The sequence below is a fragment of the Pseudomonas allii genome (genome assembly GCF_055380095.1).
The window spans coordinates 3,436,213-3,490,999 of record NZ_AP039450.1 but is presented as its reverse complement, the minus strand read 5'-3'; the positions used below and the strand labels follow the sequence as shown (position 1 = coordinate 3,490,999).

At 61.3% G+C, this 54,787-nt stretch carries 58 protein-coding genes and 2 tRNA genes (1 of these 60 cut by a window edge); 28 read left to right on the top strand and 32 right to left on the bottom strand.

The genetic code is table 11. From position 1 onward, the window contains the following. On the bottom strand, positions 1-3,059 hold the 5' portion of the coding sequence (locus tag ACZ445_RS15640) for a membrane-targeted effector domain-containing toxin (RefSeq protein ID WP_058426711.1). It extends 460 nt beyond the left edge of the window; the window shows 3,059 of its 3,519 coding nt (coding positions 1-3,059); it begins with the start codon at positions 3,057-3,059; its stop codon lies beyond the left edge, outside the window. A gap of 337 nt (positions 3,060-3,396) precedes the next feature. Between ACZ445_RS15640 and ACZ445_RS15635 the strand changes: the two genes are divergently transcribed. Continuing rightward, the gene (locus ACZ445_RS15635) at positions 3,397-3,585 is read left to right on the top strand and encodes a hypothetical protein (protein ID WP_010210250.1); all 189 of its coding nucleotides are present in this window, start codon (positions 3,397-3,399) and stop codon (positions 3,583-3,585) included. A gap of 6 nt (positions 3,586-3,591) precedes the next feature. Here ACZ445_RS15635 and ACZ445_RS15630 read toward each other — a convergent pair whose 3' ends face one another. Further along, positions 3,592-3,972 (bottom strand): hypothetical protein, encoded by a 381-nt coding sequence (locus tag ACZ445_RS15630; protein WP_058426710.1) that lies wholly within the window; start codon positions 3,970-3,972, stop codon positions 3,592-3,594. 236 nt (positions 3,973-4,208) lie between these two features. On the opposite strand from ACZ445_RS15630, the gene pvdQ reads away from it, so the two are divergent. Together pvdQ and ACZ445_RS15620 are read left to right on the top strand one after the other, a co-directional pair. Then, positions 4,209-6,494 (top strand): bifunctional acylase PvdQ, encoded by a 2,286-nt coding sequence (gene pvdQ, locus ACZ445_RS15625; RefSeq protein WP_464703661.1) that lies wholly within the window; start codon positions 4,209-4,211, stop codon positions 6,492-6,494. A 212-nt stretch (positions 6,495-6,706) separates the two neighbouring features. Further along, positions 6,707-6,780 (top strand) — tRNA-Cys (locus tag ACZ445_RS15620). A gap of 146 nt (positions 6,781-6,926) precedes the next feature. Here ACZ445_RS15620 and ACZ445_RS15615 read toward each other — a convergent pair. The 5 genes from ACZ445_RS15615 to ACZ445_RS15595 all read right to left on the bottom strand — a co-directional run bounded on the left by ACZ445_RS15615 (position 6,927) and on the right by ACZ445_RS15595 (position 11,941). Continuing rightward, on the bottom strand, positions 6,927-7,304 hold the full coding sequence (locus tag ACZ445_RS15615; protein WP_179028784.1) for a DUF1090 family protein: 378 nt from the start codon (positions 7,302-7,304) through the stop codon (positions 6,927-6,929). Between the two features lie 197 nt (positions 7,305-7,501). Further along, a complete protein-coding gene (locus tag ACZ445_RS15610) occupies positions 7,502-7,756 on the bottom strand; it encodes a hypothetical protein (protein ID WP_078048589.1) in 255 nt (84 codons plus the stop codon). Positions 7,757-7,855: 99 nt separating this feature from the next. Next, positions 7,856-9,274, bottom strand: a complete 1,419-nt coding sequence (locus ACZ445_RS15605) for an efflux transporter outer membrane subunit (protein WP_464707231.1) — start codon at positions 9,272-9,274, stop codon at positions 7,856-7,858. Continuing rightward, positions 9,271-10,839 carry a DHA2 family efflux MFS transporter permease subunit gene (locus tag ACZ445_RS15600; RefSeq protein WP_081049331.1) on the bottom strand — a complete coding sequence of 523 codons (1,569 nt, stop codon included), beginning with the start codon at positions 10,837-10,839 and terminating at the stop codon, positions 9,271-9,273. The genes ACZ445_RS15605 and ACZ445_RS15600 overlap by 4 nt, the downstream gene beginning before the upstream one ends. Continuing rightward, the gene (locus ACZ445_RS15595; RefSeq protein WP_464707230.1) at positions 10,832-11,941 is read right to left on the bottom strand and encodes an HlyD family secretion protein; all 1,110 of its coding nucleotides are present in this window, start codon (positions 11,939-11,941) and stop codon (positions 10,832-10,834) included. Before ACZ445_RS15595 ends, ACZ445_RS15600 begins: the two co-directional genes overlap by 8 nt. A 99-nt stretch (positions 11,942-12,040) precedes the next feature. Between ACZ445_RS15595 and ACZ445_RS15590 the strand changes: the two genes are divergently transcribed. Then, positions 12,041-12,754, top strand: a complete 714-nt coding sequence (locus ACZ445_RS15590) for a CerR family C-terminal domain-containing protein (RefSeq protein WP_058426702.1) — start codon at positions 12,041-12,043, stop codon at positions 12,752-12,754. Positions 12,755-12,768: 14 nt separating this feature from the next. Here the strand turns inward: ACZ445_RS15590 and ACZ445_RS15585 are convergent, their stop codons facing one another. The 3 genes from ACZ445_RS15585 to gcvA form a co-directional block, all read right to left on the bottom strand. After that, the gene (locus ACZ445_RS15585) at positions 12,769-13,530 is read right to left on the bottom strand and encodes an SDR family oxidoreductase (protein WP_464707229.1); all 762 of its coding nucleotides are present in this window, start codon (positions 13,528-13,530) and stop codon (positions 12,769-12,771) included. Positions 13,531-13,559: 29 nt separating this feature from the next. Beyond that, entirely contained in the window at positions 13,560-14,387 is an 828-nt protein-coding gene (locus tag ACZ445_RS15580) for an EamA family transporter (protein ID WP_464707228.1), read from the bottom strand. A gap of 68 nt (positions 14,388-14,455) precedes the next feature. After that, positions 14,456-15,367 carry a transcriptional regulator GcvA gene (gene gcvA / locus ACZ445_RS15575; protein WP_464707227.1) on the bottom strand — a complete coding sequence of 304 codons (912 nt, stop codon included), beginning with the start codon at positions 15,365-15,367 and terminating at the stop codon, positions 14,456-14,458. A gap of 207 nt (positions 15,368-15,574) precedes the next feature. Here gcvA and ACZ445_RS15570 point away from each other — a divergent pair, with 207 nt between their 5' ends. From ACZ445_RS15570 to ACZ445_RS15550, 5 genes are all read left to right on the top strand, one after another. Further along, positions 15,575-16,039 (top strand): hypothetical protein, encoded by a 465-nt coding sequence (locus tag ACZ445_RS15570; RefSeq protein WP_092243825.1) that lies wholly within the window; start codon positions 15,575-15,577, stop codon positions 16,037-16,039. A gap of 125 nt (positions 16,040-16,164) precedes the next feature. Then, on the top strand, positions 16,165-16,329 hold the full coding sequence (locus ACZ445_RS15565; protein WP_464707226.1) for a hypothetical protein: 165 nt from the start codon (positions 16,165-16,167) through the stop codon (positions 16,327-16,329). 269 nt (positions 16,330-16,598) lie between these two features. Next, the gene (locus ACZ445_RS15560) at positions 16,599-17,207 is read left to right on the top strand and encodes a LysE family translocator (protein ID WP_058426697.1); all 609 of its coding nucleotides are present in this window, start codon (positions 16,599-16,601) and stop codon (positions 17,205-17,207) included. Positions 17,208-17,521: 314 nt separating this feature from the next. Then, positions 17,522-18,529, top strand: coding sequence for a GlxA family transcriptional regulator (locus tag ACZ445_RS15555; protein ID WP_464707225.1), 1,008 nt, complete (start codon positions 17,522-17,524; stop codon positions 18,527-18,529). A 36-nt stretch (positions 18,530-18,565) separates the two neighbouring features. Beyond that, positions 18,566-19,480 (top strand): ADP-ribosylglycohydrolase family protein, encoded by a 915-nt coding sequence (locus ACZ445_RS15550; RefSeq protein WP_058427823.1) that lies wholly within the window; start codon positions 18,566-18,568, stop codon positions 19,478-19,480. 216 nt (positions 19,481-19,696) lie between these two features. On the opposite strand, the gene ACZ445_RS15545 is transcribed toward ACZ445_RS15550, so the two are convergent. The 5 genes from ACZ445_RS15545 to ACZ445_RS15525 are packed head-to-tail and all read right to left on the bottom strand — an operon-like array spanning position 19,697 to position 26,112. Further along, the gene (locus ACZ445_RS15545; RefSeq protein ID WP_464707224.1) at positions 19,697-20,935 is read right to left on the bottom strand and encodes an NAD(P)/FAD-dependent oxidoreductase; all 1,239 of its coding nucleotides are present in this window, start codon (positions 20,933-20,935) and stop codon (positions 19,697-19,699) included. A 3-nt stretch (positions 20,936-20,938) separates the two neighbouring features. After that, positions 20,939-22,510, bottom strand: coding sequence for an aldehyde dehydrogenase (NADP(+)) (locus ACZ445_RS15540; protein WP_179028775.1), 1,572 nt, complete (start codon positions 22,508-22,510; stop codon positions 20,939-20,941). A 60-nt stretch (positions 22,511-22,570) separates the two neighbouring features. After that, positions 22,571-23,518 carry a dihydrodipicolinate synthase family protein gene (locus ACZ445_RS15535; RefSeq protein ID WP_464707223.1) on the bottom strand — a complete coding sequence of 316 codons (948 nt, stop codon included), beginning with the start codon at positions 23,516-23,518 and terminating at the stop codon, positions 22,571-22,573. A 33-nt stretch (positions 23,519-23,551) separates the two neighbouring features. Next, positions 23,552-24,478 carry a 4-hydroxyproline epimerase gene (locus ACZ445_RS15530; RefSeq protein WP_464707222.1) on the bottom strand — a complete coding sequence of 309 codons (927 nt, stop codon included), beginning with the start codon at positions 24,476-24,478 and terminating at the stop codon, positions 23,552-23,554. A gap of 14 nt (positions 24,479-24,492) precedes the next feature. Further along, a complete protein-coding gene (locus ACZ445_RS15525) occupies positions 24,493-26,112 on the bottom strand; it encodes an APC family permease (RefSeq protein WP_058427828.1) in 1,620 nt (539 codons plus the stop codon). Positions 26,113-26,299: 187 nt separating this feature from the next. Between ACZ445_RS15525 and ACZ445_RS15520 the strand changes: the two genes are divergently transcribed. Continuing rightward, positions 26,300-27,097, top strand: a complete 798-nt coding sequence (locus ACZ445_RS15520; protein ID WP_179028773.1) for an AraC family transcriptional regulator — start codon at positions 26,300-26,302, stop codon at positions 27,095-27,097. Here ACZ445_RS15520 and ACZ445_RS15515 read toward each other — a convergent pair. Further along, positions 27,094-27,846, bottom strand: a complete 753-nt coding sequence (locus ACZ445_RS15515) for an SDR family NAD(P)-dependent oxidoreductase (protein WP_464707221.1) — start codon at positions 27,844-27,846, stop codon at positions 27,094-27,096. The two genes, ACZ445_RS15520 and ACZ445_RS15515, sit on opposite strands and share 4 nt — an antisense overlap. Before the next feature lie 159 nt (positions 27,847-28,005). On the opposite strand from ACZ445_RS15515, the gene ACZ445_RS15510 reads away from it, so the two are divergent. Both ACZ445_RS15510 and treS read left to right on the top strand, forming a co-directional pair. Then, positions 28,006-28,929 (top strand): helix-turn-helix domain-containing protein, encoded by a 924-nt coding sequence (locus ACZ445_RS15510; protein WP_464707220.1) that lies wholly within the window; start codon positions 28,006-28,008, stop codon positions 28,927-28,929. 126 nt (positions 28,930-29,055) lie between these two features. After that, positions 29,056-31,119: a maltose alpha-D-glucosyltransferase gene (gene treS / locus ACZ445_RS15505; protein ID WP_464707219.1), complete on the top strand. Its 2,064-nt coding sequence runs from the start codon at positions 29,056-29,058 to the stop codon at positions 31,117-31,119. Positions 31,120-31,144: 25 nt separating this feature from the next. Here treS and ppk2 read toward each other — a convergent pair whose 3' ends face one another. Further along, complete coding sequence (gene ppk2, locus ACZ445_RS15500; RefSeq protein ID WP_058427833.1) at positions 31,145-32,062, bottom strand: polyphosphate kinase 2; 918 nt, start codon at positions 32,060-32,062, stop codon at positions 31,145-31,147. 186 nt (positions 32,063-32,248) lie between these two features. On the opposite strand from ppk2, the gene pstS reads away from it, so the two are divergent. From pstS to ACZ445_RS15470, 6 genes are all read left to right on the top strand, one after another. Beyond that, on the top strand, positions 32,249-33,277 hold the full coding sequence (gene pstS / locus ACZ445_RS15495) for a phosphate ABC transporter substrate-binding protein PstS (protein ID WP_058427834.1): 1,029 nt from the start codon (positions 32,249-32,251) through the stop codon (positions 33,275-33,277). A gap of 74 nt (positions 33,278-33,351) precedes the next feature. Next, positions 33,352-34,317: a phosphate ABC transporter permease subunit PstC gene (gene pstC / locus ACZ445_RS15490; protein WP_058427835.1), complete on the top strand. Its 966-nt coding sequence runs from the start codon at positions 33,352-33,354 to the stop codon at positions 34,315-34,317. Continuing rightward, a complete protein-coding gene (gene pstA, locus ACZ445_RS15485) occupies positions 34,317-35,210 on the top strand; it encodes a phosphate ABC transporter permease PstA (RefSeq protein ID WP_058427836.1) in 894 nt (297 codons plus the stop codon). Before pstC ends, pstA begins: the two co-directional genes overlap by 1 nt. A gap of 76 nt (positions 35,211-35,286) precedes the next feature. Then, positions 35,287-36,048, top strand: coding sequence for a phosphate ABC transporter ATP-binding protein PstB (gene pstB, locus ACZ445_RS15480; RefSeq protein ID WP_217649954.1), 762 nt, complete (start codon positions 35,287-35,289; stop codon positions 36,046-36,048). 30 nt (positions 36,049-36,078) lie between these two features. After that, positions 36,079-36,777, top strand: coding sequence for a hypothetical protein (locus ACZ445_RS15475; protein ID WP_058427838.1), 699 nt, complete (start codon positions 36,079-36,081; stop codon positions 36,775-36,777). Continuing rightward, on the top strand, positions 36,777-37,367 hold the full coding sequence (locus tag ACZ445_RS15470; RefSeq protein ID WP_058427839.1) for a hypothetical protein: 591 nt from the start codon (positions 36,777-36,779) through the stop codon (positions 37,365-37,367). The genes ACZ445_RS15475 and ACZ445_RS15470 overlap by 1 nt, the downstream gene beginning before the upstream one ends. A gap of 58 nt (positions 37,368-37,425) precedes the next feature. On the opposite strand, the gene ACZ445_RS15465 is transcribed toward ACZ445_RS15470, so the two are convergent. Beyond that, entirely contained in the window at positions 37,426-38,031 is a 606-nt protein-coding gene (locus ACZ445_RS15465) for a cysteine hydrolase family protein (protein WP_310863030.1), read from the bottom strand. A gap of 229 nt (positions 38,032-38,260) precedes the next feature. Between ACZ445_RS15465 and ACZ445_RS15460 the strand changes: the two genes are divergently transcribed. Further along, complete coding sequence (locus ACZ445_RS15460) at positions 38,261-38,590, top strand: hypothetical protein (protein ID WP_058427841.1); 330 nt, start codon at positions 38,261-38,263, stop codon at positions 38,588-38,590. Here the strand turns inward: ACZ445_RS15460 and ACZ445_RS15455 are convergent, their stop codons facing one another. Both ACZ445_RS15455 and ACZ445_RS15450 read right to left on the bottom strand, forming a co-directional pair. Then, a complete protein-coding gene (locus ACZ445_RS15455; protein ID WP_179028767.1) occupies positions 38,591-38,788 on the bottom strand; it encodes a hypothetical protein in 198 nt (65 codons plus the stop codon). Between the two features lie 102 nt (positions 38,789-38,890). Beyond that, on the bottom strand, positions 38,891-39,217 hold the full coding sequence (locus ACZ445_RS15450; RefSeq protein WP_058427843.1) for a DUF2388 domain-containing protein: 327 nt from the start codon (positions 39,215-39,217) through the stop codon (positions 38,891-38,893). A gap of 211 nt (positions 39,218-39,428) precedes the next feature. On the opposite strand from ACZ445_RS15450, the gene ACZ445_RS15445 reads away from it, so the two are divergent. After that, positions 39,429-39,515 (top strand) — tRNA-Leu (locus ACZ445_RS15445). 95 nt (positions 39,516-39,610) lie between these two features. Here ACZ445_RS15445 and ACZ445_RS15440 read toward each other — a convergent pair. Beyond that, positions 39,611-39,892, bottom strand: coding sequence for a hypothetical protein (locus ACZ445_RS15440; protein ID WP_179028765.1), 282 nt, complete (start codon positions 39,890-39,892; stop codon positions 39,611-39,613). Between the two features lie 195 nt (positions 39,893-40,087). Here ACZ445_RS15440 and ACZ445_RS15435 point away from each other — a divergent pair, with 195 nt between their 5' ends. After that, positions 40,088-40,561 carry a GFA family protein gene (locus tag ACZ445_RS15435; protein ID WP_058427845.1) on the top strand — a complete coding sequence of 158 codons (474 nt, stop codon included), beginning with the start codon at positions 40,088-40,090 and terminating at the stop codon, positions 40,559-40,561. Here the strand turns inward: ACZ445_RS15435 and ACZ445_RS15430 are convergent. Continuing rightward, positions 40,533-41,060: a DinB family protein gene (locus ACZ445_RS15430; RefSeq protein ID WP_310863031.1), complete on the bottom strand. Its 528-nt coding sequence runs from the start codon at positions 41,058-41,060 to the stop codon at positions 40,533-40,535. The two genes, ACZ445_RS15435 and ACZ445_RS15430, sit on opposite strands and share 29 nt — an antisense overlap. A 125-nt stretch (positions 41,061-41,185) precedes the next feature. On the opposite strand from ACZ445_RS15430, the gene ACZ445_RS15425 reads away from it, so the two are divergent. Beyond that, complete coding sequence (locus ACZ445_RS15425) at positions 41,186-41,878, top strand: tellurite resistance TerB family protein (protein WP_179028763.1); 693 nt, start codon at positions 41,186-41,188, stop codon at positions 41,876-41,878. On the opposite strand, the gene ACZ445_RS15420 is transcribed toward ACZ445_RS15425, so the two are convergent. The 4 genes from ACZ445_RS15420 to ACZ445_RS15405 form a co-directional block, all read right to left on the bottom strand. Next, positions 41,875-42,696 (bottom strand): hypothetical protein, encoded by an 822-nt coding sequence (locus tag ACZ445_RS15420; protein ID WP_464707218.1) that lies wholly within the window; start codon positions 42,694-42,696, stop codon positions 41,875-41,877. The genes ACZ445_RS15425 and ACZ445_RS15420 overlap by 4 nt on opposite strands. An 18-nt stretch (positions 42,697-42,714) precedes the next feature. After that, on the bottom strand, positions 42,715-43,062 hold the full coding sequence (locus ACZ445_RS15415; protein WP_025999705.1) for a DUF2493 domain-containing protein: 348 nt from the start codon (positions 43,060-43,062) through the stop codon (positions 42,715-42,717). A gap of 65 nt (positions 43,063-43,127) precedes the next feature. Next, the gene (mgtA, locus tag ACZ445_RS15410; RefSeq protein ID WP_464707217.1) at positions 43,128-45,842 is read right to left on the bottom strand and encodes a magnesium-translocating P-type ATPase; all 2,715 of its coding nucleotides are present in this window, start codon (positions 45,840-45,842) and stop codon (positions 43,128-43,130) included. A 236-nt stretch (positions 45,843-46,078) separates the two neighbouring features. Further along, on the bottom strand, positions 46,079-46,372 hold the full coding sequence (locus tag ACZ445_RS15405; RefSeq protein WP_071495534.1) for a hypothetical protein: 294 nt from the start codon (positions 46,370-46,372) through the stop codon (positions 46,079-46,081). Between the two features lie 440 nt (positions 46,373-46,812). On the opposite strand from ACZ445_RS15405, the gene ACZ445_RS15400 reads away from it, so the two are divergent. Further along, positions 46,813-47,079, top strand: coding sequence for a metal-sensing transcriptional repressor (locus tag ACZ445_RS15400; protein WP_464707215.1), 267 nt, complete (start codon positions 46,813-46,815; stop codon positions 47,077-47,079). Positions 47,080-47,100: 21 nt separating this feature from the next. Beyond that, on the top strand, positions 47,101-48,408 hold the full coding sequence (locus tag ACZ445_RS15395; protein ID WP_464707214.1) for an MFS transporter: 1,308 nt from the start codon (positions 47,101-47,103) through the stop codon (positions 48,406-48,408). On the opposite strand, the gene ACZ445_RS15390 is transcribed toward ACZ445_RS15395, so the two are convergent. The 6 genes from ACZ445_RS15390 to ACZ445_RS15365 form a co-directional block, all read right to left on the bottom strand. Then, positions 48,409-49,020, bottom strand: coding sequence for a LysE family transporter (locus ACZ445_RS15390; protein ID WP_058427853.1), 612 nt, complete (start codon positions 49,018-49,020; stop codon positions 48,409-48,411). Between the two features lie 75 nt (positions 49,021-49,095). Next, positions 49,096-49,887 carry a helix-turn-helix transcriptional regulator gene (locus ACZ445_RS15385; RefSeq protein WP_058427854.1) on the bottom strand — a complete coding sequence of 264 codons (792 nt, stop codon included), beginning with the start codon at positions 49,885-49,887 and terminating at the stop codon, positions 49,096-49,098. 49 nt (positions 49,888-49,936) lie between these two features. Further along, the gene (arsH, locus tag ACZ445_RS15380; RefSeq protein ID WP_058427855.1) at positions 49,937-50,623 is read right to left on the bottom strand and encodes an arsenical resistance protein ArsH; all 687 of its coding nucleotides are present in this window, start codon (positions 50,621-50,623) and stop codon (positions 49,937-49,939) included. 11 nt (positions 50,624-50,634) lie between these two features. Continuing rightward, on the bottom strand, positions 50,635-51,105 hold the full coding sequence (locus ACZ445_RS15375) for an arsenate reductase ArsC (RefSeq protein WP_058427856.1): 471 nt from the start codon (positions 51,103-51,105) through the stop codon (positions 50,635-50,637). A 13-nt stretch (positions 51,106-51,118) separates the two neighbouring features. Next, positions 51,119-52,402 carry an arsenic transporter gene (locus ACZ445_RS15370; protein ID WP_464707212.1) on the bottom strand — a complete coding sequence of 428 codons (1,284 nt, stop codon included), beginning with the start codon at positions 52,400-52,402 and terminating at the stop codon, positions 51,119-51,121. Positions 52,403-52,421: 19 nt separating this feature from the next. Beyond that, positions 52,422-52,778, bottom strand: coding sequence for a metalloregulator ArsR/SmtB family transcription factor (locus ACZ445_RS15365; RefSeq protein WP_058427858.1), 357 nt, complete (start codon positions 52,776-52,778; stop codon positions 52,422-52,424). Between the two features lie 177 nt (positions 52,779-52,955). Between ACZ445_RS15365 and ACZ445_RS15360 the strand changes: the two genes are divergently transcribed. From ACZ445_RS15360 to ACZ445_RS15345, 4 genes are all read left to right on the top strand, one after another. Continuing rightward, a complete protein-coding gene (locus ACZ445_RS15360) occupies positions 52,956-53,171 on the top strand; it encodes a hypothetical protein (protein WP_025856028.1) in 216 nt (71 codons plus the stop codon). A gap of 71 nt (positions 53,172-53,242) precedes the next feature. Next, positions 53,243-53,938 (top strand): AzlC family ABC transporter permease, encoded by a 696-nt coding sequence (locus ACZ445_RS15355; RefSeq protein WP_464707211.1) that lies wholly within the window; start codon positions 53,243-53,245, stop codon positions 53,936-53,938. Further along, a complete protein-coding gene (locus tag ACZ445_RS15350) occupies positions 53,935-54,246 on the top strand; it encodes an AzlD domain-containing protein (protein WP_058427860.1) in 312 nt (103 codons plus the stop codon). Before ACZ445_RS15355 ends, ACZ445_RS15350 begins: the two co-directional genes overlap by 4 nt. 177 nt (positions 54,247-54,423) lie before the next feature. Continuing rightward, positions 54,424-54,777, top strand: a complete 354-nt coding sequence (locus ACZ445_RS15345; RefSeq protein WP_058427861.1) for a hypothetical protein — start codon at positions 54,424-54,426, stop codon at positions 54,775-54,777. Positions 54,778-54,787 lie beyond the last annotated feature (10 nt).

Genomic DNA, 54,787 nt, shown 5'->3' with positions numbered 1-54,787 from the left:
TCGTGCAGGCCGTGCGGCATATCGATAAGCGCTTCGAAATACACTTTCTTAACGCCTTGGTCCTTTAACGTTTCCACGTTATCGAAAAGCACCTTGAAACTGGCCATCTGTTTATGCGACTCCCCCAAGACGATGCCATTAGAGGTCTTGAACGCCGCTTCAAGCAGTTCTGGCGCGCTGATGGGTTCAGGCACTGATGGGATAACAGGGCGCGGCGGTAGCCCTGTCTGGGCCAGGGCGTCATAGGAGGCGTTCATTTCTTCGTTGAACTTGTTCAGTGTGGCTGCCTTGGTATCCGGCTTGAAATGGTCAGGCTCCAACTTGCCTTTCAAGCTTTCAACGTAGTCGCCCTCGGGGAGTGGTTTCCTGATGCGAACCGGACGAGCGTCAGTATTCAAGGGGTTGTATCGATGGCGACTGCTGGATTGCCTGGGGGAGTGTGTTTTTGGAGAGGCAGGGCTCAAGGTTTCCAGCGCGTTGAAACTCTTCAATGGAGGGCCGTAAGGCCTCCTTGTGACCGGGTCATAGGCATACCGTTGGCCATTATGAATGACGCTGCTGGTCTCCAGGGTTTGCTCCCCAACCTTCAAGGCTCCCCAGGTGACATCACCGTAAGGCGGGGGAGTCAAGCCTGCTGCGATCCTGGCTTTGGTCATGCCTTTGCTGGCGAGGCGGGTGCCTCCCAGCAACAAATCGCCTGCCCCATTCAATGGGTTGAACTCACTGATAACGGTAGTCCCGACGATTTTCGAGCATTGCAACGCCTTCTTGGTCATGCAGATGGCCTTGGAACTGACCTTGGCCACTTTCGCTGCGGCCCCTGCACCGGCAGTGACAAAACTGAAGACGTCCATGAACAGGTCTATAGCGCCATCGGTGTAATTGCCCTCCTGAAAGTTGCGAATGGCTGATCTGAAGGGAATCAAATCCAGGAAAAAGTTGGTCAAGGCCCATTCGGCATCCATCTGCTTGTCGAAGCTGGTGGCGCCCTTGGCCTGCTTGATCACGTCACGACTATCAATCTGAAGGTGTTTCACAAAGGTATCTGCAATAGCCTGGGTTCGCGCGCTTGTGAAGGTGGAGGGGGTAGGCAGCGGTGATCCGGCTTTTGTGTTCTGGTTGAAGTCGGCGTTCGCAACGGGTGTGAATTTGTTGATTGGATAGACCCGATTGGCATCGCGCTCACGCTCGCGGGTCAGCACGCTATTACTGACCGCAGTGATGGCGTGTTTGCTCAGGTCCAGCTCATACGTGGTGGTGCCATTCGCACCTGTGGCCTTGACGTAGAGCTTTTCATTTTTTTGCTCGAGGGTTCTGTCGGTAAACCCGAGGCCCAGGCGGTAGGTATCGAGCTGATAGAACTCAAGCTTCCCGTACTCGAAGTTCTGCCTGTCCGCCAGTGGCAACTTGGCGATCATATGTTTGATCGCCACACCAATGCCTTTTTTCTTGTCGCTGATGGCCTGGGTCAGTTGGCTGTTGAATTCGGCATTGACTCCCAGGTCGAGCGACTTGTTTTTCAGCGCGGCATTGATGCGCGGGTCTTGGCTCACCCATTCGTAGTTGTGCAGCCCACTCATTGCGATGTCCAACAGCGACATCATGCCGGCAGGGGCCCGATTCGGGTCGTAGAGCGGCTGGATGGAAGGTTGCTTGGTGTCATGGACCTTCAGCAGCCTTTCTTCGAACGGAACATTTTCGCCAAACCGCTCCTTGAGGCGGGCGAGGGCGATATCCCGGCGGCTGGGCATTTCGGATTGAATCAGGCTGGCGGCTTCTATCTTCTCAGTGGCCTGTTGATTGAACGCATTTCTAGCCACCTCGATGTCGGCGTCGTTGTAACGACCGGCCTGCTCCGGAGAAAGAATGCCATTGACCAACCCCCATACCCGCAGGGCAGCGATCTGCGCGCGTTGGGTGGCCTGAGGATTGCCAAGGGCGGCAGTTTCACCTTCGGTCATGACCTGTTTGAAGGTCATGTTTTGCACTTTTCCCGGTGTCTGGGCGTTTATCGCTGCTGCGTAGATGTAAGCGCTGACCCAGGTAGCGTCGCCGTACACCACCGTGCTGGGCATGTCTTTAACCGAAAGTTCGAGCGCTTTTCCTGGCAGCAAGACGTGTGCAGCCACCTTGGCCATCTCGGGGGAGATACCTTTGGACACGCTCATGTGGGTGTAAAAAGAGTCCCGGAGCATCGACAAAGGCTTGCCCCAATGGGCTTTGGCGAACCAATCAAAACCAGCCACTTTATTGGGGGCGGGCTCGGTCAAGTATTCCGGGTCCAACTGCAGGATAATTGCCGCCATGAGGTAGTCGTTGGCGCTTTCGGGGGTGTCAACGCCATTCATTTTCTGCTGCAGAGCTTTGCCCATCAATTGCCCCTGGGCAGAACCGATCAGGGTTTCCAGGGCTCGGGTGGGATCATTCAGGATGCCCTCGGGGAGTGGTGCCTGATAGCGCAAAAACTCCAATACCCCCCCCTTGGTTTGCATGACCAAGGGCTTGTCCCCGAGATGATGTTCGTGGCTCATGGCAATCAAACGCAGGCGCCGTTGATCATCTGTGCTCAAGGGGATCGGCCAGCTCAAGGCCCCACCAAAATTGCCCAGGGGGTGTTCGAGGGTTCTGTCGTTCAGGGCATTGGCCAGGGCGGTCAAGGTAGAGCTACTGTGCGGTATTTGGAGACCGTTGGAGACGATGTAGTTCTCACAGGTGGTGCTGCTGCCTGCCTCCTCAAAGGAAGATGAGCCAGGCGCGATTTCCATCGTTGTGGACTTGAGCGCCGCGAGGACAGCCTGCGGGGTGACCGCTTCACCCAGTTGCGCAGCCAACTCATTGAGTTTGCGTGCCAGGGTTCTGAAGTTCTGCTGGTCTGCGAGCTGTTGCTTGAAGTCTCCACTCTCCGGGCTTTTGCCCGTTTGTGGCTGGAAAGTGGGGCCTGCTGCCGAATCGAGGTTTGCGCTGGCAGTGTCATGGAGGGCTGATAGAGATCGGCCGTTAGGGCGCGGCGGTTGATGCGTGTATGACTGCTGAGGCGAGCGAGTATTCAGATGGGTCATTGTTGGGTACCTATTCAGACGTACTGAGAATAAGCGCCTGTCAACGGGAGGTTCCCTTTTCCCATGGCGCACCGCTGTGTGCTGAAAACGCCCGTTCGCGTTCCGGCTGCAGGTACCAGGGTTTGTAAGATCAGATGTAGGCGGGGAGTAGGCGGGGCGGTCAAGTGCAGTCAGTTCCGTGCCGACGACAACGTCAGCATTGCACTGTAAGGGAATATTTTCCGCTGACTTGGGGGCTGGGTGTATCGACGCGCGTGCCAGACGAGCCAAAGCTTTTCATCGCCTGTAATATGGGCGCCTATTGCTCCCGATCCACACCCGTCTACAGGACCCTCCAATGACCCAAAAGCAGCGTTTGAAATATTCGATTCTGATTGCCCTGGCCGTATTGGCAACGATGTTTGGCCTGTCCTACTTGCAGAACACCGGGGTCATCAGTGAGAAGACATTCCAGACCATCGCCATTGCTGTCGCAGTGGTCGTGGTGGTGATCAACGGCATCATGCGTCGCAAGGTCAAGCTTTAAAGGCGATCAGGCGCGGCCTTCGAGTACCTTGGCAGCCTCTTCGTGGAGGCTGTAGCTTTTGTCCGCATTGAGGGTGATCACACCCTCGCTGCACAGGCGCTTGAGCACCTCGCGCACGCTGAGAAACGACAACGGAATGCCCAGCTCCAGCAAATGGCTGTGCACGCCGCGCACGCCTAGGGTGCGTTGGTTGTCGGCAGCGGTGAGCAGGGCGTCGATGACCTTCAGCCGGATCAGGCTGGTACGCAAGCCAAAACACTTGAGCAGATGGCGGATACGCTGGTTGCCTTGCTGTTCGGGCGTTTTGCCGAACGCTTGCGGGCCGCTGCCGAAACTGGCCTCGGCCGCTGGTGAATGTCCATCCGTGGGCACTTGCGGGTTGTACATGCAAAAACTCCTTATCAGAGCCTGATCAGGAAAAATGAGCGCTCTTAGTGGATAAGACGAACGAGCGAGCGAAATCATGAAGTGTCGGATGTAGAAATTTCGTCGGTATCGGTTTTGTGACATCCCCATCGCCTTAAATAAACCACCCCACGCGTTAAATTATTCCCGGTGATTTGCGTTCTTACGGTGGGGTTATTGCCCGTTGTGAGGCGGTTAAATCTGACGGTGGAGTCTGCGTGATTATTTCCAATGGGTTGTCCAGGGTATGTGTGGCCGGGGTGTTACTGGGGTTGAGCCTGGGCGCCTGCGCGCGGGAGCCGGTGACGCAAGCATCGGCGGACATCCGCCGTACCAGTTACGGCGTGCCGCATATCCGCGCCAACGATGAGCGTGGCCTGGGCTTCGGCATTGGCTACGCCTACGCCCAGGACAACCTGTGCCTGCTGGCCAATGAAGTGGTCACCGTAAATGGCCAGCGCGCCCGCTTCTTCGGCCCCGAACAGGCGACCCTGGAAGAGCGCAACAACCTGGCCAGTGACCTGTTCTTTGCCTGGCTCAATACGCCGGACGCGGTCGCTGCGTTCTGGAAGGCGCAGAGCCCGCAGATCCAGCAGCGTATTGAAGGTTATGTGGCCGGCTACAACCGTTATCTGAAAGAGCAGGGCGCGCCTGCACAGTGTCAGGCGGCGTGGGTACGGCCGCTGGTGGCTGAGGACCTGGTCAAGCTGACCCGCAGGCTGTTGGTCGAAGGCGGTGTGGGCCAATTCGCCGAAGCCCTGGTGGGTGCGGCGCCGCCTCAGGCAACGGCCAACGTTGCGACCCGCGCCAAGGCCTTTGAAATGGCTGCCATGAACCAACAGCGCTTCGCCTTCGATCGCGGCAGTAACGCTGTGGCAGTAGGCCGTGACCGCTCGTTCAACGGGCGCGGCATGTTGCTGGCCAACCCGCACTTCCCATGGGTGGGCGGCATGCGGTTTTACGAGATGCACCTGACCATCCCCGGCCAGCTGGATGTGATGGGCGCTGCGCTGCCGGGCCTGCCGGTGATCAATATCGGCTTCAACCAGCATGTGGCCTGGACCCACACCGTGGACACGTCCAAGCACTTCACCCTGTACCGCCTGACCCTGGACCCCAACGACTCCACGCGCTACCTGCTCGACGGCAAATCGGTCGCCCTGGATAAAACCACGGTGACGGTGCAGGTCAAACAAGCTGACGGCAGCCTCAAGGACCAATCGCACACAGTCTATAGCTCGCAATTTGGCCCGGTGGTGCAGTGGCCGGGCAAGCTCGATTGGGACAGTCACTACGCCTTCAGCTTGCGCGACGCCAACCTCGGCAACGACCGCGTGCTGCAACAGTGGTACGCGATGAACCGCGCCGGCAGCCTCGACCAACTGAAAACCTCGGTGCACACCCTGCAAGGCATCCCGTGGGTCAACACCCTCGCCGCCGATGACCAGGGCCAGAGCCTGTACATGAACCTGTCGGTGGTGCCCAACGTCAGCACAGCCAAACTGGCGCAGTGCAGCGACCCCCGCGCCGGCTTGCAGATGATCATGCTCGACGGCGCCCACAGCGCCTGCGCCTGGGACGTTGACTCGCGCGCCGCCCAGGCCGGCATCTTCCCGGCCGAGCAACTGCCGCAATTGCAACGCACCGACTACGTGCAGCACTCCAACGACTCGGCATGGCTGGCCAACCCCAAGGCGCCGCTCACCGGTTTTTCCCCGGTGATCAGCCAGGACCACATCGGCCTGGGTCCGCGTGCGCGTTTCGCCTTGCAACGTCTGCAATCGCTGGCTAAACCGATCAGCGTCAGCGACCTGCACAACATGGTGATGGACAACGAGGTGTACCTGGCCGGCCAAGTCATGCCCGACCTGCTCCAGTTCTGCGCCAAACACCTCGGCACCGACGCCACCGCCTTGCAACCCCTGTGCACCAGCCTGAAAACCTGGGACCAGCGCGCCAACCTCGACAGCGGCCTTGGCCTGGTGCACTTCATCAACCTGGCGCAGCACCTGCAGCAGATCCCCGACGCCTGGCGCGTGGCCTTCGACCCGGCCCACCCCCTCACCACGCCACGTGGCCTGGCCATCGACCGCGCCGACGTCGCCAAAGCCCTGCGCGAAGCCATGCTGGCCTCCACCGCCAACGTCGCCAAACGCGGCCTGACCGCCAACAGCACCTGGGGTGACATCCAAGTCTCCGGGCAAACCCCGATTCACGGCGGCCCGCAGGAACTCGGCATCTACAACGCCATGCAAACCGTGCCCCGCGCCGACGGCAAGCGCGAAGTGGTCAGCGGCACCAGCTACCTGCAAATCGTCACCTTCGACGACCACGGCCCCCATGCCCAAGGCATCCTCGCGTTCTCCGAGTCCAGCAACCCGGCTTCCCCACACGCCAAGGACCAGACCCAAGCCTTCTCCCAAAAACAACTGCGCCCGCTGCCCTTCACCGACGCCCAGATCAAGGCCGACCCGCAGTACCAACAGCTGCGCATCAAGGAGTAGGGCAGGCCCGCAACCCCTTGATGCCAATACGAAATATTTTTGAAATCAAGGGGTTGCACGCCTAGGCAAATACGTACATAATGGCGCCCATCGAACGCAATGAAGCATTAAAAACTTCAATGTATTCAAAGAGTTAGAGTAGAGGCAGGGTTATACAGCCCACTCAAGTTTTTATGCGGTGAGTGTCAGCAGTCGGGACATTGATCGTTTGAGGCCGAGTAGCAAAATGGTTATGCAGCGGATTGCAAATCCGCCTACGCCGGTTCGATTCCGACCTCGGCCTCCACTCTTGAAAACCCCGTAGATTAACGTCTACGGGGTTTTTTATTGCCTGGGCGAAAGTACGGGCGTGCCGATGAAGGTTTTTGCAGGCCCGTCCCGCAGGCGTAGAAAAGCCCGCAATTGCGGGCCTCTTGCACACGACTTTGCGGCTTATTTAAACAGCCCACCGATTGCATTGATCGCATCCGCTGCCTTGTTCACGTTTTGTTGGTGCTGCGGGTTGGTATCCACTTGGGCCTGGGTGTTGTAACTGGTGTTACTGCAGCTTTTGTTTGTCTGGGTCAGCGCAGCTTGATAGGCGGTTGCGCGCAAGGTATCGCCTTTGGCATTGGCTGCATTGATGTTCGCCTGCAGGTCGCGGACCTGTTGCTGGCAGGAGGAGGCGTTATTGGAGTAATTGGTGGTGTTGTTTGCACCACCCAGAGCAGAGGACAGAGCCCCTGTCAGGGCACTCAAGTCAGCGGCTTGTGCGGATAGGGCGATCATACTGAACAGGGCGGCGGATGGAGCGAGCTTGGAAAGACGCATGGCAAACCTCAATGTTTTATTGTCTGCACGCGCGTGGCTCCCGAGCTGGTGCAGAGCAATATCCGTATAAAGGTGTGTGCTCGGTTGCGGCAAAATATTATTTGGTCAAATTTTGAGCTTCAATATTCAGTGCCAAGAAATGTGAATTCTTTCACGTTGTTCGTCGGCTGCGCGCCATTGGGGTATGCCTCCTGTGATTACAGGATTTCAGACCTGGCGATGCGCTGGTCTTTCACCTCACCGGCATACGCGTGAAGCCTTTCCTGTTGCGCTGCCAGCAACGCGCAGATTTTCATCAGCGCCAGCGCCTCATCCGGCGTGCGACCGCTGGCGGCCAAAGCGGTCAACTCAACCACCGACCACCCGATCACAGCGGCCGCATCCTCCAGGTCGTAGAACAATTCCTGCTGTGCCGTTCTGGGGCCGTCGAGCCCCTGGATCAGTTCTTTCATTTATTGCCCCTCCCGCTTCAGGTCAAACTCCATGATATCCATCCCGATCTCCGCCAGATCGGTCTTGAATGGAATTTCTCCCATCAAACGCCTGATGTGTCACAACGTCCAGCCCAGCCCCAATGCCTTGTGCAGCGAAGCAAAATCCTTGAGCAGTTCCGCATCCCCGGAAATCCGGCTCTCCTGCGCCTGATACCGCGTGCGCTCCGCATCCAGCCAGTCCAGGGTGCTGGCAGTGCCGGCACGGTAGCGTTGGCGGGTCAGGTCTGCCGCACGTACTGCAGAGGATTCCACACTGCGCAACAGCACCACGTTCTGGCGTTGATGGCCGTAGCGCGCCAGGGCCACATCGGCGTCGCGCAGCGCACTCAGTACGACACTTTTGTACTGTGCGAGGGCTTCGTCGCGACCGGCTTCGGCGCCTTTGACGCTGGCGGCCACGCGGCCGAAGTCCAGCGCGTTCCAGGTCAGGCGCGGCAGGATCAGCCAGGTGCCGTTGTCTTTGCGGGCGAGGTGGCCGGGGTCGCCGGCGGAGAACGACAGGTCGCCCATCAGGCTGAGCTTGGGAAACCAGTCGGCGGTTTTCTCGCCGATCTGTGCGTTGCTGGAGGCCAGTTTGCGTTCGGCGACACGGATGTCAGGGCGGGCCTTGAGCAGGGCGGCGGGGTCTGCCACGGGCACCACGCCGGGGATGGCGGGCAGGGCTTTGGCGGTGGCGAGGCGGCCATCCAGTTCGCCGGGCTCCTGGCCGCAGAGCAGGCCGAGTTGATCCAGGGATTCAACGATGGCGGCTTGCAACGGCAGGCGTTGGGCCTGGGTGTTTTCTGCCTGGGTGAGGACCTGTTCCAGTTGCAGCTGTGAGGCCACGCCACGGCTGCGACGTTGCTGGGTCAGGTCGAGGGCCTGGTGTTCGATGTCGACGCTGGCGTCGACCAGGGCCAGGCGTGCCTGTTGGTCGCGCAGGTCGGTGTAGGCCTGCACCACTTCGGCGGCGAGTTGCACCTGGGCGTCCGCCAGTTGCGCCTGGGCAGCGTCGGCCTCCGCCTGCGCCGCTTCGACTGCACGGCGCGTGCCGCCGAACAGGTCGGCCTCCCAACTGGCATCGAAGCCGGCCAGGTAGAGCGTCAACGGCCCGCGACCGCCACCGCCGCCACCCAGGGCGGAGGTGCCGGGTGAGCGCAGTTTGAGCATTGCCGCATCGCCGGTGATCTTGGGCATGGCGTCGGCCCGTGCACCGCTGAGGCTGGCGCGGGACTGTTTCAGGCGGGCCTGGGCGGTGGCGATGTCGGGGCTGTTGTTCAGCGCCATCTCGACCAGTTCATTGAGTTGCGGGTCATTCAACGTTCGCCACCACTGCGCCACGGCCGGTGCGCTGGGCGCTTTGTGGTCGGCGTGGGGCAGGTGCCCGGCGGCCAGGGTTTTCGGCGCGGCGTCGGGGGCGCCCGAGTAGTCCGGGCCCACGGTGCAGGCTGATAGCAGTCCGAGGGTCAGGAGCAAGGGGAACGAGCGAGCAATCATGGCTGTACCGTGCGCTTTTTAAGGATGAAGATCAGGGGCAGGCACGCCAGCATTGCGAGTCCCAATACGTAGAACGAGTCGTTGTAGGCCATCACCGAGGCTTGGCGGGCGATGTCATTGGCCAGTTGGGCCATGGCTTGCAACGAGGCGCTGGAGGCGTCGCCGGTTTGTGCCAGGTAGCTGGCGGTGTTACTGGCCATGTGGTCCTGGGTCAATTGGCTGTTGGCCAGGATGCCTTCGCGCAGCCGGTCGTCATGGAAGTGGCTGCGCCGGTCCATCAATACGCCGAGCAGCGCCAGGCCGATGGTGCCGCCGAGGTTGCGTGACATGTTGTAGAGCCCGGCCGCATCACCGGCATCCTTGGTCTCGACCGAACGCATGGACAATTGGCTGAGGGGCATCATCACCAGGATCTGCCCGAAGCCACGCAGCAACTGCGACCACACAAAGTCATGGCCGACGCTGTCGGCGGTCAACAGGGTGTCTACAAAGCAACTGGCCCAGTACAGCAGCAGGCCCGCGCCGACCATCCAGCGCAGGTCGTAGCGCCCGAGCATTCGCGGCAGGACCGGCATCAGCAAAAACGCCGGAATCCCCGACAGCAGCATGATCGCGCCGGATTGCTGCGCGTTATAGCCGGACAGTATCCCGAGAAATTGCGGCACCAGATAGGCCGTGCCATACAGGCCCGCGCCCACCGCCGTACCGATCAGCAGCACGCTGCCAAAGCTTTTGTTGAGCACCAGTGGCAGGCGCAGGATCGGCGTACTGGAGCGCAATTGCCCCACGGCAATCAGGAAAAACCCGGTGACCGTGGCAATGCTCAGCCACACGATCAGCAGCGAGTCGAACCAGTGTTCGCGCTGGCCTTCCTCAAGCACCACGGTCAGCGAACTCAAGCCCATGGCCAGCCCCAGAATGCCCAGCCAGTCAGCGCTGATAAAGCGCTGCAGGTTCATGCGTTCGCTGGGCAGGCCGGTGATCAGCAAGGTGATCAGCGCGATGCTGATGGGCAGGTTGAGAAAGAAGCACCAGCGCCAGTTGATGTTCTCTGTCAGCCAGCCGCCGATCACCGGGCCGAGCAATGGACCGAGGATCACGGTCATGCCGAACATCGTGGTGCCGATGGCCAATTGGTGGGGCGGCAGGCGCGTGCGCACGATGGTCTGCGCGGTCGGGATCATCGCGCCGCCGGCGAAGCCCTGGCCGATACGCCCGGCGATCATCGCGCCAAGGCTGGTGGACAGGCCGCAGAACATCGAGAACAGGGTGAAGGTGAGTGCGGTGCCGATCAGGAACCGGCGCAGGCCGAAGACCCGGGTCAGCCACGCGGCGAGCGGGATCATCACGATCTCCGACATCAGGTAGCCGGTGGCAATCCAGGTGCCTTCGGTGCCGGTGGCGCCGATCTGGCCCTGAATCTGCGGCAACGCCGAGTTGGTAATCGACACATCCAGGGTTGCCAGCAAGGCGCCGAGTGCGCCGGCGGCGACGGCGATCCAGTCGGTCAGCGAGGCGTTGCGCGGTTTCTCCGCGGTCACCCCGGCCATGCTCGCCTCAGCCATGGTTGGCGTCTGCGGCGTGGGTGCGGGTGTCGACTTCCACCGTGGCCGACAGGCCCGGCATCAGTGCGGTGCGCAGGTCGTCCGGCACGTCCAGGGCAATGCGCACCGGTACGCGCTGCACGATCTTGGTGAAGTTGCCGGTGGCATTCGACGGCGGCAGCAAGGCGAATTGCGCACCGGTGCCGGGGGCGAGGCTGTCGATATGGCCTTGCAGGTCGCGGCCGGGCAGGGCGTCGACGTGCACGGTGACGGTTTGGCCGGGACGCATGCCACCGATCTGGGTTTCCTTGTAGTTGGCGGTGAGGTAGATCGCGCTGATCGGCACCACCGTCAACAAGCGCGTGCCGGGTTGCACGTACTGGCCCACGCGTACGCCACGGTCGGCCACGCGACCGTCCAGCGGGCTGCGGATGACTGCGTCGTCCACGTCCAATTGGCGTTGCGCTTCGCTGGCCTTGGCCACGCCCAGTTGCGCCTGGGCCTGCTTGAGCTGGGCCTGCAGCGTACCGTAGCGGGTCTGGCTGGAACGCAGCGCCGCCTGCTTGGCCGCCACGGTGCTGCGGGCCTGTGCCAGTTGGTTGTTCAGTTGGGCCAGGCGTTCTTCCGGTTCGGCGCCGGAGCGGGCCAGTGGCGCGTAGCGGGCGACTTCGATCTGCGCATGCCGCGCATCGGCTTCGGCACCCTGCAATTGGGCGCGGGCTTCGGCGATGGTCGAGTCCTGTTGCACCAGGTCGGCCTGGGCCTTGGCGAAGTCGGCATTGCGTGCGGCGATGGTCGCCGAGGCTTCATCGCTCACGGCCTGGTACTTGCGCGCATCCAGGCGCACCAGCACGTCACCACGCTTGACGTTCTGGTTGTCGTTCACCAGCACGTCGGCCACATAGCCGTTGATCTTTGGCGCCACGCTGATGCTGTCGGCTTGCAAATAGGCGTCGTCGGTGGTCTCGATAAACCGCCCGGTGATCCACCACCAGGCGCCCCACGACACGCCCGCCAACAAGGCTACGCCGGCCACGCTGAGCAGGATGCGCCGGGCCTTGCCGCGTTGACCGTTGACGGTTTCTTCAGGCATGACCTGAGGGGAGGGAGGTGCAGCCGACATCGAGGTCACTCCAGATTTATAACAGGTGGAATAAATTCCTTTTTTCGCGAATTTTTGTCAACTGGTATATTTTGGTCCGGTATTCGAAGGGAGCTGCATATGGCACGACACAAACCTGCCGCCGAGGGTGGTTACCAGCGCGGCGAAGAAACCCGCGCACGCATCATCGAGGCCGCCGTCGAGGTGTTTGGCGCGCGTGGCTACGATGGCGCGTCCACGCGTGATATCGCCACGGCTGCCGGCGTCAACGCGCCTGCGATCCAGTACTACTTCGATGGCAAGGAAGGCGTGTACCTGGCGTGCGTCGAGCACTTGATCACGCTGCTGTGGCACAAGATGTCGCCGTCGGTGGAGGCGGCGGAAAGCGTGCTGGCCGATGCCGATTCCGGCGACAACGCGCTGATCGACGCCTCGCTGGGCATCCTGGGCACCGTGGTTTCAACCATCCAGGACAGCCCGCAAACCACGGCATGGCGCGCGTTCATGGATCGCCACCAGGCTGGGTTGTGCCCGCAAAGCGCGACGATGGCTTTCGAGGAGCGTTTCAAGGCGCGTATTGCGCGGGTCATCCGCCAACTGATCGCGCGCGTGGCGGGCCTGGCGCTGGAGGATGAGCGCACCGTGATCCATTCCATGGCGCTGTTTACCCAGGGCCTGGCCTTCCGCATCCAGAAGCCCAAGCTGCTGGAAGCATTGAAGTGGAGCGAAGTGAACCAGAAGGAGATGGAATTGGTGCGGGAGGTGGTGCTGATGCAGGCGCGGTTTACCCTGGAAGGGCTGGCCCGGCACCGGGACCAGCACGCCTTCCGTTAATCGGCGGTTGCCGCCTACTTGCCGCCTGTCACATCCAGAAAGGTCCCGGTGATGAATGACGCTTCCTTACCGGCCAGCCACAGGATGGCGCGCGCCACCTCTTCGGGCTCGCCACCACGGCCCATGGGAATGCTGTCCTTGACCCGGTCCACGCGACCTGGCTCGCCGCCGCTGGCGTGCATGTCGGTGTAGATATGCCCAGGCCGTACGCAGTTGACGCGTATACCTTCACGGGCGACTTCCTTGGATAAGCCGGTGGTGAATGTCTCCAGAGCGCCCTTGGAGGCCGCGTAATCGACATACTCGTTGGGGCTGCCCAGCCGGGCGGAGGCCGAGGACACGTTGATTACACTGCCACCCGTGCCGTTGTGGCGCAGCGACATGCGTTTCACCGCGTGCTGCGCGCACAGCATCGGGCCGATGGCGTTGATCGCGAAGACGCGCTGCATGCGGGCGAAGTCGAGGTCTTCAAAGCGCGACTGCAGGGCAATGATCGCGGCGTTATTGACCAGTACGTCGATACGGCCAAACGTCTGGTCAATGCCAGCGAACAGCTGCGCGACCTGTTCAGGGTCCGCACTGTCGGCGCGGATGGCCAGGGCGCGCCGCCCCAACGCTTGCACATCCGCCACCACGCCGAGCGCGGCCGCCTCGTTGCTGACGTAGCTGATGGCGACATCGTAGCCTTGCGCCGCCGCAAGCCGTGCGGTTGCCGCGCCGACACCGCGGCTGCCGCCGGTGATCAGAATCAGTGGGGTTGCAGAGACCTTGTCCATTGCTTGAACCTCCTGTGAGGGATGAAAGATCAACCTATCAGCATCGTGCCGAGCGCAATGACCAGGCACGCCAGCACTTTGCGCACAGTCAGCGATTCGCCCAGGAAGCAATAACCGATCAATGCCGCGAACAGCACGCTGGTTTCGCGCAGGGCCGAAACGGCGCCCATCGGCGCGTGGGACATGGCATAAATAACGATGCCGTAGGCCAGGAGGGACACCAGCCCTCCGACCAAGGCCGTGATGACGCCGGGGCGTGGTGCGAAGAGACTGCGTGTGTCGCGCAGGCCGATGTACACCAGTGGCATCAATACGCCCCAGAGCGCACACATCCATACGGTGTAGGCCAGCGGCGCGCCGGACAGCCTCGCGCCAATACCGTCCGTGACGCTGTAGGCCGCAATGAAAAAACCTGTGCCCAGGGCGTAGGGCAGGCTGGGCACCGCCAGCCGGCGCTGTCTGAAGGCCAGTGAAATAATGCCACCCGATACCAGCACGATGCCGATCAGGGCGTTTGTGCTGACCGTTTCCCCGGCAAACACCAATGCGCACAGCGTGATCAGAATGGGTGAGGAACCGCGGGCAATCGGGTACGTCTGCCCCAGGTCGCCCACCTTGTAGCTTCGTACCAGGAACAGGTTATAGCCCACGTGCAATACGCCCGACAGGATGGCGTAGGGCCAACTGGCTGGCGCGGGAGGCGCGAGAAACAAGGCGATGACACTGCTGGCGATGGCCACCGCCACGCACATCATGGTCATTGACCACAGCCTGTCGGCGCCGACGCGCAACAATGCGTTCCAGCTGGCATGCAAGAGGGCGGCGAAGAGGACGAGTAGAACGATGGATAAAGGCATGCGCCATGGTAAACACCGCAAGGGCGTGTCTAACAGCGAAGTCTTTTCATCCGGTCATGAGTGATTCTTCATGCATCACTATAATTCCGCTGTGCCTGCATCGACTCGGCCAACAACCAGTTACGAAAGCTGATGATGTGCGGCTGGGTTTCGATCCCTTTGGGGCACACAAAGTAGTAGCCGACCGGTGACGCGAACGGCAGCTCGAACAGCCTGACCAGGCGGCCGTCGTTGATTTCCGCTTCGACGTGGCCGCTTCGTGCCAGCGCAATACCTTGGCCCAGCAGCGCCGCCTCGATGGTCATGTTGGTGTCAGCGAACCTGACGCTTTCCTTGAGGGGGGCAATGCTGGTGCCGACATGTTCGAACCAGGCTTCCCACTTGGGCACCAGGTCTGCGCCGTCACGCGTCAGCAACGGGTAACGCAGCAGCTCGGCGGGCTCGTGGGGAGTGCCGAAACGCTTGAGCAGATCGGGGCTGGCCACCGGGAAGATCTGCTCGCGGAGCATGAACTCAGAGTGCAGGCCGGGGTAATTGCCGTTGCCCAGGCGGATGGCCACATCCGCGTCTGCGCTGGAAAATTTGATGGCCTTGTCGCTGGTCTCCAGCGTGATCAGGATTTGCGGATGTTGCTGCGACAGGCTGGGCAGCCTGGGTAGCAGCCATTTCAAGGCGAACGAATACGTGGTGCTGACCTTCAGGCGAACCCGGCCTTTTTGTTCCCTTAGGTCAGCCAGCGTGGCCTCAAGGTTCATGAAAAACTCGCGCACAATGGGCGCCAGCGCGGCCCCGGCCGGGGTCAGCCGCAACGCCTTGCCGCGCTGGAATAACTGCAGGCCCCACAGGTCTTCAAGGTGCTTGAGTTGGTGGCTGACGGCGCTCTGGGTCACATGCAACTCTTCTGAAGCCGATGTGAACGTCGCGTGCCGGGTCGCCACTTCGAAGGCACGCAGCGTGGCCGTGGGTGGTAGGTCTCTCATGACTGGGGTCCGGGTAGGGGGCTGGCAATCAATCAGCATGAATACCGGCTCATGGTAATGGATTCGCAGGCTTTCACAGAAGCCGCAGACCCTGGCCTTGTGAATTGTTGTGAAGCACAGATTAATGGCTCATTGCCCATGCTAACGTCTGCTCCTGGCTATCGTCAGCACGACGATTTCATTCGTACCATTAGGGGAGCAGCGCCGATGTCTACCACCGTAACGCCCGCCGGCAGCGGGGCAAACACGCCTAAAGCGTCACCGTCGGTGTTCGATGACAAGTTGAACATCGCCAAGTCCAGCAAAGTGATCGCCGACTACATGCGCCAGACCGGCAAGTCAGCCATTACCAAGCAGGAACTCACCCAGCTGGCCAACAATGCCTCGGGCAAGGTGCCGGCCGAAGTCTGCGATGCGGCCAAGTACATGGAGCGTCATCCTGACGTCTTCACCGCCATCGAAACCCACGATGTGCCGGGCGCCGATAACCTCTCCGGTGTGTGGAACTTCGATTGGGCCGCCAACGGTGGGCTGAACGGCACGTCGACCGACGCGATTGCAAAAATGCAGGACACCTTCGATTTCGCGATTGCCAAGTCTGCGCAGATCACTGAGATTTCCACGGGTAAAAAAGCCGAGCTGGATTCGACTAAACAGCGGCCGCAGAACTAAAACAGCAGTTTGTACCGTTGGCCCTACAAACCCTACCAACGGGTTACACGATAGCCGTGACGCACTTGGGTTTGCACTGTCATACCCAGCGAGAAGTCAATCTCGTCAAGTAAGAGAGTGTAGTCATGAAGTTGAGTTATCTAACCAAGGCGGCTGTGGTGGTCGCGCTGTTATCGACCTTGTCCGGCTGCTGGATGTTCATGCCACCGGGTGGTGGCGGTGGTCACGGCGGTGGCGGGCATGGTCAGGGCGGCGGCCCTGGCCCTGGCCCTGGCGGCGGACCGCGTTAACCGATAGGCCAGGCAGGCAAGCCGTGAAGCACGGCTTGCCTGTTTTTTTGCATGCGATAAACCCAGGGCAAAGAAAAGCCCGCGTGGGGAGCGCGGGCTAAAGGGATGTTCATTAGGAGCTGAAGCCACCCTAGGCGCTTGTCTGTGAAAGGTTTGTGAAAACCATGGCAAAAAAGTGTATGCCTCAATCCGGCTTTGGCTGTACGGGGCAGGGCAGTCGATAACCCTCTACTGTCGCAGGCATACCACTGCCGTTTGGATGCCGCGTCATGTTCATGTCTACCAGCCTGTTGTCCGCCTTTGTGCTGTTTGCCTTCGTGTCCTCGATCACGCCCGGGCCCAATAACACCATGCTGCTTGCCTCGGGGGTGAACTTCGGCTTTCGCCGCTCGATGCCCCATGCATTGGGGATCAGCATCGGGTTCATGCTGCTGGTGATTTCGGTGGGGCTGGGGCTGGGCGAAGTGTTCAAGGTGTTCCCGTGGGCCTACACGGTGTTGCGCTACGTGGGGGCTGCGTACTTGCTGTACCTGGCGTGGAAGATCGCGACAGCGGGCGGCATGTCCGACAGCGCGGACGAGCAGGGCAAGCCCATGACTTTCCTCGGCGCGGCGGCGTTCCAGTGGGTCAACCCCAAGGCCTGGATCATGGCGCTGGGCGCAATCACCACTTACACGCCGGCCGAAGGCTACGTCACCAATGTGCTGCTGATCGCGCTGGTGTTCGCCGTGGTCAACCTGCCCAGTGTGTGCGTATGGGTCGGGTGTGGCAGCGGCTTGCGCAATGTGCTGCGTGAGCCGCGCTGGTTACGCCTGTTCAACTGGACGATGGCCGGGCTGCTGGTGCTGTCGCTGTACCCGATGCTGTTTGCCGGCTGAGCGTCAGACCGGCGAGATGGTGGCCAGCAGGCCGATGCCGATGGTCAGCACCAAAAAGCCGAACAGAAAAAGTGCCATCTTGGTCATAAGGCCTCCGAAGGGAAGGGAGTGGGGATGGGGCCATTGTCCGCCCAGACGGCGTTTTGATACAGACGCAGATAGCAAAGAAAAAACCGTATCAGATGCGCTTGCCGCTGTTCAGCCGGGGGCTTTCAGCGCGTGTGGCTTTTTCAAGATCAGCGCCTGAGACAGCCAGCGCATTTGCCCCTAAGATGGCGCCCATTGCATCAATAACAAGAGTGGGCCAACCCTCGATGGAAAGACGTCAATTCAGCGGTGGCATGAAAGGCAAGAACCTGCGCTACCTCAACGAAACCCAACAGCCGGCGTCGGTCACCCGCGTCGGCTTCCTGTTGCTTGAACATTTCTCCCTGCCAGCATTCACCCAGACCCTCGACACCTTCGTCACCGCCAACCTGCTGCGCCCCGAACTGTTCGCTTCGCGCACCTTCGGCTGTGACGATGGCGAAGTCATCAGTGACCTGGGCCTGGTGATTCGCCCCGATGCGCGCCTGGATGCCGGGGCATTGCACGACCTGGACCTGCTGGTGATCTGCGGCGGATTCCGTACCGAACTCAAGGCCGGCGAAGCCTTCATCCACCTGCTGCACACCGCCGCCGAACAGGGCATCAGCCTTGCGGGCTTGTGGAACGGCGCCTGGTTCCTTGGGCGTGCCGGCCTGTTGCAGGGCTATCGCTGCGCCATTCACCCCGAACACCGTCCGGCGCTGGCAGAAGTCTCCAAGGCGACCCACGTCACCAGCGAACCCTACGTGATCGACCGCGACCGCCTCACCGCTTCAAGCCCGTCCGGTGCCTTCCACATGGCGCTGGACTGGATCAAAGCCCTGCATGACAAGGCACTCGTTGAAGGCATCGAAGACATCCTGGCCTTCGAAGAGTCCCGCTACCGCCGCATCAAACCCTCCGAAAACGTCAGCGTCAGTGCGCCGTTGCGTGAAGTGGTGAAACTGATGGACGCCAACCTCGAAGAGCCTCTGGAGCTGGACCAACTGGCGGTGTACGCCGGCCGCTCGCGGCGCCAGTTGGAGCGCTTGTTCAAGGAGCAACTGGGCACCACCCCGCAGCGGTACTACATGGAACTGCGGGTGACCGAGGCGCGGCGGCTGCTGCAGCACACCGAGCTGTCGCAGGTGGAGGTGCTGGTCGCCTGCGGGTTTGTGTCGCCGAGCCATTTCAGCAAGTGCTATAGCTCGTACTTCGGCTATCGCCCCTCGAAGGAGAAGCGCTTGGTCAAGTAAAGTGCTGACTGACTCACTTTCTTTCAAGGATGACAAATGTCTCTCACGCTTTTGAATCGTTACCGCGGCAGCCTGCTGGGCCTGGCCTGTGGCGACGCAGTGGGCACCACTGTTGAATTCATGCCTCGCGGCACATTCACACCGGTCACCGACATGGTTGGAGGAGGACCGTTCAACCTGAAAGCGGGCCAATGGACGGACGACACCTCGATGGCGTTGTGCCTTGCGGAAAGCTTGCTGCGTAAAGGTGGTTTTGATGCAGCTGACCAGATGGGGCGATACCTGAACTGGTGGAAGTGGGGCTACCTGAGCTCTACCGGTGATTGCTTTGATATAGGCATGACCGTGCGCACGGCGCTCACGGCGTTTGAGTCGCAAGGTAATCCGTTTGCAGGTTCAACAGAGCCTTTTTCCGCAGGCAACGGTTCGATGATGCGCCTCGCGCCGCTGGTGCTGTTTTACTTTCCAAACCTGCAAAGCGTTGATGACTTTTCCCGAGAAAGCTCCCGTACGACTCACGGAGCCCAAGAGGCAATCGAGTGTTGCGTGGTGTTGGCGAGAGCCATCGGTAACGCGTTGAGTGGAGCAACGAAGGAGCGCCTGTTGAATATCTCTTGCGCGGGTCTTTCTGCGCCCAAAGTCGTAGCGATTGCCCAGGGGGAGTATTGCAACAAGACCCGTGCGCAGATAACGGGTTCCGGTTACGCCGTGGCGTCATTGGAGGCGGCGCTGTGGTGCGTAAAACATACTGACAGCTTCGCCGACGCGGTGTTGGCTGCCGCGAACCTGGGTGACGACGCTGACACTACTGCCGCCATCGTTGGTCAGTTGGCGGGGGCATATTACGGCATGCAAGGCATCCCGACGGGTTGGCTGGACAAGCTTTGTATGCGTGATGAAATTGAGGAAATGGCTGACGCACTCTACAGCATGGCTGCTCAAACCCCATGATTAAGCCCCCCACTTGTGTGACCAGCGGACTTGCTGTGGCGAGCGGGCTGCTGTGGTGAGCGGGCTTGCCCCGCGTTGGGCTGCGCAGCAGCCCCAATAGAAAACACCGCCGTCTGTCAGACAGAACGCGGTGTTTGTTGTCAGGGCTGCTGCGCAGCCCAACGCGGGGCAAGCCCGCTCGCCACATCAAGCCCGCTCACTACAAAAACCGCGTTGTCAGAAACGGTCGAGGCGATAAGCCGTGAGTAACGGTGTTTGACCCTTGCTCGCCAATGCCCCAATCATCTCCGCCGTCACCGCCGCCTGCGTCAACCCCAGATGCTGGTGCCCGAACGCAAGCAGCACCTTGCCGTCACACACCCGGTCAATCACCGGCAACGAGTCCGGCAGTGACGGTCGAAACCCCATCCACGGTGTCGCACCCTCTGCGCTGAGGTCATCTCGAAACAACCCCTTGCTCAACCGATGCAACTGCCAGGCACGCTGCATATTTGCCGGGCGCTTCAGGCCGGCGAATTCCACCGTGCCGGCCAGGCGCAAGCCGTCGGTCATGGGGGTCATGATGAATTTGCGTTCCAGGGAGGTGACGGCAAACGGCAGGCGATGCGGCTCGTGGGGCAGCATCAGGTGATAGCCGCGTTCCGTGTCCAGCGGGACCTTTTTGCCAGTCAGGGCAGCGGTCAATTTGGCCGAGTGGGCGCCGCAGGCAATCAACACCTGTCCTGCGCCCAGGGTGCCCTGGGCGGTGGTGAGTGAGACGCCGTGTGGTTCTACCCGCCCATCCAGTACCTGCCGCTTGAGGAACTGCACGCCACTGGCCTTGGCAGCCGCGACCAGTTCGCACACCACCTGGTACGGGTCGAGGAAGTGCCCGGTGCTCGGGAAAAACAGCCCGCCCTGGATGTGCTCGCTCAATTGCGGCGCAGCCTGGCGTATGGCATCGCCGTTCCAGAACGCTACGGGCACCTGCTGTGCTTGCATGCGCTGCTGCAAGGCCTGGAGTGCGTCGCGTGAGTCCGTACGCTCGAACACCAGCAGCGAGCCGTCCTCGCGCAGCATTTCCGGGCGCCCGATGCTGTGCTGCAGGCGTTGCCACGCACCCAGGCTGCCTTCGTTGAGCACGCGAATAGCTGCGACGGTACGCTGATAGGGTGCCGGACGCAGGTTCAACAGCAGCCGCAGGAACCAGGGCAGGGCGCGCGGCAGGTATTTCCAATCCAGGCGCAGCGGGCCCATCGGGTCCAGCAGCATGCCGGGCAAGCGCTTGAGGATCGACACATCGGCAATCGGGAACACCTGTTCGGTCGCCAGGTGCCCGGCGTTGCCATAGGACGCGCCCATGCCGGGTTCCTGTTGATCGACCACCACCACGTGGCGTCCCTGGCGCGCCAGTTGCAGGGCGCAGGCGACGCCGATAATGCCGGCGCCGACTACGACGATATCGGGATCGGACATCGCTTATGCCTCTCTCTGGCCATCAAGCAGGCGCCGCAGCAACAGCGGGTTGCCATGCTGGAGCGCGGCCGGCAGCAACGCATCGGGGAAATCCTGATAACACACTGGCCGCAGGAAACGCTGGATCGCCGCCGTGCCCACCGATGTGCTGCGCGGATCCGAGGTAGCCGGGAAGGGGCCGCCGTGGACCATGGCATCACAGACTTCCACACCCGTCGGCCAGCCATTGACCAGCAGGCGACCGGCCTTGCGCTCCAACACTGGCAGCAGGGCCTTGGCATCGGGAAGGTCGTTCTCATCCATGTGTAACGTGGCGGTGAGCTGGCCTTCGAGATGCTCGGATACTTGGCGCACTTCTTCACTGTCGGTGCAGACGACCAGCAGTGACGCGGCGCCGAACACTTCCGCTTGCAGATGCTCATTGGCCAGGAACGCCTGAGCCTGGGTCACGAACAGATGGGCCTGGCCCTGGTTGGGGCCTGTCGCCGGCAAACCCTTTGCGGCCACATTGGCGTGTTCAGTCAATTCGCCTACGCCAGCAGCGTAGGCACTGGCAATGCCCGGCGTGAGCATGGTCTGTGCCCCACAGGTCGGCAGCAACCCACTGGCCAGGCTGATGAAGCGATCCAGGGCTGGGCCTTGCACCGCAATGACCAACCCCGGGTTGGTACAGAACTGCCCGGCGCCCTGGGTCAACGACGCCACAAAACCCTGGGCCAATGCTTCACCCCTGGCCGCCAACGCTGCCGGAAACAGGTACACCGGGTTGATCGAACTCATCTCCGCGTAGACCGGAATCGGCTCTGGCCGTGCCTGGGCTGCCTGGATCAACGCCAAGCCACCGCTGCGCGAGCCGGTAAACCCGACGGCCTTGATGCGCGGGTCGGTGACCAGCGCAATGCCCACCTCACGGCCCGAACCGTACAACAGCGAAAAAACGCCCTCCGGCAGACCGCACGCCTTGACCGCCTGCGCGACCGCTCGGCCGACCCGTTCACTGGTGCCAGGGTGCGCGCCGTGGGCTTTGACGATGACCGGGCAACCGGCAGCCAGCGCAGAGGCGGTATCGCCACCGGCTACGGAGAAGGCAAATGGAAAGTTGCTGGCGCCAAACACCGCGACCGGGCCGAGGGCGATATGGCGTTGCCGCAGGTCTGGACGGGGCAGGGGCTGGCGTTGCGGTTGTGCGCTATCGACCCGCACATCCAGCCATTCGCCGGCGCGTACGGTGCGGGCGAAGGTGCGCAGTTGCCCGCAGGTGCGCCCACGTTCGCCCTGGATACGTGGGCGAGGCAGGCCGGTTTCGGCAACGGCGCGGTCGATCAGTTCATCGCCGAGGGCCTCGATGTGCGCGGCGATGGTCTCAAGGAGCGTGGCGCGCGCCTCCAGAGAGGTTTCGCGATAGACATCGAATGCCGCCCACGCCAAGCCGCAGGCCTGGGCGACATGCTCGCCGTTGCCGCCGAAATAGGCCGGTTCCAAGGCGGTATCAGTGGCGGGATTGATCGCCCGGATCGCTTCGCGAGTGCCGGCAGTGGCGTGCTGACCGATCAGCATCTTGCCCGTCAGAGTCATGGGGATTTCCTGGAAAAAAGAGGGTTGGCCGCTGCCAGAATCGCAGCGGCTCGCGAAGGGTCAGGCGACGTTCTGTTCCGCCGACCAGCTGGCGTACCACTGGCGGAACAGGGCGTACTGGTTCTCTGCGTAACGACGCTGGGCATCGCTGAGGGCATCGGTTTCGTTGAAGTGCAGGGCGTAGCCGTTGTCACCGTTCAGCACCATCAAGTGCTTGTAATACAGCACCAGGTCGCAGCCCTCGTCGAAGGACGACAGCACCGCCAGCGCAGCTTCCAGTTCACGCGCCTGGCGACGGGCCTTGGCATCGCCCTTGGCGGCTTTTTTACTCAGGGCTACCAGTTGCAGCACTTCCCGAGGCAGTGCGTTGCCGATGCCGGTGATGGCGCCGGTGGCATTGCAGTTGACGAAACCGTGTACCACCTGGGTGTCGACACCGACCATGAGGGTCACGCTGTCGTCCTGGGAGGTGATGTGTTCGGCGGCGTAGCGCAGGTCGGCACCGCCACCGAACTCCTTGAAGCCGATCAGGTTCGGGTGTTCGCGGCGCAATTCGAAGAACAGGTCGGCGCGGGTCGCGAAGCCGTAGTACGGGCTGTTGTAGATGACCGCCGGCAGGTTGGGCGCAGCCTTGAGGATCGCCGAGAAGTGCGCCTTTTGTGCGGTGGCGGATGCGCCTCGAGACAGCACGCGCGGGATGACCATCAGGCCATGGGCGCCGACCTTGGCGGCGTGGGCCGCATGGGCCACGGCTTCTCGGCTGTTCACCGCGCCGGTGCCGACGATGGTCGGTACACCGGCCGCCACCAGCCGGGCCACGCCTTCCTGGCGTTCGGCCTCGGTGAGCAACGGCCAGTCGCCCATGGAGCCGCAGTACACCACGGCGCTCATGCCGATATCGATCAGCTCGCGGCCTTTGGCGACCAGGGCGTCGAAGTCCGGCTTGCGCTCAGGCGTGCACGGGGTCATCAGGGCAGGGATGCAGCCGGTGAAGATGTTGTCGCTCATGGTGTTCACTCCAGTTTCCAGTAGGGGGAGGGCTCAGATGCCCCAGGCAAAAGGGTCTTGCGGGTCGATCAGCAAGGTGCTGTCGGCGGTCATGTGGGCACGGCCGGTGATGAAGGGGCGCACACGTTCGCCGTCCCATTCATAGCGGCCTGCGAATTGGCTGCCGGTGATGCTGGCTTGCACCCAGGTTTCGCCGGGCGCAAGTTTTCCATCGGCGGCCAGGCAGGCCAGCTTGGCGCTGGTGCCGGTGCCGCAGGGCGAGCGGTCGTAGGCTTTGCCGGGGCACATGACGAAGTTGCGGCTGTCGGCGTGGTCGTCGTTGGCGAACAGTTCGATGTGGTCGATCAGTGCGCCATCGGCGCCGTAAATGCCTTGGTCTTCCAGGGCCTTGAGCATTGCCCAGGTGTAGTCGGTGAGGGCGTCGACGTTATCCATCTGCAGGCGCTGGCCATGCTCCGACACCAGGAAAAACCAGTTGCCGCCCCAGGCGATATCGCCATGGACTATGCCGTGACCCGGCACGCGCACTGCGATCTGCTCGCGATAGCGGTAGGCAGGCACATTGCGCAAGGTCACCGCGCCGTCTTCGTGCAAGGTAGCCGCGACCGGCCCGACGGGTGTGTCGATGGTGTGCACGCCGGGCGCGATGCGGCCCAGGTGATGCAGCGAAGCCACCAGCCCGATAGTGCCGTGGCCACACATGCCCAGGTAGCCGGCGTTGTTGAAGAAGATCACCCCGCAAATGGCGCCCGGCGTGACCGGCGCGCAGTACAGCGCGCCGACCAGCACATCATTGCCTCGCGGTTCCAGGATGCAGGCGCGGCGCCACTGGTCGTGCTCGGCGCGCAGGTGGTGCAGCTGATCGGCAATCGTGACGCCCTCCAGCGCCGGAAAACCGCTCATCACCAGCCGGGTGGGTTCGCCACCTGTGTGGGAGTCGATCACATGCAATCGCTTCATAAAACGCTCCTGAATCAGTAAGTCGCGGGCGTCAGCGGGGCGTGAGGCTCGTCAACCGCTTCGCTTTCATCGGCTTCGTGTTCCAGCCGAACCAAGTGAGCTGGCACGCCAGTGGCGGCGCCCCAGTAGTAAATGCCGAGCGCGCAAGCCGCGACCACAATGGTGTCGAGCGGATGGCTGAGCACACCGATGCCGCCAAAACTGCCGAGCTTGGACAGCAGGATGGTCACCGCGTAGAAACCGATCAGCCAGGCTGAAGAACGCACTTGCTGCTTGAGGTCGAGGTGCGCGGTCGGCACCCAGCGCGCGCACAGCAGGTACACCACGAACATCAGGATTTGCAGGCCAAGCAGCCAGGACACCGTGCCCCAGCCCGACCAGTACACGATCAACGCGGCGATGATGAACGACAGCGGACCGAGCAGCGCCATGCCCTTGACCCGAAACGGTCGCACCATCTGCGGTGCATTGCGGCGCAGCGCGGCGACGGTCACCGGGGCCACTGCGTAGCTGAGGATCAGCGCGGCGGACACCACATTGATCAGCGCTTCCCAGGACGGGAACGGCAGGGTCCAGAACACCGACAAGCCAAACGTCAGCCACAGCGCCGGACGCGGAATACCGGACTTCTCGTCGATACGCGTGAAGATCTTGAAGAACGTGCCGGTCTGCGCCCAGCCATACACCACCCGCGGCGTGGCGTTCATGTAGATGTTGCCGCAGCCACTGGGGGAGATCACCGCGTCGGCCACCACCAGGTAGGCCAGCCAGCCCACGCCCAATGCCAAGGCTATATCCCGGTAAGGCAGCGCCAGTTCCTTGCTGATCCCCGCCCAGCCATTGGCGAGCATGTCGGTGGGCACGCCGCCCAGGAAGGCGGTTTGCAGCAGCACGTAGATCGCGGTCGACAGCAACACCGAGAGGATCAACGCAATCGGAATCGTGCGCTGCGGGTTCTTCACCTCACTGGCCACCGAGATGATCGGTGTGAGCCCCAGGTAGGCAAAAATCACCCCGCCGGCCGACACCGCCATCTCAATCCCGGACAGGCCGAACGGCGCAAAACCCTGCACCTGAAAGTTCGCCGGCTTGAAGAAGGTGAACAGCACGCCGATCACCAGCAACGGCACGATGAACTTGAACACGCTGACCAGGTTATTGGCGATGGCGAAGGTCTTCACGCTGCGGTAATTGAGCACGAAAAACAGACAGAGCAGAGCCAATTGCACCAGCCAGCCGAGGGTGGTCGGGTCGCTGGAGCCGACCTTGGTCAGCTCGGGAAACCAGGCCGCTGCGTATTGGCGCGAGGCGACCACTTCGATGGCGACCAGGCTGGAAAATGCGATCAGCGTGATAAAGCCCATCAGGTAGCCCAGCAACGGGCCGTGGGAATAAACCGGGTAGCGCACCACGCCACCGGCGCGGGGCAATGCGGCACCCAACTCGCAGTACACAATGCCCAGCAGCAACACCGCGAACCCGCCAATCAGCCAGGAAATGATCCCCGCCGGGCCGGCAATGGCCGACACATGACTGGCTGCGAACAACCAGCCCGAACCGAAGATGGCCCCCAGCCCGATAAACGTGAGGTCCATCAATGAAAGTTGTTTCTTGAACTTGCCTTGACCTGACATAGCGTCGCCTTCTTGTGAGTTATTGGATAGGCATGCAGTGGCCATACAGTGAACTCACAGGCGGCGGCGCGATTGATGTTTTTTGCCGACATCGATGACGAAATCGGCACAGTTTTCGTGGCTCGACAGCGCTCAAGGCATCGGGCAATCTGCGTGCGTCGAGGCACTCAACGGGGGATCGAAAGTCATGTTGCAGACTGCGTTTGCGGCCCTGTGCCAAGGGGATGAAACGAATCGACCCCACAGCATCGAGCAGCTCCTGGCCAGTGTGGTGCAGCTGTTGCCGATGCTGGATGTGATCCCCAATGCGGCGATTTTCATCAAGGACACCCAGGCCCGCTACCTCCTCGCCAACCGTACGTTGGTACACCGCTGCGGCCTCAAGCAGCTGCAACCGCTGCTGGGCAAGACCAGCGCGCAAGTGTTCCCCGCACAACTGGGGCCGGGCTATACCGAGCAGGACCGCCGCGTGCTGGAACAGGGCTTTGTGCTGGAAGACCAGCTCGAACTGCACCTTTACGGCACCCGTGAACCCGGCTGGTGCCTGACCCACAAATGGCCGTTGTACAACCACACCGGCACGATCATCGGCCTAGCCGGTATCTCGGTCGACCTGCAAACCGCCAGCGAAAGCCACCCCGCCTACCAACGCCTGGCCGCCGTGGACGCGTATATCCGTGCGCACTTCAACCGCCGCGTCACCCTCGGTGAGTTGACCCGCATCGCCGGGATTTCCGTGGCGCAGCTGGAGCGTTACTGCAAGCGCGTGTTCCACCTCACGCCCCGGCAGATGATCCAGAAAGTGCGGCTGGAACACGCCCATCGGTTATTGCACAGCGACCTGCCGATCACCGAGGTGGCGCTGCAATGCGGGTACACCGACCACAGCGCGTTCACTCGGCAGTTCAAGGCCTCGACGGGGTTTACGCCGAGGCAGTATCGGCAGGCGACGGCTGATTCGAGCGCTTTGACTAACGGCCTTTAGCCGGCGACGACGCTCATTCCTCCGTCCGCCATGACCACTGAACCGACCAGGTAGGAGGCGCGGTCAGAGGCAAGAAATGCGACCACTTCGGCGATTTCTTCCGGTTGCGCGGCGCGCTTGATGGGGCTGGTCTTGCCGTGTTCCGCCAGGAAGGCCGGTCCGTCGGGCACAACGCTGTCGAGTATGTTCGTGACAACATCCCCGGAACCCACGGCGTTCACCCGAATGCCCTGCTCGATGACCTCAAGTGCAAGCGTGCGTGTCAGTTGCGTCAACGCGCCTTTGGACGCGGCGTAGGCGGCGATGCTGGGAAAGGCCTGGTAAGCCGCATAAGACGCGATGTTGACGATGGCGCCGGAGCCATTGGCAATCATGGCTTTGATTGCCTCGCGGGAATGCAGGAAGGCGGCAGTCACGTTGACGTTTTGGATGTGCTCCCAGTCGTCCCGCGTCATATCGACCACCCGCTTATTAATGATGATCCCGGCATTGTTAACCAGGATATCCAGGCGCCCGAAATGCTCGATGGCCAGGGCGATCGCCTGCTCTGCGGCACCGTCCCGGGCGATGTCGGCCACCAGGGGAATAAGCCCTGGACGCCCCAGTGTGCGGACCATCGGGTTTTTGTCTTCGGCGATGACCTGCGCGCCGCGTTGGTGCATCAGTTCTGCGACGGCGCGGCCGATACCGCTGGCTGCGCCTGTGATGAGTACGACTTTTCCGGCAAACTCTTGATTGATAGTGCTCATTGGATGAGGCCTCCTGATGGGTTCACAGCACTTGCGCGCTGCGTGAGGGGGCACTGTCCGTCTTTGGCCGTGACAAATCTGAAGGTGTTTTGCGAGACTATCGCGATTGTGCTTTTTTATCGCGGGTAGTCGGCTTCTAGCTCTCAAGCAGGTCCTCAAATGAACAGCGTCCGATCAACCGAAGAGTTTTCAGGCCCGGCACGGATTGCGGCAGAACAGATGCCGCGATACCTGCCTCATAGCGCCTGCGCAGGGCCGACACATTGGTTGCATCCTGATGTGCAAATGCAGGTTTACACCCACCGCAGCACCCTGCGCGATCTTGTCGTGCCGGCAGTGGCGGAGCCGCTTCTGGTCCTTGTACTGTCGGGCGCTGCGCGGGTCGAGGAGCGTGAGCGCGGGCAGGGCTGGCGGGTCAGCGACGTGGCAGCAGGTGATTTTTTTCTGACCAGGGCCGATGAGCCCTACGAAATGCGCTGGCAGACCACGGGGAGCGACGATTTCAAGGTGGTCCATCTTTACCTGAGCCAGCGCTTGTTGGATCTGGCCGCTACGGACATTCAGCAGGACGCCAGCCAGGTGCGTCTGCTGGAGCTTTCAGGGGCAAACGACGCGTATGTCGAGCGTCTGGTCAGGTGTATTTACGAAGAACTTGCCCAGCGTTCAACGCCGAGCGTGCTGTGTGCCATAGGCCTGGCGCAGGCACTCGCGGTGCACCTGGTTCGACAGTATCGGGATGATGCAGGTGTGAAAGGCCGCAATGCCTTACCGGCCTATCGCCTGCAACGTGTCATCAGGCGCATGCAAGCGTCGCTCGATACTGACCTCAGCATGCCGACATTAGCCCAGGAAGCAGGCTTGAGCCGTTATTACTTCAGCCGCCTGTTTCAGCAGGCGACAGGTCATTCACCGTCGCAGTTTTTCATTCAGTTGCGCATGACCCGAGCCCGCGAACTGTTGTCGAGCACCGATCAGAGCATCATTCAGGTGGCGCTGGACGTGGGGTACGGCAGCCCTGCGCATTTCGCCCAGGTATTCCGGCGTCACACCGGGATGACGCCACGCGAGTATCGCAAGCAATAGCCCCCGACCGAGCCCGAATCGGCAATACCGGATTCAATGCAACGAATGGCCCCCTGACGCCTCATATAAGGACAACCGATTGAAATCAGCCGGTTGGGCTGATTCACCACGACAGGTATCCGACTTATGACCGCGGCTGAAAACAACCATGTGAACTGGCTGGTGGAGCAATCGATGCTGCACGCGGCCCGCCAGCGCGCCAAGCTCTATTCGGGCCAGGGCCGGTTGTGGCAGCAGCCTTACGCACAGACCCGGCCCCGGGACGCTTCGGCGTTGTCGTCGGTATGGTTCACCGCGTACCCGGCTTCAATCGTGACCCGCGAAGGCGGTACGGTGTTGGAGGCGTTGGGGGATGAGGCGCTGTGGCATGCCTTGTCGAAGATCGGCATCCAGGGCATCCATAACGGCCCGCTGAAAAAATCCGGCGGTTTGAGCGGTATTCAGCACACGCCGACCATCGACGGTAATTTCGACCGCATCAGTTTCGAGATCGACCCGCAACTGGGCACCGAGGCGCAGTTGCAGGCGTTGACGCGCATGGCGGCGGCGCACAATGCGGTGATCATCGACGATGTGATCCCGTCCCACACCGGCAAGGGTGCGGACTTCCGCCTGGCCGAGATGGCGTACGAGGACTACCCCGGCCTGTACCACATGGTGGAAATCCGCGAAGAAGACTGGCCGTTGCTACCCGACGTCGCCGAGGGCCGCGATGCGCAGAACCTCAGCCCGGCGCAGGTCGATGCATTGCGTGACAAGCACTACATCGTCGGCCAGCTGCAGCGGGTGATCTTCTTCGAGCCCGGCGTCAAGGAAACCGACTGGAGCGCCACCGACGTGGTGCTGGGCGTGGATGGCAAGCTGCGTCGCTGGGTTTACCTGCATTACTTCAAGGAAGGCCAACCGTCGTTGAACTGGCTGGACCCGAGTTTCGCCGCGCAGCAGATGATCATTGGTGATGCATTGCACGCCATCGACGTGATGGGCGCGAAGATCCTGCGCCTGGACGCCAACGGTTTCCTCGGCGTGGAGCGCAAGCTGGACGGCACGGCCTGGTCCGAGAGCCATCCGCTGTCGATCACCGGCAACCAGTTGCTGGGTGGGGCGATTCGCAAGGCCGGCGGTTTCAGTTTCCAGGAGCTGAACCTCACCGTGGATGACATCGCGTCCATGTCCCATGGCGGTGCCGACCTGTCCTATGACTTCATCACCCGTCCCGCTTACCAGCACGCGTTGTTGATGGGTGACGCCGAGTTCCTGCGCCTGATGCTGCGCGAAATGCACCGCCAGGGGATCGACCCCGGCTCACTGATCCATGCGCTGCAGAACCACGATGAACTGACCCTGGAACTGGTGCACTTCTGGACCCTGCATGCCCATGACACTTTCCTGTACCAGGGCCAGACCTTTCCCGGGAACATCCTGCGCGAGCACATTCGCGAACAGATGTACGAGCGCCTGGCCGGCGAACAGGCACCGTACAACCTCAAGTTCGTCACCAACGGCGTGTCCTGCACCACCGTCAGCATCATCACGGCGGCGCTGGGGATCCGAGACCTGGACGCCATCACCCAAACGGATATCCAGCAGATACGCCAGATCCATTTGCTGTTGGTGATGTACAACGCCATGCAGCCGGGGGTGTTTGCCTTGTCGGGCTGGGACCTGGTGGGTGCGCTGCCGCTGGCGGCGGAAGAGGTCGGGCACTTGATGCAGGACGGCGATACGCGCTGGATTCATCGCGGTGCTTATGACCTGGTGGATTTGAACCCGGATGCCGAATTGTCCGCCGGCCAGATGCCGCGCTCGAAAAGCTTGTATGGCAGCCTCAACAGCCAGTTGCAGGACCCCGAGTCGTTTGCTTCGCAACTGCAAAAAATCCTCGCGGTACGCCGTGCCTATGACATTGCCGCCAGCCGCCAGATCCAGGTGCCGGAGGTGGAAAACCCAGGGTTGTTGGTGATGGTCCACGAATTGCCCGCTGGCAAAGGCATTCAAATCACCGCGCTGAACTTCGGTGCCACGCCCATCACCGAAACCCTGCATTTGCCGGATATTGGCGCGGGGCTGGTGGTGGACATCATCAATGAGCGGGTTGAGGGTGACTTGACGGCGGAAGGCGAGTTTACGATCACGCTGGATGCCTATGAGGGCCTGGCGCTGCGGGTGGTGAGCAACTCGCCCCTGTAATTGCGGGGGCGAGCTTGCAGCTGACTCAGTAGAGCTGCGGCACGATCAACTCCGGCGGCGTGGGGCTGCGGGAATAATCTTCCTGCCGCACACGCTGTGGCAACTCGATTACCGGCAATTGCACTTCTTCATAGGGCATCTGCCCGAGCAAATGGTGGATGCAGTTGAGCCGGGCTTTCTTCTTGTCATCGGCTTGCACCACCCACCATGGCGCTTCGGCGATGTGGGTGCGTTCGAGCATGATTTCCTTGGCCTTGGTGTAGGCTTCCCAGCGTCGGCGGGATTCCAGGTCCATAGGGCTGAGTTTCCACTGCTTGAGCGGGTCGTGAATACGGCTGAGAAAGCGCAGGTGCTGTTCCTGGTCGGAGATGGAAAACCAGTACTTGATCAACTGGATACCAGAGCGGGCCAGCATTCTTTCGAACTCCGGCACGCTGCGGAAGAACTCTTCGTACTGGTCGGCGTTGCAAAACCCCATGACCTGCTCGACGCCGGCGCGGTTGTACCAACTGCGGTCGAACAGCACGATTTCACCGGCGGCTGGCAGGTGCGAGACGTAGCGCTGGAAGTACCACTGGGTCTGTTCGCGGTCGTTCGGCGCGGGCAGGGCGGCCACCCGGCAGACCCTGGGGTTCAGGCGTTGCGTAATGCGCTTTATCACACCGCCTTTGCCGGCGGCATCCCGCCCTTCGAACAGGATCACCACCTTGTGGCCGGTCTTGACCACCCAGCTCTGCAACTTCACCAGCTCGCCTTGCAGGCGGAACAGCTCGCTGAAGTAAATCCTGCGTGCGGTTTTTTCGGCGCTTTCACCCACATGTTCGTCAAACAGCGCATTGAGGTCGTGCCCGTCTTCGGACAGCTCCAGTTCCAGCTCTTCGTCACTGTGATCCAGCAGTTCACGGTGGATGCGTTGCATCAAGGCGTCTTCGATCGAGGACATGGACGGAACTCGCGTGGTGGGGGATGGCAAAGTCTTAGTCTCAATTTGTTACGAACCAATGACGTCAAAATGCCTGATTGCGGTGGGAGAGGGGGACAACCAGGCGTTTTGCCACTCCACGTTCATAAAACCGTAACAAGATTGTTGCAGAGTTCCCCAGCCCGTAATTCACAAGGATTTTCCTGAATGAAACGTCTGATGAAGTCTGCTGCACTCGCCGTTGCGGTTTCTCTCAGTGCCACCTCGGTGTTTGCTGCCGAGAGCATCCGTCTGACCGGTTCCGGTGCGAGCTTCCCCGCGCCGATCTACCTCACTTGGTTCAAGGATTTCAGCAAGAAAACCGAGGGCGTCACCGTTGACTACCAGTCCAAGGGTAGCGGTGCGGGTGTACAGGACTTCCTGAACAAAACCGTCGATTTCGCCGCCAGCGACTCGGCTATGAAAGACGAAGACATCGCCAAGGTGGCCGAAGGCGTGCAACTGCTGCCGATGACCGCTGGTGAAATCGTGTTGGCCTTCAACCTGCCGGGCAACCCTAAAGAGCTCAAGTTGCCGCGCGACGTGTACTCCAACATCTTCCTGGGCAAGATCACCAAGTGGAACGATCCGAAGATCGCCGCCGCCAACCCAGGCCTGAAACTGCCAGAGCTGCCGATCACCGTGGTGGTGCGTGCAGACTCCAGCGGCACCACAGCGGTATTCACCAAGCACCTGTCGGCGATCAACCCTGAGTTCCAGAAAGACCTGGGCGAAGGCAACACCGTCAACTGGCCTGCCAGCGACAAGTTCATCAAATCGCCAAAGAACGACGGCGTGACCGCCACCGTGCGCCAGACCCCAGGCGCCATCGGTTACATCGAGTACGGTTTCGCCAAACTGGCCAAGGTTGATTTTGCCCAGCTGCAGAACAAGGCAGGCAAGTACGTGGTACCAAACGCCGAAAGCGGTGCCGAAGCCCTGGCTGCGGTGAAGATGCCGGAAAGCCTGGTGGCCTGGCTGCCGGATCCGGATGGCGCCAAGTCCTACCCGATCACCTCCTACACCTGGATGATCTTCCGCAAGGACAACGGCAACCCGGCCAAGGCCAAGGCCATGCGTGAAATGGTCGAGTACAGCCTGACCGAAGGCCAGAAAATCGCCGACTCGATGGGCTACATCCCGCTGCCTAAATCGGTAGTCGACCAGGTTCGCAAAGCTTCCGCCAACATCCAGTAAGGCTCGCCACGCCACTCCCGGCATGGGCTGTCAGCCATGTCGGGAGCGATCCCCCCTTGTTCCGGAATCAACCAATGAACAAACCCTTTGTCGTACCGGTCAACCCGGATTCTGCGTGCCAGCCACCCTCTACCAAGGATTTCCTGGTTGACCGCACCTTCCGTGCGCTTGCACGCATCGGCGTGGTGTTGGTGCTGGCGCTGGTCTTCGCGCTGGTCTTCGAGGTAGGGCGCAAGGCACTTCCCGGCATGGAAAAGCACGGTTTCGATGTGCTGTTCGGCAGTGTCTGGGACGTTAACCAAGGCAAGTACGGCATTTTGCCAGCTATTTGGGGCACGCTTTACAGCGCCCTCATCGCGTTGCTGATCGCAGGTTTCTTCGGCGTCAGCATGGCGATTTTTCTCACCCAGGATTTCCTGCCGGCAAAACTGGCGGCGGTGTTTCGCACCATTGTCGAATTGCTCGCCGCCATCCCCAGCGTGGTCTACGGCCTGTGGGGCATCTACGTGGTGATCCCGGCCATCCGCCCGCTCACCGCGTGGTTGAACAGCGAACTGGGCTGGATTCCTTTTTTCGGCACGTCCCTCAGCGGGCCAGGCCTGTTACCTGCTGCTCTGGTGCTGGCGATCATGATCCTGCCGACCATCGCTGCCGTTTCCCAGGACGCCCTCACGGGTGTACCGATGAAAACCAAGCAAGCCGCCTACGGCATGGGCACCACCCACTGGGAAGCGATTCTCAAGGTGATGGTGCCGTCCGCTGCGACCGGCATCTTCGGTTCCCTGGTGCTCGGCCTGGGCCGCGCCCTGGGTGAAACCATGGCCCTGGCCATGCTGGTCGGTAACGCCAACAACATCTCGCTGTCGCTGTTTGCCCCGGCCAATACCCTGGCGGCCCTGTTGGCGCTGAACTTCCCCGAAGCCGGCCCCAACGAGATCGAAGTGTTGATGTACGCCGCCCTGGTGCTGATGTTCATCACGCTGCTGGTGAACATCATTGGTTCGATGATCATGGTCTACGCCCAGCGGGGGACTAAATAATGACTGACCTTTCTACGCCTATGACCGCCATGCCGAGCCTGCAGCGCCGGTTCGAAGGCCGTGCCCTGCGCAGCCTGGTGCTGACCACCCTGGTGTGGTTCGGCGCACTGCTGGCCAGCGTGCCGCTGATTTCCGTGCTCTACATGCTGATCACCCGTGGCGGTGCGCGCCTGAGCCTGGAAGTGTTCACCGAACTGCCGCCTACCGGTTTCGAGACCGGCGGCGGTTTTGGTAATGCCATGGCCGGTACCTTCGTGATGGTCGGTATTGCCGCCGCCATCGCGGTGCCGGTCGGCATCCTGGCGGCGATTTTCCTGGCGGAATTGGGGCCGGACAGCAAGCTGGCAAACGCTTCGCGCTTTGCCGCCAAGATGCTTACCGGCCTGCCATCGATCCTGGCGGGTGTGTTCGCCTACGCCCTGGTGGTCATGACCACCGGCACGTACTCGGCACCGGCAGGCGGCGTGGCGTTGGCCGTGCTGATGCTGCCGATCGTGGTGCTGACGGCGGAAGAGTCGATGAAGATGGTGCCCAAGATCATGAAGGACGCCGCCTACGGCATGGGCTGCACCCGCTCGCAGGTGATCTGGAAAATTGTCTTGCCCACCGGCATGCCCGCGATCCTCACGGGCGTCATGCTCGCCGTGGCCCGCGCCGCCGGCGAAACCGCGCCGCTGTTGTTCACCGCGCTGTTCAGTAACTACTGGATCTACCACGACGGCAGCCTGGCGGTGATGAATCCAACCGCGTCCCTCGCCGTGCTGATCTACAACTTCTCCGGCATGCCGTTCGACAACCAGCTGGAGCTCGCCTGGGCGGCTTCGTTGGTGCTGGTGATGATCGTGCTGGTCGTGAATATCGTGAGCCGTATTTTCGGCAAGCCCAAGTATTAAGAACGGGAGCATCTGAATTTTGAACATGTCAACTGCGCAAGTAGCCGCTCCGTTTATCACCCAGTCGCCTGTGGTCATGGACTGCAAGCTGGACAAGATTTTCTACGGCAATTTCATGGCGGTGCGTGACAGCCATGTGCCGATCGAGAAAAACAAGATCACCGGCTTCATCGGCCCGTCCGGCTGCGGCAAATCCACCGTGCTGCGAAGCCTCAATCGCATGAATGACCTGGTGAAGGGCTTCCGTTTCGAAGGCCATGTGCACTTCCTCGGCCAGGACGTGTACGGCAAAGGCGTTGACCCGGTAGTCGTGCGCCGTTACATCGGCATGGTGTTCCAGCAGCCGAACCCGTTCTCCATGAGTATTTTCGACAACGTGGCCTTTGGCCTGCGCCTGAACCGCTACAAAGGCGACCTCGGCGACCGCGTCAAGCACGCCCTGCAAGGCGCTGCGTTGTGGGATGAGGTCAAGGACAAGCTCAAGGTCAGCGGCCTGTCGCTGTCCGGCGGTCAGCAGCAACGCCTGTGCATCGCCCGCGCCATCGCCACCGAGCCGGAAGTGCTGCTGCTGGACGAACCCTGCTCGGCACTCGACCCGATTGCCACGCGCCGGGTGGAAGAGCTGATGGTCGAGTTGAAGAAGGACTACACCATCGCCCTAGTCACCCACAACATGCAGCAGGCGATCCGTGTGGCCGATACCACCGCGTTTTTCTCGGTGGACATCTCCCAGGGCACCCGTACCGGGTACCTGGTGGAAATGGGCGCGACCACGCAGATCTTCGAAAACCCGCGCGAACAAATGACCGGGGACTACATCAGCGGCAAGTTCAGCTGACCCGCCATTCATCGTTTTTCAGGATTGCCAATGACTGCAACACGTCGCCTTGATTTGCTCGCCATCGAACGCGCCCTGCGTGAGGTCCAGAGCCGTTTTGCCCAGCTCAGCCGGGACTTTACCGAGCCACGCGACCCGCTGACGGACGAAGTGCTGCAGAATGTGCTTGAAGGCTACGCCCTGATTGACGACTATGTGGCGCGCGGTGTCGATCTGTTCGACCTTCAGCAGCTGAACCTGATGCTGGAGATCAACGCCACCGTGCTGTGCGGCACGGACCCGGTACGCAGGCGTGAATACGCCCAGCACCTGGCGGCCACCGAAGTGCATTTTTTCAATAATGTCGAAGGTGGCATCAAGGATTTGTACAACTGGTACTGCAAGCACCACAGCGAGTCGGTGTGGAAGCGCGCAGCCGGGGTGTATGTGCGGGTCCTCAGCAAGCCGCAGTTGTTCATTGAAGGCAACCACCGCAGTGGCTCGCTGATCGTCAGCTACCTGTTGATGCGCGAGGGGTTGGCCCCATTTGTACTGACGCTGGACAACGCCGAGGGCTACTTCAACCCGTCCTCGGTCATACGCAACTCCGCCAAGCATGGCGTAATGGCCTTGTACGAATTGCCCAAGATCAAGAAAAAATATGCCGCGTTCCTGGAAGATAAGGCCCCTGATCCAATGGAGTTTTTCCTGAGCGACACACCTGTGCCTGTGTATCAGGGAAATCAATGATGGGAAGGTACCCAGTGCTCGACACAATCAAGCGGGTGTTCAAGCGTCAACGCATCCGTATCTCGTTCGATATCGATGACACGCTGGCCTGTCAGCTGCACCACAGCGCGACCGAACACAGCCGCTTGCCGGCGTGTGTGCACCGTTGGCTGGGTGAGCCGCTGCGCAGTGGCACCCGCAAGCTGACCCGCGAGCTGCGCCGCCAGGGCTGCAGCGTGTGGGTCTACACGTCATCGGGCCGCACGCCGTCCTACATCCGTCGTTGGTTGCTGCTGTATGGCATCCATGTGGATGGCGTGGTCAACAGCGTGCGACACAACCAGGCTCTCACCGAGCGTGGGCTGACGAGCACACCGTCGAAATTCCCGCCGGCCTTCGACATCGACTTGCACGTCGATGATTCCGAGGGCGTGCAGCTTGAAGGCGTCGACCATGGTTTTCGCGTGGTGGTCGTCGACCCGGAAGACGAGCAGTGGGCGCAACGCGTGCTGGATGCGGTTGCGCAGGTCCAGGCGCAGCTTGCCCGGCAGCAACCGCAGCGGCACAAGGTGCCGGTGCGGGCTTATCCGGGGTTGACGCTCAACGGATAAAACCACTCGACGGTTGAAATAAAAGGGAGCGGCTGAGTGATCAGTCGCTCCCTTTTTCTTACTGGGCGCTCAACGCCCCAAGAAACTCGGTATGGCGCAACACCTTCGAAAACATCGGCAGCGTGAAGTGTTCGGCGGCCTTTTGTTGTTCGTCGGTGAAGGTGGCGGTGCAGTCGCTCAAGGTCACCACGTTGTAACCCTTCTCATACCCTGATCGCACCGTGCCTTCAACGCAGCAGTTGGTCAGAAAGCCTGCCACCACCAGGTTCTGGACACCATTGTTGCGCAGCACCAGGTCCAGGCCCGTGGTGGCAAAACCATCCAGCCCGCGCTTGCCCTCCACGAGAATATCGCCGGGTTCACGGGGAATCGACTCGCTGGTCTCTGCCCCCCAACTGCCGGTACGAAACGCACTGCCGTCGGCTACACCTTTGAGAATCCCATAGTCGCGCAACGCCAGCTCCGGATAGCCTTCGGCGAACTGGATGGGCAGGTGAATGATTTTCACGCCCAGTGTGCGCGCCTGTTGTACGGTGGTGGCGGTGTTGGCCAGCATGTCGGACTGATGCATCACGTCTTTGACCGCGTCATGGAACACACCACCCGGGGTGGTGAAGTCGTTCTGGAATTCGATCAGGACAAGGGCGGTGGTATTGGGATTCATCTCGGGTCTCCGATAGGGGGGATCACTGCGGGTATTCAGCTACCAGCCGCTGGGGAACCAGAGGCGGGCGAGCCTGACGTCTCGGATCACGCACATCGCCTTAGCATAGTCGGCTTCAACATCAATGGGCAGCGACCCGCAGGCTCGTCAGGAAAGGCTGATGGTTCAGTAGGAATACAAGGCCGCCAGTGTTAGATTCTTCGGCTTCTCACCCCACAAGGACAGTGCAATGACCCGCTATTTCAAACATCCGGACAGTGACCAGGTTGAAGAGGTCGACGCCTTTCAGGTCCTGGCCGTACTGTTTCTCGGCCCTCTCTACCTGCTCTTCGCGGGCCTTTGGCGCCACTTGCTGATCTGGGGGGCCGCCCTCGGACTGGGCCTCTTGGCAGGCCCGCCCTGGGCGGCGATACCGATTGCAGTATTGCCCATCATCTACTGTTTCCTGATACGTAAAATCGTGGCAGGTGAGTATCTGAAGAAGGGCTGGGTCGAGGTGCCCGATCCAGCGCTGGCGCTCAAGAAGCCAGCGCCAGACGCTGCGTCTGTTACAGAATAGTTACGTCAAAGTCGCCTTCGCCGGCTTTTTGAAGGATGACGTCCGGACATACCTGGCCAGTTTCCACAGGCCACTACCCAATGCGGCCAGGGCAACGGCTACGAGCAAGTTGGCCACCCCTTCGCCAATCTGCTCGGGCGTCACAAATCGGGAAAGCATCTTCACCGACGCAGTGACGATCAGGTAGACGGTCAACATCCAAAACACGACCGCAGTCGCTTAGACCGGTATCGACAGGGTTGTGTGTAGCCAGGTAGGGGACTTGTGCATCAGCGATGACTTCCTTGTTGGGCTGAAGGGTCAGAGAGTCGTGGCAATGGCCTGGGCCAACTGCATGTCAGACATTAGGGGGGCAGTGTAGTTTGAACGGTAGTAGCGCGATGCCTGTTCAAACTGCGCCCCACGGATCTCTCCCCCTGAGCCGATATACGCAAGTGCATCGCTTTTGGAGGATTTGAACAGGTCAGGAATAGCGGAGGTTAACGCCAGGGCGCCGGAGGTCAGCACAAAGGGAGCGACCGACGTGAGCATCAGCGCGGCCTGAAACGGGTTGTTGTTCTCGGCGGCCACGGCTGAGTTGCCGAGCAGTGCGAGGATGGTGATTGCGAATACCTTACGTGACTCCATTCTGCGAGATGTCCATTCCGTTGGGGGTGTCACGATACCAGAGCCGGCGGGTTGTCAAGCAACAGGTCTGTTGGGCTGGCTTCCAAAAGCTTATCTAGATCACTGATCTAACAAGCTTTTTCATCGGTTCGGTTATGCAATAAAGCTGCCTTGCGACCTTGCATCGAAGCGACGGGGTCTATATATTCCCAACCCTGCAACACGCGCTGCCGCCCGAATGGCGAAACTGGTAGACGCATGGGACTTAAAATCCCCCGCTCGTAAGGGCGTCCCGGTTCGATTCCGGGTTCGGGCACCATAGATATCAAGGGCTTGCTGGGGAAACCTGACGCAGGCCCTTATTTTTTAAGAAAAAAAGCCCCGAATCATCCGGGGCTTTTTAGCATGTGCGGCTTATACAAACGGCTGACCACTAAACCCCCGTGGCAAACGCTGCAACCCTGGCAAGTCAGTAAGCCGTTGCGTCCACGTGCTGCGCCAGTCGACGGCGCTGTGGCTCTTGGCCTTGCGATTGGCACGGCGGGCAGCGTTGCGCTGGGTGCGGCGCGCTTCCTTGTAGGCGTCGGTATTGCGACAGGTACGGCATTTGACCCGGTTCAGCTCGGTGCTGGAAGGCAGGTTGTTGCCGTGGTGGCCACAGGCCAAATGGCCGGCGACCTTGAAGTGAATGACCATGTAAGCGTCTCCTTCTTGGGGTACGCACATCGGTAGACCCACGATGCACGCGGGGAGGGCGGGGCAATAAAAATCCCGATACCTAGGGTTACGACCCCTCCGGCGTGTCAGCGTTCGGTTTTGTTTTCGGCCTGTTCAAGGCTGAGGTCGGACGCTAACCTGCCATCCACCCCTTCAATAAGAAAGGAAGCGATGATGAGCGTCGAGACCCTGCCGCAAGAGGGCAGTTGCCGTTGTGAACGTGTGCGTTTCAGCGTGAGCGCCGCCCCGGTGATCACCATGGCCTGCCACTGCACCGGTTGCCAGAAGATGTCCTCCAGCGCGTTCTCCTTGAGCGCGTTGATTCCCGCCAGCGGTTTTACAGTCACTCAGGGCTGCCCGGTAATCGGCGGCCTGCAGGGCGTGGACCGGCATTACTTTTGCCCGCACTGCATGAGCTGGCTGTTCACCCGTCCCCATGGCATCGATGAGTTCGTCAACGTGCGTGCGACGTTGCTGGATAACGCCGGCGATTACGTACCTTTCATGGAAACCTGGACCCGCGAAAAATTGCCCTGGGTGTCCACGCCCGCCGTTGAAAGCTTTGCGCAATTGCCCGAACCTCAGGAATTTCCGCGCGTGCTGCAGGCGTACGCCGAGTTCAGTCGATCAGCGCCAGCAAATCCGTAGTGCCCACATCCAGCCCCACCTGGCTCAGCAGCGTGGTGGCCTGGCCGCGATGATGGGTCTGGTGGTTGAAGAAGTGCACCAGCAGGCTGAAGAAGGGTTTGTCGGCTGTCACGCCGCGCATGTTGCTGTAGTGCAGGCGCTGATCCAGGTCGGGCTCGCGCACGGTGTGAGCCCAGTCGATGATCAGTTGGTCCAGCCAGGCGCGGCGAGTGCTCAACTCGCGGATATCGGAAAATGCCAACTGCCTCAGGTCGAGCGGTGCGGCAATCGCCTCCAGCGGCGCCAGCGCTGTGTAGCCGGCGGGGTGCAGGGCAAAGCGCTTGAGCCACACGGTGTCGCCCAGCGCCACATGGTTCAGCGTGCCGAGGATCGAGCCGAAAAACGCCTGGCGATCCATCGACAACTCCGCGTCCGACAACGTGTAGGCCGCGTCGTAGAGCTTGCGGTTCATCCACTGGTTGTAGTGGGCCATCAATGCGATGTGTTCAATCCGGTTCACGTGAATGCTCTCTCGAAGGCGCGATGACAGGATGATAAGCCGTGCCCGCCCGGCGGTCATGGTGCTCCGGCAAGGTCGGGCTATGGTTGTTAGACGCCAACACTGCGCCCTGGGAGGGTAGCACCATGAACACCAGCGACTTACTGGAACAACTCTTGCGCGCCGGGCAAGGTGGCAGTGCTTCTTCGGGCGGTGGCCTCGGTGGGCTATTGGGCGGTTTATTGAAAGGCACCCGCACCGGCAATGCTTCAACCGGTGGCGGCTTGGGTGACCTATTGGGTGGCCTTGGCGGCATGCTGGGCGGTGCGACGGGCGCTCGTCCTGCCCAAGGGCGCTCCGGCGGGATGAACTACGCGGCACTGGCCTCCCTGGGCATGGCCGCATTCCAGGCCTATCAAGCCTGGCAACGCCAGCAGGCCAACGCACCGCAGCAAGCCTTCCAGACGGTGGACCAGCTTGACGGCCCCGCCGCCGAAGCCCACAGCCACGCCGTATTGCGTGCCTTGATCGCGGCGGCCAAGGCAGACGGGCGCATCGATGAGCAAGAGCAGCAGTTGATCTCCAATGAGCTGGGCCGGCACACCGACGACCCGCAACTGCAAGAGTGGCTCGACGCCGAAGTGGCCAAGCCGCTGGATGCCGCAGATTTCGCCGAGTTTGCCAGCGACCCGGCCGTGGCGGCCGAGGTGTACCTGGCCAGTGTGATGCTGGTGGACGATCAGCAGGACGCCGAACGCAATTACCTGGACGACCTGGCAGGGCAGTTGCAAATCGACCCGCAATTGCAACTGCACCTGGAACAACAAGCCAAGGCCTAGAAACGCAGCGTGGCGCCGGTGGTCAACCACTGCGCCCGATCACCGATCAGGCTGCGGCCGACCACCAGGTCCACGTCGACGAATTCGCCCAAATGCAACCGGGGCCCGGCCTGCCAGGCCTGGTCGCCGCCTTCCTGGCCGTAGCGTTCGGCGATCAGCGTCAGCAACGGCGCCACCTGGTATTCAAAACCGGTGCCCCAGGTCAGGCGGTGTTTCTGGTCACCATCGTTGTAGGCATGGGACCAGCCGGCATTCAGGTTCAGCCGCAGGGGTGTCAGCGGTTGCCAGGTCAACGGAATATTGAAGTCCGCGCCATCAAACCCGTGATGACGATCCAGGGCAAAGTGCGCGCCGGCGGACAGGGCCAGTTCCAGGCCCAGATCCTCCCGCGACCACAGCTGGGCCTTGAGCTGCGGGTTCACCTGGGTTTCGCCCTTGTCTGTGCTGGTTGCACGCGACAGGGCCGCGCCCCATTGCACCGAAGGCAGCGAGGCGAAGGTGCAGGCTGGTGACAGCGTTTGCGTATGCGTACTGCTGTCGTGGCGGTTGGCGGTGTACCAGGCATCGACGTTGCATTCGCCTGGCGCGTTGATCGCGCCGTCGTCGACCACATAGGAACCGCCAGCCGCGTGGGCTTTTGACAGCAAGGCAATCGTCAACAGGATGCCCAGGGTCAGGCCGATGAAGATCAAATTGCGCTGCAACGCGCGGCGTTTGGCCGGTGGCAGCAGCAGTAACGTGTGGCGTGCACCGCGGTAGTGACGCGCACGGTATTTGGCAAACCCGTCCTGACGGGCTGGGGTGTGTTTTTTGTGCATGATGCACCTCGCATGAATTCAGCTTTCTACGGTCAGTACCGAAATGCCGCTGGCTTTGGCCTGGCACACCAGCTCGCTGGTGTCGTCGCCGCCGGGCAGGGCGATGACCACATCGGGGCGGCTGTCGGTCAGCATGAAATGGTTGCGCTGGCGTTCCGCCTGTTTGCCGTGGCGTTGCCAGTTGGGCGGGTAGCGCACCACATCGATGCCCAGTTCCCGTGCCCATTCCTCGACGTCACTGCCGAGGAATTGATTGCCGCCGTGGATCAATACCTGCACCGGGCGCAGGCGGTGGTAAGCGTCCAGCACCTGGCGGGACATTTTGGTGTCGGCGTAATGACGACCTGCACAGATCAAGACGCGCATAGGGTGTTTCCTTGTAGTGCACGGTGGCGGCCGGGCGACCGCCACCGTTTAAACGGCGGGAGAGATCAGTACCACTGCTTGAAGCGGCGGATGTAGATCGTCTTCATCAGTTGGGCCACGCAGCAGTAGCTGAGCAAGGTGCCCACCAGCCATGGGAAGTAGGCCATCGGCAGCGGTTGCAGCCCCACCAGGGTGCCCAGTGGCGAGAACGGTACGTAGATCCCCAGTACGATCACCACGCAGGTCATCATCAACACCGGCCACGCGGCGGTGCTCTGGAAGAACGGAATCTTGCGGGTGCGCAACATGTGCACCACCAGGGTTTGCGAGAGCAGGCCCTCGATAAACCAGCCGGACTGGAACAGGGTCTGCATCTCGACGCTGTTGGCGGCGAACACGTACCACATCAGCGCAAACGTGGTGATGTCGAAGATCGACGAGGTCGGCCCGATCCAGATCATGAAGCGGCCGATGTTCTTCGCATCCCATTTGCGCGGCTTGGCCAGGTATTCCTTGTCCATCTTGTCCCACGGCAGCGCCAGCTGGGAGATGTCGTACATCAGGTTCTGCAGCAGCAGGTGGATCGACAGCATCGGCAGGAATGGAATGAACGCACTGGCCACCAGCACCGAGAACACGTTGCCGAAGTTGGAGCTGGCGGTCATGTTCAGGTACTTAATGATGTTGCCGAAGGTCTCGCGGCCCTTGAGCACGCCTTCCTCCAGCACCATCAGGCTTTTTTCCAGCAGGATGATATCGGCCGATTCCTTGGCGATATCGGTGGCGGTGTCGACCGAGATCCCCACGTCGGCATCACGCAGCGCCGGTGCATCGTTGATCCCGTCACCGAGGAAACCCACGGTGTGGCCGTTGGCTTGCAGTGCCTTGAGCACCCGGGATTTTTGCAGCGGTGTCAGCTTGGCAAATACCGTGCGTTCTTCCACGCGGCGCAGCAGCGTCGCGTCGTCCATCGCTTCGATTTCGGCGCCCAGCAGCGGCTGGCCTGGATCGAGGCCGACCTGGCGGCAGATCTTGCTGGTGACCACGGCGTTGTCGCCGGTGAGCACTTTGATCGCCACGCCAATCTGTTGCAGCGCGGCAATCGCTGGGCCGGCAGTTTCCTTCGGTGGATCGAGGAAGGTCAGGAAGCCCTGGATCACCAGGTTGCGCTCATCGGCCGTGGTGTATTGCTGACGCGCCAGGGATTTAGGGATGTGACGGGTCGCCACCACCAGCACGCGGAAACCGTCTTCGTTGTAGTCGTTGGCAATCGCCAGCAACTCCTCGCGGCGACGCTCATCCAGTGGCACCGCAGCGCCGGCTTCCATCACATGGGTGGAGATGCCCAGCATCTCTTCCACGGCGCCTTTGCACACCAGCAGTTGATCGTCGGCGGCATCCTTGACCACGATCGACAGGCGACGGCGGACGAAGTCGAACGGCAACTCATCGACCTTGCTGTAGGCAAACGGCACCTGGAACTTCGGATTACGTTCCGAGAACTCCACCACGGCCTGGTCCATCAGGTTTTTCATGCCGCTCTGGTGATGGCTGTTGAGCCAGGCCAGGGACAGCACCGCATCATCACGTTGGCCGAAGGCGTTGACGTGGTGTTCGAGGATGATTTTGTCCTGGGTCAGCGTGCCGGTCTTGTCGGTGCACAGTACGTCCATCGAGCCGAAGTTCTGGATCGCGTTGAGGCGCTTGACCACCACTTTGCGCTTGGCCATGGCCGTGGCGCCCTTGGCCAGGTTGGCGCTGACGATCATCGGTAGCATTTCCGGGGTGAGGCCAACGGCAACCGCCAGGGCAAACAGGAACGCATCGCCCCAGTCACCCTTGGAGAAACCATTGAGCAGGAACACGATCGGCACCATCACCAGCATGAAGCGGATCAGCAACCAGCTGACGCTGTTCACGCCCCGGTCGAACGCGGTTTGCACCCGCGAGCCGACAATCGCCTTGGCCAGCGAGCCAAAGTAGGTGCGTGCCCCGGTGGCCACGACGACGGCCTGCGCACGCCCGCTGACGACGTTGGTGCCCATGAAGCAGATATTGGGCAGGTCCAGCAGGTTGCCCTGGTCGGCGGCCATGGAACTGGCGGATTTCTGCGTGACATCGCCGAGGGTGTCGTACTTTTCGACCGGCAAGGCTTCGCCCGTCAATACCGCCTGGCTGATGAACAGGTCACGGGACTCGATCAGGCGGATATCGGCCGGGATCATGTCGCCGGCCGACAGCTGCACGATATCGCCGGCCACCAGCTCGCGCATCGGCACTTCGCGCAGGGTCGGTTGCGAACCCACTTGCTCACGGCGCAGCACGGTGGCCGTGGTGCGAACCATGGCCTTGAGGGCTTCGGCGGATTTGGCCGAGCGGTGTTCCTGCCAGAAGCGCAGCAGGCTGCTGAGCAATACCATGGTCATGATGATGATGACTTTGGTCGGGTCGGCGTCTTCGCCTTCCTGCATCGGCAGCCAGCAGTCAGTGAAGAAGCTGATGCCGCCCAGGGTCAGCAGTACATAGATGAACGGGTTGTTCAGTGCCTGTAGGAACTGCACGATGGCGTGAGGCGGCTTGTCATGGGCGACTTCGTTGTAGCCTTCGCGTTGCAGGCGCGCCTGGGCGTCCAGCTCGGTGAGGCCGTCCTTGGTGGCGCGGACGTTGGCCAAGGTGGCCGACAGTCCGTTCTGGGCTTCGCGGGCGGCACGCATCGACAGTTTGGCGTCGGTGTGGCTGCTGCTCTTTTTGTTCAATGGGGCGTTTTTTACGGCGCTCATGGTGTGTGCTCCTGTCGCCAATTTTTCGACAAAACATACCCGTTACCGGCCTGATGACAGGCGAGCGAAAGCATGCCGAGTCGCTAACTTCGCGATCGGTTTAAATAAGGTGTTCATATAACTTCTACAGCGCCCGCTAACAGCGCGTTAATTAACTAACGCGCAGCGGGCTACTACTGGATGTGTTCATAAAGAACTCCAGAACAATAATCAGGAAGTTGCTGTTTCCAGCCGGGTCAGGCGGCGCGAGCGCTCACATACAGACCGAGCATCAAGCTGGCCTGGGCCAGGCTGGAAACCTTGGGTCTCTGTGGGTCTTGAGGGTCGGCGTGATCCCAGTGCTGGACCAGTTGGCCACTGTCAGGGCAGATACGCCAATGCGCCAGCGGGTAGGCCGGGCGCACTTGGGGGGAGGGTGCAGCAAAGGCGGAGCGGGTAGGCGAAAAGCCTACAGGCTCACGGCACAGCTTGGCGCGCAGGGCGGCCGCGAGTGTGCGTACATCGGGCAAAGCAAGGGTTAGCAAGGTCATAACACACCTCGGGACCGGACGGGCGACCGGCGAGGCAGTTACGGTGGAGCATCAAGCTCTAGCGCAGCTTACCGGACCGGGGAGGCGAGTCCTGTCATGTTCTGGGTTTGGCGCCCGATGCCCGCCAAGGCGGTGCTCGGACAGCGACTAGATACTGTGTCCATTGGCTTCTTTTGTGAGGTTTAAAAAAGGCCCCAGTTGCAGGCACGGGCAATCTACTCAGGGCGATGCAGGATGTCAACGCTTAATGTATTAATTCATTACAAGTTCAGAGTTTGTTCAGATAGAAGGCCTGTTTCCGTTCTGCTTCGGCTTTATCGTTACTTGCACTAAGTCAGCGTTGTGAGCAGGGAGCTAATTGTTTTGACGATGGAGATGAACGGGCTTGCCTGCATCCTCCTGGGGGGGATACGATCAGGCTTCGTCGAAGGAGCCTCTCAATGAGCGAACACGCCCACCAAACCCATGAAGCCATCGTCAAACGCCTCAAGCGTGCCGAAGGTCATTTGCGCAGCATCACCCGCATGATCGAGGCGCAGCGCCCGTGTGTGGATATCGCCCAGCAACTGCACGCGGTGGAGAAGGCGGTCTGCCAGGCCAAACGCACGCTGATCCAGGACCATATCGACCATTGCCTCGAAGGCAACGTGACGCTGAATGGCCAGGCTTCGCTGGCTGAGCTCAAGCAACTGACCAAATACCTATAGGCAGCACGCCAGGGGGCGCTCATGTTCGATGTACTTGGCAACAAAACCTACCGTCGCCTGTTCTTCGCCCAGGTGATGGCCCTGCTCGGCACCGGCTTGACCACCGTCGCCCTGGGGCTGCTGGCGTTCGAGCTGGCAGGTGATCAGGCCGGCAACGTGTTGGGGACCGCGTTGGCGATCAAGATGCTGGCCTACATCGGGGTTGCGCCGGTGGCGGCCGCCTTTGCCGAGCGCTTGCCGCGCAGGGCGATGCTGGTGGGCCTGGACCTGACACGCGCGCTGGTCGCACTGGCGTTGCCCTTCGTCACCGAGGTGTGGCAGGTCTATCTACTGATTTTTGTGCTGCAGTCGGCGTCGGCGGCGTTCACGCCGACGTTCCAGGCGACCATCCCCGACATCCTCCCCGACGAGGCGCAGTACACCAAGGCACTGTCCCTGGCGCGTCTGGCCTACGACCTGGAAAGTGTGGCCAGCCCGATCCTGGCGGCGCTGCTGTTGAGCGTCATCAGCTTCCACAGCCTGTTCGCCGGGACCTCGATGGGTTTTTTGGTTTCGGCCTTGCTGGTGTCGTCGGTGTTTTTACCGCAAGCCCAGGTGACGCTGCGGCGCGGTATCTATGACCGCACCACCCGTGGCCTGCGGATATTCCTGGCAACGCCGCGCCTGCGCGGTCTGCTGGCACTGAACCTGGCGGGGGCGGCTGCCAGTGCGATGGTCATCGTCAACAGCGTGGTGCTGGTGCAAGCCGGGTTTGCCTTGCCGCAACGCTTCACGGCGTTTGCGCTGGCCGCGTTCGGCGCCGGTTCGATGATGGCGGCGCTGGTGTTGCCGAGGTTGCTGGCGCGTCTCAGCGACCGTGTGGCCATGCTGTCGGGCGGTGGGCTGCTGATCCTGGGGCTCAGTGCAGGCGTGTATCTATCGGATTACCGGCAATTGCTGGTGCTGTGGTGGGTGCTGGGGCTGGGCTATTCCCTGGCGCAAACCCCGGGCGGGCGCTTGCTGCGCCGCTCCGCCCATGCCGAGGACCGGCCGGCGCTGTTTGCCGCGCAATTTGCGTTGTCGCACATCTGCTGGCTGGTGACGTACCCGCTGGCCGGCTGGCTCGGTGCCAACTTCGGCATGTCGCAGACGTTTGCCAGCCTGGCCTTTGTGGCCACCCTGGCATTGATCGCGTGCGCCAGCCTGTGGCGACCGGAGCATGAGCAAGCGGTGGTGCTGCATGAGCACCCTGACCTGCCAGCCGGCCACCCGCACCTGGTCCACCCGGCAGCCGGTGTGCACAGACACGTGTATGTGATTGACGACCTGCACCGCCGCTGGCCGACCTGATCAGAGGCCTTGCCAGGCCAGCAGCGCCAGGTAGATCAGCACCAGTCCACAGGCGGCATAACTGATGCGCTGCCAAGTGGGCGAGGCGTTCTGACGCAACAGGTTCACCAGAGCGGCAATCAGAAAGCATGACAAGATCGACGCGAGCATGAACCCGGCAAAGAACATCAGCGTCTGCCCGTGGCTGGGCGTGGTGCCGACAATCCCCGACAGCGCACTGCCCAGTGCGCCCCAGTAGACGATGTTCTTCGGGTTGGCCAGGGAAATTGCGGCGCCTACCGCCAGGGCATTTTGCCGGGTGCTGGCGGGCGCGCTGTCCGGTTGTGGCAGGTGCCAGGCATCGACCAGGCTGCGTACGCCCAGCCAGGCCAGGTACAACGCACACACCACCGTCAACGGTACACGCACCGCGTCATGCTGGATCAGCAGGGCGATCCCGGTCAGGCCGATCACTGCCCACACGGCATCGCCCACCAGTGAGCCGAACTGCACCAGCAGGGCTGGTGTAAAGCCATGCAGCAAGCCACGGCGCAGGGTCTCCGCGAGCACGGCGCCGGGGGAGAGGCAAAACACAAAACCGAATATCAGTGCATAAAAAAAGATCGTCAGCATGCCCGCATTTCCTTCAAGTGAGGCGGGGCAGTGTGAGGATGTGCAGGCGCGGTGTCTTGGACCAGATTGCGCTGTTCAGCGTTTTACGGTGCTTTGGTAGTGGCCAGGGGTGATGCCGTAGGCCGCCCGGAAATGCCGGTTCAGGTGGCTCTGGTCGGCGAAGCCTAGGTCGTGGGCCGCCTCGCCAGCGGAAACGCCCTTGCGCAACAGGCCTTTGGCGCGACGGGTACGCAACTGCATGGCCCACTCCCGGGGCGTCAGCCCAGTTTCTTTCTGAAAGGCACGCAGCAGGTGGAATTTGGACAGCCCCAGTTCGCCGCCCAGGTGGTCAAGCGTCAGGGGTTGATGCAGGTGTTCGGCGAGTAAGGCCTGGGCGCGGCTGATCAGGGGTTTACCGGGGCTGGCGCTGCCGGGCAGGCGTACGCCGCTGATGTTCACCACTTCACCCAACAGCAGCACCAAGGCGTCTTCATTCACCTCGCGAATCAGCACGTCACCGCTCATCGCACCTTTGATCGCGGCGGCCAGTCGCAAGGCAAGCTCGGGCTGGACGCACAACGCGCGGTCAAACTCCAGGTGCGCCAGCCCCAGGTCCGCCGCCAATTGATCCGCCGTGGCGTACAGGCTCACAAAGTGCCAGGGCGCACCATCGGCCGCACCGCCGCCTTGAATCTGACCGGGGTTGTACAGGGTGATGGAGCCTGGGCCGGCGTGGAACTCGCGACGATCCAGCCAGACCTTTTCCTCGCCTGCCAGGTTCACGCCGATCACACATTCATCATGGCTGTGGCGGGCAAAGGTCAGGCCGGTGCAGGTAGTGCTGCTGACTTCATAGTTGCCCAGCCAGGCGTGTTGCACGGCACTCATCGATTTCACTCAGTCGGGGACAGGCACCAGCATACGCTGGCAGGGGTGGTCAAATCGACCGTTGATTGACCCGGCGCGACAGGTCATCGGCGCTTTCCTTGCGCTCCGAGTAACGGTCCACCAGGTCGGGACGGTCGCGCAGCAACAGGGTAAAACGCACCAGTTCCTCCATCACATCGACGACCCGATCGTAAAGCGCCGAGGGCTTCATGCGGTCCTGCTCATCGAACTCCATGAAGGCCTTGGGCACTGAGGACTGGTTGGGGATGGTGAACATGCGCATCCAGCGTCCCAGCACCCGCAGCTGGTTGACGGTGTTGAAGGACTGGGAGCCGCCGGACACTTGCATCACCGCCAGGGTCTTGCCCTGGGTCGGACGCACCGCGCCCAGGGTCAAGGGCACCCAGTCCAGTTGCGCCTTGAACACCGCCGACATCGAGCCATGCCGCTCGGGCGAGCACCACACCTGGCCTTCGGACCACTGCATCAGTTCCAACAGTTCTTGGACTTTGGGATGATCGCTGGGGGCGTCATCGGGCAACGGCAGCCCACTGGGATTGAAGATGCGGGTGTGTGCGCCGAAGTGCTGCAACAGGCGCGCGGCTTCTTCCACCAGCAGGCGGCTGAACGAGCGTTCGCGGGTCGAGCCGTAGAGCAGCAGAATGCGCGGCGGCTGGTCCGGGCTGGCAGGTTTTGAGTCGACCAGGGACAGGTCCAGGTTGGGCAGGGTGGTCATAGGGCCTCCGATTACAACTGCGCAATGCGCGCGAGTTCCGCCTTGAGGTCGGCAGGGCTGAGTTCGTCGAAGGGCAGGACGAAAAACGCCCGGCAACGCGTGGCGATGGTCTTCAGCGTGGCGTCGAAGGCGGCCTGCACACTGGCGTCGTCACCCTCGACGTCCGACGGGTCTTCCAACCCCCAGTGCGCCTTCACCGCCGGCCCGAAGTACACCGGGCAGGCTTCGCCGGCCGCCTTGTCGCACACGGTAATCACCACATCCGGCGGGCTGCCTTCGAAGGCGTCGTTGCCCTTGCTGTACAGCCCTTCGGTACTGATGCCCGCCGCCTGCAACGTGCTCAAGCTGCGTGGCAGCACCTGGCCCTTGGGAAAGCTGCCGGAGCTGATCGCTTCGAAGCCTTCCGGCGCCAGGTGGTTGAACAGGGCTTCGGACAAGATGCTGCGGCAGCTGTTGGCGGTACACATGAACAGGACTTTCATCGGGGTATCTCCGTTAGAAACTCAGGCGCAGGGCGAGGGCGGCGAGGGTGATCAACAGCACCGGCAGGGTCAGCACGATGCCGACCTTGAAGTAGTAGCCCCAGGTGATGCTGATGCCCTTGCGCGCCAGGATGTGCAGCCACAGCAAGGTGGCCAGGCTGCCGATAGGGGTGATCTTCGGGCCGAGGTCGCTGCCGATCACGTTGGCGTAGATCATCGCGTCCTTGACCACGCCCACGGCATGGCTGGACTCGATGGACAGCGCGCCGATCAACACGGTCGGCAGGTTGTTCATCGCCGACGACAGCAGTGCGGTCAGCACGCCAGTGCCCAGGGCCGCGCCCCACACGCCGTAAGTGGCGAACGTATCGAGCCAGGTGGCCAGGTAGGTGGTGAGGCCGGCGTTACGCAGGCCGTAGACCACCAGGTACATGCCCAGGGAAAAGACCACGATCTGCCACGGTGCTTCCTTCAGCACTTTGCGCGTGGAAATCGTGTGCCCCTTGGCGGCGATCACCAGCAACAGCAGGGCACAGGCGGCGGAAATCGCACTGATTGGAATGCCCAGCGGCTCCAGGGCGAAGCACCCCACCAACAGGATGCCCAGCACCCACCAGCCGGCGCGGAAGGTGGCGCGGTCGTGGACGGCGCTGGCAGGGTCTTCCAGGTCGGCCGGATCATAGGTTTGTGGAATATCACGGCGGAAGAACCACAGCAGCACCGCCAGGGTGGCCGCGACGCTGACGAAGTTCACCGGCACCATCACGGCGGCGTATTCGTTGAAACCGATCTTGAAGTAGTCGGCCGAGACGATGTTCACCAGGTTCGACACCACCAGCGGCAGGCTGGCGGTATCGGCGATAAACCCGGCGCCCATGACAAAGGCCAGGGTCGCCGCCGGGGAGAAGCGCAGGGCCAGCAGCATCGACATCACGATGGGCGTCAGGATCAGCGCCGCACCGTCGTTGGCAAACAACGCCGACACCAGCGCGCCGAGCAGAACCATATAAGCGAACAAGCGCCGGCCGCGTCCGCGCCCCCAGCGCGCCACATGCAAGGCGGTCCAGGCGAAAAAACCGGCCTCATCCAGCAACAGACTGATGATGATCAGCGCGACAAAAGTGCCGGTGGCATTCCAGATGATGTGCCACACCACCGGAATGTCAGCCAGGCTGATCACGCCGCAGGCCAGGGCCAGGATCGCGCCCAGGGTTGCGCTCCAGCCGACACCCAGGCCCTTGGGCTGCCAGATGACCAGGACAATGGTGAAGATAAAAATCGCAATGGCGACAAGCATTGATAAAAGCTCCGATGACTCAGCAGCAGCTGCTGGCCCGTTGTGGTCGGTCGCCCATTGCATCCAGACGCAATGCGTCGTTGTGCAACCAGGGCTGGTTGGCTTGCAGGGTGGTGTGCAGCACCTGCGTCACCCACTCGGGCAGCGCAGGATTGATGCGGTAGTAGATCCATTGACCTTGACGACGGTCCTGCAGCAACCCGCAACTGCGCAGTTGCGCCAGGTGCCGGGAGATTTTTGGCTGGCTGTCGTCCAAGGCATGGATCAGTTCGCACACGCAAAGTTCGCCTTCGCGCAGGATCAATAACGTCAGGCGTGCCCGGGTGGCATCGGCCAAGCATTTGAACAGGGTGGGCGGGGAGATGAGGTCCGACATGGTCAGGGCCCTTGTATATATGGTTATTCGAATATACGTATTTCCATATGTATCGGTCAAATCCTGTTTCAATTGACTTGGATCATATGTCTGGAAAATCACCACAAGTGTCTGAAATTAAAATGAAACACGAATGTCCTAAAGTGCCTGCCCATTGCTGATGAAGGAAGAACCCGCGTGACCCGTGCCACTCGCAACCTGCGCAAGACCCTGGATTCCGTCGCGGAAAATAACGAAACCGCGGCGTTCGACCTGATGCGCGCCGTCGAGAAACTCGGCGATGAAGTGCTGCGCCAGCGCCTGCTCAATACCATTCACCGACTTAACCAGGATGCCCACGAACTGCGCGAAGCGCGTGATTCGGTGGAGCAGGTGTCGGTCCGGCTCGCCTGAGCAAGATCGTTCAAGACAACGCCATGGTTGCGCTGGCATGCTTGTCGACTGTCTGTCGATGAGCCGTTTCCATGCCTACTGCCTTACCTCATTACGCCTTCGCTCGCGGCGCCATTGCCGTCATTCCCTTGTCCCTGGCCTGCGCGCCCTGGGGACTGTTGGCCGGTTCCATGGCCATCGATGCGCAATTCACTCCGTTGGAAGCCCAAGGCCTGTCTGCCATCGTATTCGCCGGTGCTGCACAACTGGTTGCCATCGGCATGGTCAAGAGCGGCGCCAGCCTGATTTCCATCGTGCTGACCACCTTGCTGCTGACCTCCCAGCATTTGCTGTATGGCATGCACTTGCGGCCGGTCCTTTCTCCCCTTAAAACTCGCTGGCGCATGAGCCTGGGCTTTCTGCTGACCGACGAATTCTTTGCGCTGGTCAGTCACTATGACCGCGAGACCTTCAACCGCTGGTATGCCCTGGGTGTCGGCCTGACGTTTTATATCGCCTGGAACCTGTTCACCCTTGCCGGCATCGTGCTTGGCAAAAACATTCCCGGCCTCGACCAACTGGGCCTGGAATTCTCCATTGCCGCCACCTTCATCGCGTTGATTACGCCGGTGGTGCGTGACATCCCTACGGTGGTCTGTGTGGCCGTGTCATTGCTGTTCTCAGTGTGGCTGAGCTTTCTGCATTGGGAGTCGGCGGTGGTGGTGTCCGGTCTGCTGGGCATGAGCGCAGGGTATGCCTGCAAGCGACTGGGAGTAGGGCAGCAATGATCTACATCATGATTGTGGCCATGGGCTTGGTGGTGTTTCTCAACCGTTACCTGTTTATCGAGCCGCGCCTGCCGGTACGCCTCAACCGTGGCGCGCGCGAGTTTTTGGGATTCGCGGTGCCGGGCATGCTCACGGCGATTTGCGGGCCCATCATTTTCCTGGCTGACCACCAGCTCAACCTGAGCCCGGCCAACCCTTATCTGCTGGCGGGTATCAGCGCCGTGGCATTGATGTTCTGGACGCGCAATGTGCTGATAACGGTGTTGCTGAGCATGGGGTTGTTCTATCTGTTCCGCTGGCTGCTCTGAGCACAACCGGGGGCGAAAAAAAGCCCGCGGGAGAGCGGGCCGAAGGGAGACTTCTAAAAATGAGCGTGATCACTATAGGTCGCGCCTTGCCCCTTTACAGTGAAACAAAGTTCATGCGGCCATCAGTCCGGCCTATGGCAATGGTACAGTCGCGTTTTTTTCCAACGGAGCAATGGCATGCACAAGGTGGTAATTGGCGCACTGGTACTGGCGGCCCTGGCCGGTTGCGCAGGTTCGAAGATGAAGGAGGCGCGCGCAGGCACGCCTTACAAGACCCTGGCTTCGGACAAGGCCACCCTGGTCGTTGCCGAATGTGTGCAATTCGGCTGGCAGGACGAAAGTGTGTTCGGCGTTGACGCCGGCGGCTTCAAGGAGCCAATCGGCGCGGGTGGCTTCACGGTGTACACCACCGCTGGCGATTACTTTGTCGATGTACAGAGCGCGGGCAGCGGTTCCACCATCAAGTACTACGCCATCGAAGACAACATGCCGGCCAAGCGTCGTTTGGCCGCACTGGCGACCTGCCTGTAATCCGTTGCCT

Bases quoted from the DNA above. Each gene is read 5' to 3' on its own strand.
- ACZ445_RS15545 (WP_464707224.1), bottom strand. From the start codon at position 20,935: ATGTCCGATCCCGATATCGTCGTAGTCGGCGCCGGCATTATCGGCGTC.
- ACZ445_RS15475 (WP_058427838.1), top strand. From the start codon at position 36,079: ATGACTGCAACACGTCGCCTTGATTTGCTCGCCATCGAACGCGCCCTG.
- ACZ445_RS15465 (WP_310863030.1), bottom strand. From the start codon at position 38,031: ATGAATCCCAATACCACCGCCCTTGTCCTGATCGAATTCCAGAACGAC.
- ACZ445_RS15350 (WP_058427860.1), top strand. From the start codon at position 53,935: ATGATCTACATCATGATTGTGGCCATGGGCTTGGTGGTGTTTCTCAAC.
- ACZ445_RS15370 (WP_464707212.1), bottom strand. From the start codon at position 52,402: ATGCTTGTCGCCATTGCGATTTTTATCTTCACCATTGTCCTGGTCATC.
- ACZ445_RS15540 (WP_179028775.1), bottom strand. From the start codon at position 22,510: ATGACTCTGACGGGCAAGATGCTGATCGGTCAGCACGCCACTGCCGGC.
- ACZ445_RS15385 (WP_058427854.1), bottom strand. From the start codon at position 49,887: ATGAGTGCCGTGCAACACGCCTGGCTGGGCAACTATGAAGTCAGCAGC.
- ACZ445_RS15585 (WP_464707229.1), bottom strand. From the start codon at position 13,530: ATGGACAAGGTCTCTGCAACCCCACTGATTCTGATCACCGGCGGCAGC.
- ACZ445_RS15580 (WP_464707228.1), bottom strand. From the start codon at position 14,387: ATGCCTTTATCCATCGTTCTACTCGTCCTCTTCGCCGCCCTCTTGCAT.
- ACZ445_RS15460 (WP_058427841.1), top strand. From the start codon at position 38,261: ATGACCCGCTATTTCAAACATCCGGACAGTGACCAGGTTGAAGAGGTC.
- ACZ445_RS15525 (WP_058427828.1), bottom strand. From the start codon at position 26,112: ATGTCAGGTCAAGGCAAGTTCAAGAAACAACTTTCATTGATGGACCTC.
- pstC (WP_058427835.1), top strand. From the start codon at position 33,352: ATGAACAAACCCTTTGTCGTACCGGTCAACCCGGATTCTGCGTGCCAG.
- mgtA (WP_464707217.1), bottom strand. From the start codon at position 45,842: ATGAGCGCCGTAAAAAACGCCCCATTGAACAAAAAGAGCAGCAGCCAC.
- pstS (WP_058427834.1), top strand. From the start codon at position 32,249: ATGAAACGTCTGATGAAGTCTGCTGCACTCGCCGTTGCGGTTTCTCTC.
- ACZ445_RS15595 (WP_464707230.1), bottom strand. From the start codon at position 11,941: ATGTCGGCTGCACCTCCCTCCCCTCAGGTCATGCCTGAAGAAACCGTC.
- arsH (WP_058427855.1), bottom strand. From the start codon at position 50,623: ATGACCACCCTGCCCAACCTGGACCTGTCCCTGGTCGACTCAAAACCT.
- ACZ445_RS15375 (WP_058427856.1), bottom strand. From the start codon at position 51,105: ATGAAAGTCCTGTTCATGTGTACCGCCAACAGCTGCCGCAGCATCTTG.
- ACZ445_RS15635 (WP_010210250.1), top strand. From the start codon at position 3,397: ATGACCCAAAAGCAGCGTTTGAAATATTCGATTCTGATTGCCCTGGCC.
- ACZ445_RS15605 (WP_464707231.1), bottom strand. From the start codon at position 9,274: ATGATTGCTCGCTCGTTCCCCTTGCTCCTGACCCTCGGACTGCTATCA.
- ACZ445_RS15405 (WP_071495534.1), bottom strand. From the start codon at position 46,372: ATGACCTTGCTAACCCTTGCTTTGCCCGATGTACGCACACTCGCGGCC.
- ACZ445_RS15455 (WP_179028767.1), bottom strand. From the start codon at position 38,788: ATGTTGACCGTCTACCTGATCGTCACTGCGTCGGTGAAGATGCTTTCC.
- pstB (WP_217649954.1), top strand. From the start codon at position 35,287: ATGGACTGCAAGCTGGACAAGATTTTCTACGGCAATTTCATGGCGGTG.
- ACZ445_RS15615 (WP_179028784.1), bottom strand. From the start codon at position 7,304: ATGCGTCTTTCCAAGCTCGCTCCATCCGCCGCCCTGTTCAGTATGATC.
- ACZ445_RS15365 (WP_058427858.1), bottom strand. From the start codon at position 52,778: ATGTCGGACCTCATCTCCCCGCCCACCCTGTTCAAATGCTTGGCCGAT.
- gcvA (WP_464707227.1), bottom strand. From the start codon at position 15,367: ATGAGAGACCTACCACCCACGGCCACGCTGCGTGCCTTCGAAGTGGCG.
- ACZ445_RS15565 (WP_464707226.1), top strand. From the start codon at position 16,165: ATGAAGTTGAGTTATCTAACCAAGGCGGCTGTGGTGGTCGCGCTGTTA.
- ACZ445_RS15470 (WP_058427839.1), top strand. From the start codon at position 36,777: ATGGGAAGGTACCCAGTGCTCGACACAATCAAGCGGGTGTTCAAGCGT.
- ACZ445_RS15530 (WP_464707222.1), bottom strand. From the start codon at position 24,478: ATGAAGCGATTGCATGTGATCGACTCCCACACAGGTGGCGAACCCACC.
- ACZ445_RS15440 (WP_179028765.1), bottom strand. From the start codon at position 39,892: ATGGTCATTCACTTCAAGGTCGCCGGCCATTTGGCCTGTGGCCACCAC.
- ACZ445_RS15425 (WP_179028763.1), top strand. From the start codon at position 41,186: ATGAACACCAGCGACTTACTGGAACAACTCTTGCGCGCCGGGCAAGGT.
- ACZ445_RS15435 (WP_058427845.1), top strand. From the start codon at position 40,088: ATGAGCGTCGAGACCCTGCCGCAAGAGGGCAGTTGCCGTTGTGAACGT.
- ACZ445_RS15395 (WP_464707214.1), top strand. From the start codon at position 47,101: ATGTTCGATGTACTTGGCAACAAAACCTACCGTCGCCTGTTCTTCGCC.
- ACZ445_RS15550 (WP_058427823.1), top strand. From the start codon at position 18,566: ATGTCTCTCACGCTTTTGAATCGTTACCGCGGCAGCCTGCTGGGCCTG.
- treS (WP_464707219.1), top strand. From the start codon at position 29,056: ATGACCGCGGCTGAAAACAACCATGTGAACTGGCTGGTGGAGCAATCG.
- ACZ445_RS15415 (WP_025999705.1), bottom strand. From the start codon at position 43,062: ATGCGCGTCTTGATCTGTGCAGGTCGTCATTACGCCGACACCAAAATG.
- ACZ445_RS15515 (WP_464707221.1), bottom strand. From the start codon at position 27,846: ATGAGCACTATCAATCAAGAGTTTGCCGGAAAAGTCGTACTCATCACA.
- ACZ445_RS15590 (WP_058426702.1), top strand. From the start codon at position 12,041: ATGGCACGACACAAACCTGCCGCCGAGGGTGGTTACCAGCGCGGCGAA.
- ACZ445_RS15600 (WP_081049331.1), bottom strand. From the start codon at position 10,839: ATGGCTGAGGCGAGCATGGCCGGGGTGACCGCGGAGAAACCGCGCAAC.
- ACZ445_RS15555 (WP_464707225.1), top strand. From the start codon at position 17,522: ATGGAAAGACGTCAATTCAGCGGTGGCATGAAAGGCAAGAACCTGCGC.
- ACZ445_RS15390 (WP_058427853.1), bottom strand. From the start codon at position 49,020: ATGCTGACGATCTTTTTTTATGCACTGATATTCGGTTTTGTGTTTTGC.
- ACZ445_RS15420 (WP_464707218.1), bottom strand. From the start codon at position 42,696: ATGCACAAAAAACACACCCCAGCCCGTCAGGACGGGTTTGCCAAATAC.
- ACZ445_RS15535 (WP_464707223.1), bottom strand. From the start codon at position 23,518: ATGAGCGACAACATCTTCACCGGCTGCATCCCTGCCCTGATGACCCCG.
- ACZ445_RS15560 (WP_058426697.1), top strand. From the start codon at position 16,599: ATGTTCATGTCTACCAGCCTGTTGTCCGCCTTTGTGCTGTTTGCCTTC.
- pstA (WP_058427836.1), top strand. From the start codon at position 34,317: ATGACTGACCTTTCTACGCCTATGACCGCCATGCCGAGCCTGCAGCGC.
- ACZ445_RS15610 (WP_078048589.1), bottom strand. From the start codon at position 7,756: ATGAAAGAACTGATCCAGGGGCTCGACGGCCCCAGAACGGCACAGCAG.
- ACZ445_RS15520 (WP_179028773.1), top strand. From the start codon at position 26,300: ATGTTGCAGACTGCGTTTGCGGCCCTGTGCCAAGGGGATGAAACGAAT.
- ACZ445_RS15400 (WP_464707215.1), top strand. From the start codon at position 46,813: ATGAGCGAACACGCCCACCAAACCCATGAAGCCATCGTCAAACGCCTC.
- ACZ445_RS15630 (WP_058426710.1), bottom strand. From the start codon at position 3,972: ATGTACAACCCGCAAGTGCCCACGGATGGACATTCACCAGCGGCCGAG.
- ACZ445_RS15450 (WP_058427843.1), bottom strand. From the start codon at position 39,217: ATGGAGTCACGTAAGGTATTCGCAATCACCATCCTCGCACTGCTCGGC.
- ACZ445_RS15355 (WP_464707211.1), top strand. From the start codon at position 53,243: ATGCCTACTGCCTTACCTCATTACGCCTTCGCTCGCGGCGCCATTGCC.
- ACZ445_RS15345 (WP_058427861.1), top strand. From the start codon at position 54,424: ATGCACAAGGTGGTAATTGGCGCACTGGTACTGGCGGCCCTGGCCGGT.
- ACZ445_RS15510 (WP_464707220.1), top strand. From the start codon at position 28,006: ATGAACAGCGTCCGATCAACCGAAGAGTTTTCAGGCCCGGCACGGATT.
- ACZ445_RS15570 (WP_092243825.1), top strand. From the start codon at position 15,575: ATGTCTACCACCGTAACGCCCGCCGGCAGCGGGGCAAACACGCCTAAA.
- ppk2 (WP_058427833.1), bottom strand. From the start codon at position 32,062: ATGTCCTCGATCGAAGACGCCTTGATGCAACGCATCCACCGTGAACTG.